The organism is Pseudomonas sp. 13B_3.2_Bac1, assembly GCF_025466205.1.
Classification (GTDB): domain Bacteria; phylum Pseudomonadota; class Gammaproteobacteria; order Pseudomonadales; family Pseudomonadaceae; genus Aquipseudomonas; species Aquipseudomonas fluorescens_H.
This window is the reverse complement of sequence record NZ_JANLOG010000109.1, coordinates 1-44120: the sequence shown is the minus strand read 5'-3', so window position 1 is coordinate 44120 and position 44120 is coordinate 1. Positions and strand designations below refer to the sequence as shown.

The 44120-nt window shown below is 59.5% G+C and carries 39 protein-coding genes; 11 read left to right on the top strand and 28 right to left on the bottom strand.

All coding sequences use genetic code 11. The annotated features are described in order from the left end of the window. Window positions 1-60: 60 nt before the first annotated feature. The 4 genes from NTD85_RS17695 to NTD85_RS17680 form a co-directional block, all read right to left on the bottom strand. Entirely contained in the window at window positions 61-675 is a 615-nt protein-coding gene (locus NTD85_RS17695; protein WP_103485436.1) for a C40 family peptidase, read from the bottom strand. A gap of 225 nt (window positions 676-900) precedes the next feature. Beyond that, a complete protein-coding gene (hda, locus tag NTD85_RS17690) occupies window positions 901-1605 on the bottom strand; it encodes a DnaA regulatory inactivator Hda (RefSeq protein WP_003223042.1) in 705 nt (234 codons plus the stop codon). Window positions 1606-1824: 219 nt separating this feature from the next. Beyond that, the gene (locus tag NTD85_RS17685; protein ID WP_003223041.1) at window positions 1825-2898 is read right to left on the bottom strand and encodes an AI-2E family transporter; all 1074 of its coding nucleotides are present in this window, start codon (window positions 2896-2898) and stop codon (window positions 1825-1827) included. 31 nt (window positions 2899-2929) lie between these two features. After that, entirely contained in the window at window positions 2930-3988 is a 1059-nt protein-coding gene (locus NTD85_RS17680; RefSeq protein WP_262142805.1) for a DUF2066 domain-containing protein, read from the bottom strand. A 374-nt stretch (window positions 3989-4362) separates the two neighbouring features. On the opposite strand from NTD85_RS17680, the gene purM reads away from it, so the two are divergent. Genes purM through NTD85_RS17665 form a run of 3 tightly spaced genes read left to right on the top strand, consistent with a single transcriptional unit; the run spans window position 4363 to window position 6790 of the window. Further along, the gene (purM, locus tag NTD85_RS17675; protein WP_003223039.1) at window positions 4363-5421 is read left to right on the top strand and encodes a phosphoribosylformylglycinamidine cyclo-ligase; all 1059 of its coding nucleotides are present in this window, start codon (window positions 4363-4365) and stop codon (window positions 5419-5421) included. Next, window positions 5421-6068 carry a phosphoribosylglycinamide formyltransferase gene (gene purN / locus NTD85_RS17670; RefSeq protein WP_003223038.1) on the top strand — a complete coding sequence of 216 codons (648 nt, stop codon included), beginning with the start codon at window positions 5421-5423 and terminating at the stop codon, window positions 6066-6068. The genes purM and purN overlap by 1 nt, the downstream gene beginning before the upstream one ends. Window positions 6069-6076: 8 nt before the next feature. Next, window positions 6077-6790 carry a DUF3108 domain-containing protein gene (locus tag NTD85_RS17665; RefSeq protein WP_103521559.1) on the top strand — a complete coding sequence of 238 codons (714 nt, stop codon included), beginning with the start codon at window positions 6077-6079 and terminating at the stop codon, window positions 6788-6790. A gap of 193 nt (window positions 6791-6983) precedes the next feature. Here the strand turns inward: NTD85_RS17665 and NTD85_RS17660 are convergent, their stop codons facing one another. Further along, window positions 6984-8609: a methyl-accepting chemotaxis protein gene (locus NTD85_RS17660; protein WP_262142804.1), complete on the bottom strand. Its 1626-nt coding sequence runs from the start codon at window positions 8607-8609 to the stop codon at window positions 6984-6986. A gap of 130 nt (window positions 8610-8739) precedes the next feature. Beyond that, window positions 8740-9795, bottom strand: a complete 1056-nt coding sequence (locus NTD85_RS17655; RefSeq protein WP_410017542.1) for an amidohydrolase family protein — start codon at window positions 9793-9795, stop codon at window positions 8740-8742. 128 nt (window positions 9796-9923) lie between these two features. On the opposite strand from NTD85_RS17655, the gene NTD85_RS17650 reads away from it, so the two are divergent. Beyond that, the gene (locus NTD85_RS17650) at window positions 9924-10340 is read left to right on the top strand and encodes an OsmC family protein (RefSeq protein ID WP_003223035.1); all 417 of its coding nucleotides are present in this window, start codon (window positions 9924-9926) and stop codon (window positions 10338-10340) included. Window positions 10341-10401: 61 nt separating this feature from the next. Continuing rightward, the gene (locus NTD85_RS17645; protein ID WP_262142802.1) at window positions 10402-11265 is read left to right on the top strand and encodes a pirin family protein; all 864 of its coding nucleotides are present in this window, start codon (window positions 10402-10404) and stop codon (window positions 11263-11265) included. A 146-nt stretch (window positions 11266-11411) separates the two neighbouring features. Here NTD85_RS17645 and NTD85_RS17640 read toward each other — a convergent pair whose 3' ends face one another. The 4 genes from NTD85_RS17640 to NTD85_RS17625 all read right to left on the bottom strand — a co-directional run bounded on the left by NTD85_RS17640 (window position 11412) and on the right by NTD85_RS17625 (window position 15119). Further along, window positions 11412-12140 carry a dienelactone hydrolase family protein gene (locus NTD85_RS17640; protein WP_262142801.1) on the bottom strand — a complete coding sequence of 243 codons (729 nt, stop codon included), beginning with the start codon at window positions 12138-12140 and terminating at the stop codon, window positions 11412-11414. Between the two features lie 67 nt (window positions 12141-12207). Next, window positions 12208-14112 (bottom strand): molecular chaperone HtpG, encoded by a 1905-nt coding sequence (htpG, locus tag NTD85_RS17635; protein ID WP_103485448.1) that lies wholly within the window; start codon window positions 14110-14112, stop codon window positions 12208-12210. Window positions 14113-14193: 81 nt separating this feature from the next. Further along, entirely contained in the window at window positions 14194-14646 is a 453-nt protein-coding gene (locus NTD85_RS17630; protein ID WP_262142800.1) for a PaaI family thioesterase, read from the bottom strand. Continuing rightward, the gene (locus NTD85_RS17625) at window positions 14643-15119 is read right to left on the bottom strand and encodes a PaaI family thioesterase (protein ID WP_262142799.1); all 477 of its coding nucleotides are present in this window, start codon (window positions 15117-15119) and stop codon (window positions 14643-14645) included. Before NTD85_RS17625 ends, NTD85_RS17630 begins: the two co-directional genes overlap by 4 nt. 158 nt (window positions 15120-15277) lie before the next feature. On the opposite strand from NTD85_RS17625, the gene NTD85_RS17620 reads away from it, so the two are divergent. Then, entirely contained in the window at window positions 15278-15514 is a 237-nt protein-coding gene (locus NTD85_RS17620; RefSeq protein ID WP_003223025.1) for a hypothetical protein, read from the top strand. A gap of 75 nt (window positions 15515-15589) precedes the next feature. On the opposite strand, the gene NTD85_RS17615 is transcribed toward NTD85_RS17620, so the two are convergent. The 12 genes from NTD85_RS17615 to sdhC all read right to left on the bottom strand — a co-directional run bounded on the left by NTD85_RS17615 (window position 15590) and on the right by sdhC (window position 30119). Next, complete coding sequence (locus NTD85_RS17615) at window positions 15590-15991, bottom strand: MAPEG family protein (RefSeq protein ID WP_003223023.1); 402 nt, start codon at window positions 15989-15991, stop codon at window positions 15590-15592. Next, window positions 15991-16728, bottom strand: coding sequence for a DUF599 domain-containing protein (locus tag NTD85_RS17610; protein WP_003223022.1), 738 nt, complete (start codon window positions 16726-16728; stop codon window positions 15991-15993). Before NTD85_RS17610 ends, NTD85_RS17615 begins: the two co-directional genes overlap by 1 nt. A 256-nt stretch (window positions 16729-16984) precedes the next feature. Further along, on the bottom strand, window positions 16985-18298 hold the full coding sequence (brnQ, locus tag NTD85_RS17605; RefSeq protein ID WP_003223020.1) for a branched-chain amino acid transport system II carrier protein: 1314 nt from the start codon (window positions 18296-18298) through the stop codon (window positions 16985-16987). 455 nt (window positions 18299-18753) lie between these two features. Continuing rightward, window positions 18754-19635: a succinate--CoA ligase subunit alpha gene (gene sucD, locus NTD85_RS17600; protein ID WP_003223019.1), complete on the bottom strand. Its 882-nt coding sequence runs from the start codon at window positions 19633-19635 to the stop codon at window positions 18754-18756. After that, window positions 19635-20801, bottom strand: coding sequence for an ADP-forming succinate--CoA ligase subunit beta (gene sucC / locus NTD85_RS17595; protein ID WP_003223015.1), 1167 nt, complete (start codon window positions 20799-20801; stop codon window positions 19635-19637). The genes sucD and sucC overlap by 1 nt, the downstream gene beginning before the upstream one ends. A gap of 198 nt (window positions 20802-20999) precedes the next feature. After that, complete coding sequence (gene lpdA / locus NTD85_RS17590) at window positions 21000-22436, bottom strand: dihydrolipoyl dehydrogenase (protein WP_003223013.1); 1437 nt, start codon at window positions 22434-22436, stop codon at window positions 21000-21002. Between the two features lie 97 nt (window positions 22437-22533). Continuing rightward, complete coding sequence (gene odhB, locus NTD85_RS17585) at window positions 22534-23757, bottom strand: 2-oxoglutarate dehydrogenase complex dihydrolipoyllysine-residue succinyltransferase (RefSeq protein ID WP_003223011.1); 1224 nt, start codon at window positions 23755-23757, stop codon at window positions 22534-22536. A 42-nt stretch (window positions 23758-23799) separates the two neighbouring features. Next, window positions 23800-26631: a 2-oxoglutarate dehydrogenase E1 component gene (locus tag NTD85_RS17580; RefSeq protein WP_003223009.1), complete on the bottom strand. Its 2832-nt coding sequence runs from the start codon at window positions 26629-26631 to the stop codon at window positions 23800-23802. Window positions 26632-26890: 259 nt separating this feature from the next. Further along, on the bottom strand, window positions 26891-27595 hold the full coding sequence (locus NTD85_RS17575) for a succinate dehydrogenase iron-sulfur subunit (protein ID WP_003223007.1): 705 nt from the start codon (window positions 27593-27595) through the stop codon (window positions 26891-26893). An 11-nt stretch (window positions 27596-27606) separates the two neighbouring features. After that, window positions 27607-29379, bottom strand: a complete 1773-nt coding sequence (gene sdhA, locus NTD85_RS17570; protein ID WP_003223001.1) for a succinate dehydrogenase flavoprotein subunit — start codon at window positions 29377-29379, stop codon at window positions 27607-27609. Between the two features lie 3 nt (window positions 29380-29382). Next, a complete protein-coding gene (gene sdhD, locus NTD85_RS17565) occupies window positions 29383-29751 on the bottom strand; it encodes a succinate dehydrogenase, hydrophobic membrane anchor protein (RefSeq protein ID WP_003222999.1) in 369 nt (122 codons plus the stop codon). After that, window positions 29745-30119 carry a succinate dehydrogenase, cytochrome b556 subunit gene (sdhC, locus tag NTD85_RS17560; RefSeq protein WP_016773673.1) on the bottom strand — a complete coding sequence of 125 codons (375 nt, stop codon included), beginning with the start codon at window positions 30117-30119 and terminating at the stop codon, window positions 29745-29747. Before sdhC ends, sdhD begins: the two co-directional genes overlap by 7 nt. 363 nt (window positions 30120-30482) lie before the next feature. Between sdhC and gltA the strand changes: the two genes are divergently transcribed. After that, window positions 30483-31772 (top strand): citrate synthase, encoded by a 1290-nt coding sequence (gene gltA, locus NTD85_RS17555; protein ID WP_003222994.1) that lies wholly within the window; start codon window positions 30483-30485, stop codon window positions 31770-31772. Window positions 31773-32817: 1045 nt separating this feature from the next. Here gltA and NTD85_RS17550 read toward each other — a convergent pair. The 3 genes from NTD85_RS17550 to NTD85_RS17540 form a co-directional block, all read right to left on the bottom strand. Further along, the gene (locus NTD85_RS17550) at window positions 32818-34476 is read right to left on the bottom strand and encodes a cation acetate symporter (protein WP_262142798.1); all 1659 of its coding nucleotides are present in this window, start codon (window positions 34474-34476) and stop codon (window positions 32818-32820) included. Continuing rightward, a complete protein-coding gene (locus tag NTD85_RS17545) occupies window positions 34473-34784 on the bottom strand; it encodes a DUF485 domain-containing protein (RefSeq protein WP_003222991.1) in 312 nt (103 codons plus the stop codon). Before NTD85_RS17545 ends, NTD85_RS17550 begins: the two co-directional genes overlap by 4 nt. Window positions 34785-35095: 311 nt before the next feature. Then, window positions 35096-35947 carry a glycine betaine ABC transporter substrate-binding protein gene (locus tag NTD85_RS17540; protein WP_003222989.1) on the bottom strand — a complete coding sequence of 284 codons (852 nt, stop codon included), beginning with the start codon at window positions 35945-35947 and terminating at the stop codon, window positions 35096-35098. A gap of 287 nt (window positions 35948-36234) precedes the next feature. On the opposite strand from NTD85_RS17540, the gene NTD85_RS17535 reads away from it, so the two are divergent. After that, on the top strand, window positions 36235-37830 hold the full coding sequence (locus NTD85_RS17535; protein ID WP_262142797.1) for a beta (1-6) glucans synthase: 1596 nt from the start codon (window positions 36235-36237) through the stop codon (window positions 37828-37830). A gap of 115 nt (window positions 37831-37945) precedes the next feature. On the opposite strand, the gene NTD85_RS17530 is transcribed toward NTD85_RS17535, so the two are convergent. Next, complete coding sequence (locus NTD85_RS17530; protein WP_003222985.1) at window positions 37946-38314, bottom strand: hypothetical protein; 369 nt, start codon at window positions 38312-38314, stop codon at window positions 37946-37948. A gap of 223 nt (window positions 38315-38537) precedes the next feature. Between NTD85_RS17530 and NTD85_RS17525 the strand changes: the two genes are divergently transcribed. The 3 genes from NTD85_RS17525 (at window position 38538) to NTD85_RS17515 (ending at window position 41631) form a co-directional block, all read left to right on the top strand. Beyond that, the gene (locus NTD85_RS17525; protein WP_003222983.1) at window positions 38538-39836 is read left to right on the top strand and encodes a hypothetical protein; all 1299 of its coding nucleotides are present in this window, start codon (window positions 38538-38540) and stop codon (window positions 39834-39836) included. Then, window positions 39829-40617, top strand: coding sequence for a VacJ family lipoprotein (locus tag NTD85_RS17520; protein ID WP_262142796.1), 789 nt, complete (start codon window positions 39829-39831; stop codon window positions 40615-40617). The genes NTD85_RS17525 and NTD85_RS17520 overlap by 8 nt, the downstream gene beginning before the upstream one ends. A 189-nt stretch (window positions 40618-40806) precedes the next feature. Then, window positions 40807-41631 (top strand): Cof-type HAD-IIB family hydrolase, encoded by an 825-nt coding sequence (locus tag NTD85_RS17515; protein ID WP_201138367.1) that lies wholly within the window; start codon window positions 40807-40809, stop codon window positions 41629-41631. Between the two features lie 16 nt (window positions 41632-41647). Here the strand turns inward: NTD85_RS17515 and NTD85_RS17510 are convergent, their stop codons facing one another. Both NTD85_RS17510 and NTD85_RS17505 read right to left on the bottom strand, forming a co-directional pair. Then, a complete protein-coding gene (locus NTD85_RS17510) occupies window positions 41648-42562 on the bottom strand; it encodes a DUF808 domain-containing protein (protein WP_262142795.1) in 915 nt (304 codons plus the stop codon). Between the two features lie 67 nt (window positions 42563-42629). Beyond that, window positions 42630-44033 carry an efflux transporter outer membrane subunit gene (locus NTD85_RS17505; protein WP_262142794.1) on the bottom strand — a complete coding sequence of 468 codons (1404 nt, stop codon included), beginning with the start codon at window positions 44031-44033 and terminating at the stop codon, window positions 42630-42632. Window positions 44034-44120: the final 87 nt, after the last annotated feature.

Here is a 44120-nt window from a genome sequence, read left to right as displayed (position 1 = left end):
GGTATCCGCGGGGGCCGGGCACCGTTTTTTGGCCCCACGGACGTGGCGACAACGGAGGAATTACTTGCGAGCGGTGACCACGGTCGGTGCCATCGCTAGGGCGCGTTTGGCTTCGATGAAGGTCTTGCTCCAGTAGCTGTCACCCAGGCTGTCGATGCGAACACCGCCGCTGCGACGACTGCTGGAGTGGATGAACTGGTTGTCACCCAGGTAGATCCCGGCGTGACTCACACGACCGCGACGACCATTGGTGGCAAAGAACAGCAGATCGCCCGGCTCAAGATTGCTGCGCGAGACCAGAGGGGCATCCACGTTGATCATTTCGCGAGTGGAGCGCGGCAGATTCATGCCAGCTTCTTCGCGGAACAGGTAACCGATGAAACCGCTGCAATCGAAACCGGCTTCAGAGGTACCGCCGAAACGGTAACGGGTACCGATCAGGGACATGCCGCGTTCGAGGATGCTGTCGGCCAGAACCGGGAGCTCGTACGGCTTCTTGTTGAAGTCCGAGAGTTCTTTTTCGGTGTCCAGCTCTTCCTGGTAAATAACGGAAGACTGAGCCGTGGCGGAATTTTTAACCTGTTGAGGCTGCTCTTGAACTGGAGAATGAGCAGCGCAACCGAACAACAGGGTGACGAGTGCGAGAGGCACGAGGGGTGCGAAGCGATTTAGCATGGGCACGACCGTGGCTGAAGTTGTAAAGAAGCCGAGACTATGCCCGCTATCGGCCTCATTTGCAAATTCAATCGATCTTTTTGTGACTTCCCGGTTTCTCGTTTACATCTAAGCGCTTAAGCCCACTTCAATCGATACGCGGTCTGCACACGGTGCGGAAAAGCGGATTTTCTGGCGCCTGAAATATGCCGAAACGTGCTCCAGCCCCCGTATTTCAAGGGCTGGCTACCAGCCGAGGGTTTCTTTCAGGAACGGAATCGTCAGCTTGCGTTGCGCCTGCAACGAGGCCTGATCCAGCTGTTCGAGCAGGTCGAACAATGCACTCATGCTGCGGGTGCCGCGGGTCAGAATAAAGTGTCCGACTTCATCGGTCAGGTGCAGACCGCGACGCGAAGCGCGCAATTGCAGGGCACGCAATTTGTCTTCATCGGAAAGCGGGCGCATCTGGAAGATCAGCGCCAGGGTCAGGCGCGATTTCAGGTCGGCCAGTTTCACCGGCAACTCGCGTGGCGAGGTTGAAGCAGCAATCAGCAAGCGCCGACCGCTGTCACGCAGACGGTTGAATAGATGAAACATCGCCTCTTCCCAGTCTGCCTTGCCGGCAATCACCTGCAAGTCATCCAGGCAGACCAGTTCGTACTGCTCAAGGTTGTCGAGGATTTCGATACCACGATCCATCAGCTCGGCCAGTGGCAGATACACCGCTGGCTCACCCATCTGCTCGAAACGCAGGCAAGCCGCCTGCAACAGATGCGTACGCCCTACCCCATGCTTGCCCCACAGGTAAATCAGGCTTTCGGTCCAGCCGGCGTCGGCTTCGCATAGGCGCTCGACATAGCCGAGTGCAGCGGCATTGGCGCCTGGGTAGTAGTTGATGAAGGTGGCGTCGTCACGCAGACGCACACCTAGGGGCAGCTGAATCGGTTTCATGCTGACTGAACAGTTCTCAAGGAACCGTTAGTGGCCTCTGTGTAAAGTTTGCGAAGTTTATACCCGTGAAGCGGAGCGCACAATGCGACAGACCCCAAGCAAAATCAAAGGTTTGCGTTAATGCGCTGGTTTTATGACAGTTTCTCTGACGCACTGCCGTGCGAACCCTGCGCAAAACGCAGGCCAACCCGGCGCAATGCCGGGCCGCCCGTGATCGGATTACAACTCGGGCTCATCTGTCCCGCTGTAGATATCCGAGTCCTTGTACAGATCGTGCACGTGACGCACCAGCACCATGATCACTGCCGCCACCGGCAGTGCCAGCAAGACACCGGTAAAGCCGAACAGCTCACCGCCGGCCAGAATCGCGAAGATCACCGCCACCGGATGCAGACCAATCCGGTCACCCACCAGCAGCGGCGTCAGCACCATGCCTTCCAGCGCCTGCCCGACCATGAACACCGCCACGATCCCGATCATCGGGTACAGGTCACCACCGAACTGGAACAGCCCGGCAATCAGCGCCGCGCCAATGCCGATCACGAAACCCATGTACGGCACGATGGCCGCCAGGCCTGCAATCAGGCCGATCAATAGCCCAAGCTCCAGACCAACAATCATCAGGCCCGCGGCGTAGATCACGCCCAGCGCCAGCATCACCAGCAACTGTCCGCGCACAAACGCGCCGAGCACCTCGTGGCATTCACCCGCCAGCGAGACGATGGTTTCTTCACGATCACGCGGCAGCAGGCTGCGGATCTTGGCCATCATCACGTCCCAGTCGCGCAGCAGGTAGAAACTCACCACCGGGATCAACACCAGATTCGCCAGCCAGCCGATCAGCGCCAGACTCGAGGCCGTCGCCTGACTCAACACCACACCGACGATGTCGGTCGTCTGGCCCATGTGCTCGCTAATCGCTGCCTTGACCTTGTCGAACTTCCAGAAGCCGTCCGACAACCCCAGCTTCGACTGCGCCCACGGCAGTGCAGTGTGCTGCAGCCAGTCGAGCATCTGCGGTGCCAGTTCGTACAAGCGCACCAACTGCTTGGCGAGCATCGGCACCAGCACCAAGAGCAACGTCGTGACGATCAGAGTGAACAACGCAAACACCGCGATCACGCCCCAGGTGCGTGACATGCCGAGACGTTCCAGGCGATCCACCAGCGGATCGAACAGATACGCCAGCAGCAGCGCCACCAGGAACGGTGTGAGGATCGGATGCAGCAACCAGACAAACGCGCAAAGCAGGACTACCCCACCGAGCCAGAACCAACGCCGCGAATCGGCCATGTATCACTCCTGCTTCTATATAAGGAAAGACTTACCAGCGAAACCGCAACGAAGGCGCTACCGGTGCAGGCGCCTGAGCCGCAACAGGCGCCGCACCTGCGACGGCTGGCTGCGGCGCTGCCACTGGCGTCGGTGCTTCGGCCGGCAACTCCTGCAACTTCGCCAGCGACAATTGCGAACGCAACTGATCGGCACTGCCGTTGACCCGATACACGATGCGATCACCCTCGACACTTTGCAGACGCACACCGAACGGTTCGAGTAACCGCAGCAGCGTGGCGTAATGCTCAAGATTCATGCCCTGCACTTCCAGCGTCTGTTGACCCGAAGCGCCAGGCTTGGCGACAAATCGCGGCGCCAGACGCTCGGCCACCGCCAGCATCACCGCATCGGCCACCGCGGCCTGATCGGCGCCCTGCACACTGCCGGCCTCTTTCTGATCGCCCAGCCATAGATGCCAGCTGGCTTGCCACTGCCCGCCCTGTTCGTGCGCATGCACCGCCAGCAAGGCATCCGCACCGTAACGCTCCGAGGCCCCGCGCAAAGGCGCGGGATCGGTGCCATCGAGTACCGGCGCCGTGGCGACCAATTGCTCACTCAGATCCGCCAGCGGCAAACGCAGCGGCAAGCCACGATGCTGAGCCGCAGAACGCAATGGTGCAGCCGCTGCCTGACCGTCGCCGACCAGACTCGAGCCTTCAGTCGAATCGTTCAGCCACCAGCTCAGAATCGACGGGCGACTCGCCCCCCACAACGAAAGCCCGGCCCGACGCAGCGCCTGCTCGGTGGTGGCCGGATCGAAATCGACTTTCAGCACCTCCGGCGGCCCGGCATCGAAACCGAACTGGCTGATGATCTGCTGCGGGTCCTTGCGAATCGCCGCCAGCCCCGGATTCTGCGGGGCCTTGGGGTCACCGGTCAGACGCAACACCAGCGTATCGAGCGCCGCCTGCGTGGCGCGATCACGCTCTTCCGGGGCCTGACTGCTCACCGGCTGGCGTACTTGATAAAGACCTTTGAGGTTTTCGGCATGACTCGCCAGGCTGACGACCGACAAACAACCCACAACCAACAATTTACAAAAACGCATGGAAAATTCCCGTCGACAGGAGCGGCTGGAACAGGCCGCGTGAACCGGTTAAGCAAGGCTGTGACAATCTGCCATCGCAAAACATTCACACGGTAGCGGTAAGTTTTTGCACAGTGATAACGATAGACGGTTAATTGCCACACCTTATACAGGCAGCTACCCGGCACAATTGCAAAAAATTTCCACCGATTATGCCCCTGCCCGTCGGCACGAGGATGGCCGCTGCCCCTCAAGCCTGATAAAATCGCGCGCCTTCGCAGACCGGCAACAGCCGGGCACCCCGAAATTCGCGTGAGGCCATCGCCCTCTCGATTTCGATGTTCCCGCTGAACTCGGTCGTTACCCCTGAATCCCCTCCCCTAAAGGCCTGGATCATGAGCAAGCAACCCTCCCTGAGCTACAAGGACGCCGGTGTAGACATCGACGCCGGTGAAGCATTGGTCGAACGCATCAAGAGCGTCGCCAAGCGCACTGCGCGCCCGGAAGTCATGGGCGGCCTGGGCGGTTTCGGCGCCCTCTGCGAAATCCCGGCCGGCTACAAGCAGCCTGTACTGGTTTCCGGCACCGACGGCGTTGGCACCAAGCTGCGCCTGGCGCTGAACCTGAACAAGCACGACAGCATCGGTATCGACCTGGTTGCGATGTGCGTCAACGACCTGGTGGTCTGCGGTGCCGAGCCCCTGTTCTTCCTCGACTACTACGCCACCGGCAAACTGAATGTCGACACCGCTGCCCAGGTTGTGACCGGCATCGGCGCCGGCTGCGAACTGTCCGGCTGCTCGCTGGTCGGCGGCGAAACCGCTGAAATGCCTGGCATGTACGAAGGCGAAGACTACGACCTGGCCGGTTTCTGCGTCGGCGTCGTGGAAAAGGCTGAAATCATCGACGGCTCGAAAGTCGCCACCGGTGACGCACTGATCGCCCTGCCATCGTCCGGCCCGCACTCCAACGGCTACTCGCTGATCCGCAAGATCATCGAAGTGTCCGGCGCTGACATCGAAAACATCCAGCTCGACGGCAAACCGCTGACCGACCTGCTGATGGCTCCGACCCGCATCTACGTGAAGCCGCTGCTCAAGCTGATCAAAGACACCGGCGCGGTCAAAGCCATGGCCCACATCACCGGTGGTGGCCTGCTGGACAACATCCCTCGCGTTCTGCCAAAAGGCGCTCAGGCCGTGGTTGACGTGGCCAGCTGGACTCGCCCGGCGGTCTTCGACTGGCTGCAAGAGAAAGGCAATGTCGACGAGACCGAAATGCACCGCGTGCTGAACTGCGGCGTGGGCATGGTGATCTGCGTGGCTCAGGAGCACGTTGAAGTGGCCCTGAACACCCTGCGTGACGCCGGCGAACAGCCTTGGGTCATCGGCCAGATCGCTGCCGCTGCCGAAGGCGCTGCACAGGTCGAGCTGAAAAACCTCAAGGCTCACTAATGCCTACCTGTGATGTCGTGGTGCTGTTGTCCGGCACCGGCAGTAACTTGCAGGCTCTGATCGACAGCACGCGGACCGGCGACAGCCCGGTTCGCATCGCTGCGGTGATTTCCAACCGCGCCGACGCCTATGGCCTGCAACGCGCCAGTGACGCGGGTATCGCCACCCGCTCGCTGGATCACAAGGCTTTCGAAGGTCGCGAGGCCTTCGATGCTGCCCTGATCGAACTGATCGACGAATTCAAACCGAAACTCGTGGTACTGGCCGGCTTCATGCGCATTCTCAGCGCTGATTTCGTGCGTCACTACCAGGGTCGCCTGCTCAATATCCACCCGTCGCTGCTGCCCAAATACAAAGGGTTACACACTCATCAGCGCGCGCTGGAGGCCGGCGATGCCGAGCACGGCTGCTCCGTGCACTTCGTCACCGAGGAACTCGATGGTGGACCACTGGTCGTACAGGCAGTAATACCGGTAGAGTTGCACGACACGCCGCAGACACTTGCGCAGCGAGTGCATGTCCAGGAACACCTGATCTACCCAATGGCCGTACGCTGGTTTGCCGAAGGCCGGCTGGCACTTGGTGAACAAGGTGCTTTACTGGATGGCCAGTTACTCGCGGCCAGCGGCCACTTGATTCGACACTAGGAGATTTTATGCGTCGCGCCCTGCTCTTCGCTTGCGCTCTGTTCGCCCTGCCCTTCGCGCAGGCGGCAGACCTTCAACCGTTCTCCGCCAGCTACACCGCCGACTGGAAACAGTTGCCCATGAGCGGCACCGCCGAACGCAGCCTGACCAAGGAAGCCAACGGCGTCTGGAAACTCAGCTTCAAGGCGTCGATGATGATCGCCAGCCTGACCGAAGAAAGCACCCTGACTCTGGACAAGGACACACTGCTGCCACAGTCCTACCACTTCGAACGTGGTGGTCTGGGCAAAACCAAGAAAATGGATCTGGACTTCGACTGGAATGCCAAGATGGTCACCGGCACCGATCGCGGCGATCCTATCAAGGTTGCACTGAACCGTGGCATGGTCGACAAATCCACCTACCAGTTGGCACTGCAGCACGACCTGGCCGCCGGCAAAAAGACCATGAGCTATCAAGTGGTCGATGGCAGCGATGTCGATACCTATGACTTCCGTGTACTGGGTGCCGAGAAAGTCGACACCAAGGCCGGCCAGATCGATGCGATCAAAGTCGAGCGCGTGCGCGACCCGACACAAAGCAAGCGCATCACTGTCCTGTGGTTCGCCAAGGACTGGGATTACCTGCTGGTCCGCCTGCAACAGGTCGAAACCGACGGCAAGGAGTACAACATCATGCTCCAGGACGGTACGGTCAACGGCAAGCCAGTCAAAGGCAGCTGATCCGCCGCTACAACGAAAAGCCCCGCCAATGCGGGGCTTTTTTGTGCGTGCAATTCCCAAGCGACTCACAATCACTGTGGGAGCGGGCTTGCTCGCGAAGGCGGTGTGCCAGCTAACGAAGATGTATCTGATACAACGCCTTCGCGAGCAAGCCCGCTCCCACAGGGGGTGAGTGCAATCATCAAGGGTCAGCTCAGACCGAAAATTTGGCCACCATATTGTTCAAATCCACCGCCAGCCGCGACAACTCCTGGCTCGCCGCACTGGTTTGATTCGCCCCCGCAGACGTCTGAATCGCCAGATCGCGGATGTTCATCAGATTGCGATCCACCTCCCGCGCCACCGCCGCCTGCTCCTCCGAGGCACTGGCGATCACCAGGTTGCGTTCGTTGATCAAGGTGAACGCTGAGGCGATCTCCTCCAACGCCACACCCGCAGCCTTGGCCAGCTCAAGGGTCGAATGCGCACGGATGTTGCTCTGCTGCATGGAGCTCACCGCCGAATCGGTGCCTTGCTGAATGCCACCGATCATTTGCTCGATTTCCTGAGTCGATTGCTGAGTGCGATGCGCCAGCGCCCGCACTTCATCAGCGACCACTGCGAACCCGCGACCAGCATCACCGGCCCGTGCAGCCTCGATCGCCGCGTTCAACGCCAGCAGATTGGTCTGCTCGGCAATCGAGCGGATCACATCGAGCACCTTGCTGATGCCGTGAACCTTCTGCGCCAGATCCTCGACCTGCGTTGCGTTGGACGTGACATCCTCGGCCAGCGATTCGATTGAAGTCACGGTCTGCCTGACCTGCTCGCGCCCATGCTGGGCAATGCGGTCAGACTCGCGTGATGCTTCGGAAGTCGCCACGGCGTTGCTCGCCACCTCTTCCACGGCGGCAGTCATCTGATTGACCGCCGTGGCGGCCTGCTCGATCTCCAGGCTTTGCTGATGCAGCCCGCGCGTAGCGTCCTCGGTGACACAGCTCAGCTCTTCCGACGCCGAAGCCAGTTGGCTGGACGACTCGGAAATCTGCCGGATGGTGTCGCGCAGGTTGTGCTGCATGCTTTTCAGCGCCTGCAGCAGCCGCGCCGGCTCGTCCTTCCCGGAAATACTGATATCGCCGGTCAGATCGCCGCCGGCCACCACTTCGGCCACGCCCAGCGACTGCGCCAGAGGCAGGACGATACTGCGGGTCAACAGCAACGCCAGACCGATGGTGATCAGCGCCGTAATACCGATCATCACCCCGACCCACACGCGCGAATTGATAAACACCAGCCGTGCGGCTTCGGTAGCGAGGTTGGCGTTGTGCTTGTTCAGCTCGACCAGCTCCTTCAGGGTCACCGCCATGTCGTCAGCCAAAGGGCTCATCTGACCATTGAGGATCGTTGCGGCCTCCTCGACACGATTCTGGGCAGACAACTGCATGACCTGCGCCTGCAGCTCCAGATATTTGTGCTCGGCGACCTTGAAGCGATCGAACAGCGTTCGCTCCTCGGGCAATACGATCAGCACGTCATAGCGCTGCTGCGCCTCGCTCAAAACACCGCGCAGCTCATTGATCTTGGTAACGTTCTGCTCCAGCGCCTGCGGATCGCGATTGAGCAGCAGGCGCATGGTCAGCGCGCGCAGGCGCAGCATGTCCTGACTCATCTCGCCGACCGCCATCACGCTCGGCAGCCAGTTGTTGTCGACCTCATCAGACTGGGCGCGCATGTTCGACATTTGCAGCAGGGCGAACGCCCCCAAGGCAAATACCATCAGCGCCAGTACACCAAAACCCAGGCCGGCACGCGGCGCGATATTGAGACTACGGATGCTCATTACTTTGGTTCCTTCCAAAAGCGCTGCATCAACCCTGCAGCTGGTTGCCTTAGAAGGTATCGGCCCGGCGAAGAATTGCGTAAGACGAAAAGCTGATATCAAAAGGCCTTGATACTTCTAACGCTTGGCATTAACGATTCAGCGCGCTTTTCCCGGACTTTGGCGCTGTTCGCGGCAATATTGCCAGGAAGTTGTCCCGGGCCACTTTACGGGCGACATCCTCGGGCAAGGCATCAAGGAACGGGGTGAAACTGTGCATTTCCTGACCGAGCTTGTTGAATCGGCCGACAACATCCGAACCGATCATGAATCGCTCAGGGTATTTTTCCACCAATGCCAGCCATTCCGCTCGCGGCCTGCCCTGCTCGTCCAGCAAATAAGGACTGAGCATGCTCCACGACAGATCAATGAACAGGTTCGGGTAGGCCTCAAGCATCCGGCTCACGGTGGGCAGGAGGAATTTCAGCTGCGTCTGGTGCCGATGAATCTCGGCGCTGGTACCGGCGTGAGCCCAGATGAAACGCGTGTGCGGGTGATTACGCAGCGGCTCCTCGATTTCCTTCAGGTACAGCGGATTTTTCTCACGCTTGGAGGTGATATTGGAATGCAGCATCACTGGCAGATCATTTTCCGCTGCCAGGTGATAAATCCGCTTCATCGCTTCGTTATTGGCCCGAGGTGTGTCGCCGGCGGTCAGCGCCGTCAGGTCATCATGGCGGGTGAACACTTCACCAATGCCCTGCCACAGCCCCGGATACAGATCGAGCATGCGCTGAATGTGTGCGGCGGAGTTCTTGTCGTTGGGGTTGAAGCCTGAAAGGAACGGATGGAAGTGCAGTCGCTGCTCCGCAGTCAGCTTTTGCACCGCATCGGCAACGATCACATCGGTGGCGCTGTACCAGTAGGCATCGGCATCATCGCCGGCGTAATAGCGCGGACGCTTGGGTTCGTCCTCGTGCCACTTCTTCGCCACGGGAATACCGGAAATCATCACATGGTCAATGGAATTGTCCTGCATGGCCGTGAGCAATTTCGCCATGCCGGCGGTTTCCTGGAAGAAATCCACGTAGTGCAGGTGCGCATCGCTGTAGGTGTAATCGCGGGCGCTGGCGGGGCCGGCAAAGGCCAGCAGGCAGGCAAGACTCAAACGAAACAAGGACACAAGTAATCTCCGGCAGGTAGGCATAGCCTAGACCCTGAGCCGATGACAAGGGTTCATCCTGCAGGAAAGTGGAACGCGCCTCCGTAGGAATGCTCTATAACTGCAAGGTCTTTTTTGATCGCACGACTTTTCCTACTGCCAGTGAGGTTGCCATGACTGTTACCGTCAATACCGTCTCCGCCGAAGGTTTTCGTCACACCGTAAAGATCGATGACCACGAATTGTTTGCCGACGTACCGAAGTCTGCCGGCGGCGAAGGCTCGGCACCCGAGCCACACGACTACTTCGACGCCGCACTCGGCGCCTGCAAGGCCCTGACCCTGAAGATGTACGCAAAGAAGAAAGACATCCCGCTGACCGGCGTGGGTGTCGAGGTCAAACGCGACAACAGCGAAGAGCAGAAAGGCAAATACGTTTTGCACGTGACGCTCACCCTTAAAGGCGTCCTCACCGATGCCCAGCGTGAAGAACTGCTGCGCGTCGCCGATCGCTGCCCGATCCACAAACTGATGACTACCACCGACGTCAGCATCGAAACCCACGCCCCACAGGGCTTCGACAGCCAGTAATCACTCTCTTGCCAGCGGCGGGTTATGCTTCTGGCATCACCCGCTCAGCCTGGAATCCACCATGGATACGCAACCACTGATCATCCGCCCGCGCGCCGAAGACGTCGAAGGCCAACCGATCCTGCGCCCGCTGCCGTCAGCCAAATGTCGCAGCGTTGGGCCTTTCGTGTTTTTCGACCACATGCTCGAGACGGTTTATCCGACGGGCAAAGGCATGAACATCCGACAGCATCCGCACATTGGTCTGTCGACACTGACCTATCTGTTCGAAGGGCAGATCCAGCACAGGGACAGCCTTGGCTCCGATCAGGTGGTCAGCGCCGGCGATGTCAGCTGGATGACCGCCGGCAGTGCGATTGCCCACGTCGAGCGCACGCCCGAGCCGTTGTGGGAGCAAAGCTTCACGATGCACGGCCTGCAGATCTGGCTGGCCTCGCCCAAGGATCACGAGCAAGGCCCGGGGCATTACAGCCATCACCCGGCGGCAACCCTGCCGGTCAGCGATAACCTTGGCGTGCAGATTCGGATGATCGCCGGGTCAGGCTTTTGCCTGGAATCACCGGTGCCGGTGCTTTCTCCTACGCTGTACGCGGAAGTGAAGATGCAGACCGCGACCACATTGCTGATTCCGACCGAGCATGCGGAACGCGCGATTTATGTGTTGAGTGGGGAGGCACAGTTGAATGGCGAGGCGATTGAGCCACATGCACTGGTGGTATTGCCCGCCGGGGAAGAGATGAGCCTGTTTGCCGAGAGTGATGTGCACGCGGTGGTGTTCGGCGGCGCGCCGCTGGACGGACCACGACGGATCAACTGGAATTTTGTTGCGAGCGATCCGGCGACAATTGATGAGGCGCGGCGCAAATGGGCGGCCGGGGATTGGCCGACGGTGCCGGGGGAAGTTGAGCGAATCGAACTGCCCTGAGTATTGGGTCGCTGGTTAGTAAGCCTTCGCGAGCAAGCCCGCTCCCACAGGAGGAATTGTGGTGTGCATGAGTTCTGAGTACACACCACAATTCCCCTGTGGGAGCGGGCTTGCTCGCGAAGAGGCCAGTACAGGCGCCGAAAAAATCAGCCCTTGAACACTTCTTCCAGCAAATCATGCATCGACTTGAACGCACGCTTGGCGGTCTTCGCGTCGTACATCATCTTGCCTGGCACATTGGCATGCGGATCGGTGAACGAGTGCACCGCACCGCCGTAGCTGAGCAACTGCCAATCGACCTTCGCCGCGTTCATCTCATCTTCAAACGCCGGCAACTGCTCTTTCGGCACCAACGGGTCGGAGGCACCGTGCAACACCAGCACCGAGCCCTTGATGTTCTGCGCATCGGCCGGGTTCGGCGAGTCGAGGGTGCCGTGGAATGATACGGCGGCCTTCACTGGCGCACCGGTGCGTGCCAGATCCAGCGCACAGCAACCACCGAAGCAGAACCCGAACACCGCCAGTTTCGAGGTATCGACCGCCGCTTCACCCTGCGTCTGCAATTGCTCGAACGCCGCTTGCATGCGCTTGCGCAGCAGAGCGCGATCATTTTTCAGCGGCATCATCGCCGCACCGGCCTGATCACCGTTCTGCGGACGCACGGACTGGCCGTACACGTCAGCAATCAACACCACGTAGCCCTTGGCCGCGACCGACTTGGCGATCTCCTCGGCACCGGCGCTGACGCCCATCCAGTTCGGCGCCATCAACAGGCCCGGGCGCGCGCCCTGGTGCTCGGCGTCGAACGCCAGACGACCTTCATAAGGCTGGCCATCCAGCTGATAGACCACGGAACGTACAGTGACTTGGCTCATTTCTGACTCCTGAATGTTAAACACCAGAATGAAAAAACCCGCCGAAGCGGGTTTTTCTGCAACGTGATTAAACCGACAGTTCAACCAGCAGCTTGTTCAGACGGCGCACATAAGCGGCCGGGTCTTTCAAGCTGTCGCCGGCAGCCAGGGCTGCCTGATCGAAGAGGATGTGCGACAGGTCGCCAAAACGCTCTTCGTTCTGCTCGCCGTCGAGTTTCTCGATCAGCGGGTGGCTCGGGTTGAATTCGAAAATCGGCTTCGAGTCCGGTACTTTCTGCCCGCTGGCTTCGAGGATCTGGCGCATTTGCAGGCCCAGGTCCTGTTCGCCGATCGCCAGAATGGCTGGCGAGTCGGTCAGACGGTGAGAGACGCGAACCTCGGCAACGGAATCGCCCAGCGCAGTTTTCAGACGCTCGACCAAACCTTCCTTGGACTTGGCGACTTCTTCTGCGGCCTTTTTGTCCTCTTCCGAGTCCAGGTTGCCCAGATCGAGGTCACCGCGTGCCACGTCAACAAACGTCTTGCCGTCGAATTCGCTGAGGTAGCTCATCAGCCACTCGTCGATACGGTCGGTCAGCAGCAGCACTTCGATGCCTTTCTTGCGGAAGACTTCCAGGTGCGGGCTGTTCTTGACCTGCGCGTAGGTTTCGCCGGTGAGGTAGTAGATCTTGTCCTGACCTTCCTTGGCTCGCGCCAGGTAGTCGGCCAGACCGACGATCTGCTCGCCGTCGTCGCCTTGGGTCGATGCGAAACGCAGCAGACCGGCAATTTTTTCCTTGTTGGCGAAATCTTCTGCCGGGCCTTCTTTCATGACCTGACCGAAGTTTTTCCAGAAGCCCTTGTATTGCTCAGGCTCGTTCTTCGCCAGTTTTTCCAGCATATCCAGCACGCGCTTGGTCAGCGCCGACTTCATCGAGTCGATGATCGGGTCTTTCTGCAGGATTTCCCGCGACACGTTCAGCGACAGGTCGTTGGAATCGACCACGCCTTTGATGAAGCGCAGGTACAGCGGCAGGAACGACTCGGCCTGATCCATCACGAACACGCGCTGCACGTAGAGCTTCAGGCCTTTCGGCGCTTCACGCTGGTACAGATCGAACGGCGCGCGGGCCGGCACGTACAGCAGCGAGCTGTACTCGAGCTTGCCTTCGACCTTGTTGTGGCTCCAGGCCAGCGGGTTTTCGAAGTCGTGAGCGATGTGCTTGTAGAACTCCTGGTATTCCTCGTCCTTCACTTCAGTGCGCGGACGGGTCCACAGGGCGCTGGCGCGGTTGACGGTTTCCCATTCAACGGCTGGCTTCTCTTCACCTTCGGTGGCAGTGACTTCTTTCGGCAGCTCGATCGGCAGCGCGATGTGGTCGGAGTATTTCTTGATGATGTTGCGCAGGCGCCAGCCATCGGCGAACTCGTCTTCAGCGGCTTTCAGGTGCAGGACGATGCGGGTGCCGCGCTCTGGCTTGTCGATGGTGGCGACTTCGAACTCGCCCTCGCCTTTCGACGACCAGTGCACGCCTTCGCTGGCAGGAGTGCCGGCACGACGGCTGTACACGTCAACTTTGTCGGCAACGATGAAGGCCGAGTAGAAACCGACACCGAACTGGCCGATCAGGTGCGAATCTTTCTTCTGATCGCCCGAGAGATTCTTCATGAAATCGGCGGTGCCCGACTTGGCGATGGTCCCCAGGTGGGTGATCACATCGTCACGGTTCATGCCGATACCGTTGTCTTCGAGCGTGACGGTCTTGGCGTCCTTGTCGAAGCTCACACGGATTTTCAGTTCAGCGCCACCTTCAAGCAACTCAGGCTTGGCCAGGGCTTCGAAGCGCAGCTTGTCGACAGCGTCAGAGGCGTTCGAGATCAATTCGCGAAGGAAGATTTCCTTGTTGGAATACAGCGAATGGATCATGAGGTGCAGCAGCTGCTTTACCTCGGTCTGGAAGCCCAGGGTTTCCTTTTGAGTTTCCACACTCATGGTCATCAAACTCCAATCAGATGGCATTGGCCGCGACCCAGATGGTCGGCGGCGGGTTGTTCACTGAGTTGGGGGCAGCGTTCAGGATTTCAAGGGCTCATCAATTTTGAAGTGTGCACGGGCGGTGGCAATCGGTTCGCTCTCGGTACTTTGCCAGGCGGTGATGGCGACGTTGGCCACGCGCCGGCCCTGGCGGCAGACCTGACATTTGGCCCAAGTGTCGCGAAACTGCCCGGCACGCAGGTAATCCAGGGAAAAGTCGATGATCTTCGGCACCCCGGGCGAACCGGTGAAGATCAACAAATGCAACGCGGCTGCCAGCTCCATGAACCCGGCAATCACCCCGCCATGGATCGCCGGCAATAAAGGGTTACCAATGTTGTCCTTGTTCGCCGGCAGCTTGAACAGCAGCTCATCGCCGACTCGGGAGCATTCGACGCCGATCAGTCCGGCGTAAGGAATTATCTGCAACAGCGGCGCGTAATCACCGTGAGCGTGGGCCTGCTGCAGTTGTTGCTTCCAGTCATCGCTCATCGGCTTGCTCCTTTGATCCTGCCGCCAAACCCCTGGGTGCCTTTCAGGCCCTTGCCCATGCGCATGAAGGTACCGACGACGTGAGCGATGGGTTGCTGCGGGTCGTCCTGATAGGCAAAGCCGCGGGCGAAGATTACGTCGGTGGTGACCCGGTAACACTGGGCAAAGCCGTAGACATCCTTGTTCGGTTCGGCGGCGTGCATGTAGTCGATGCGCAGGTCCAGGGTCGGGCAGACTTCGAATTCCGGCAGCACGCACAACGTGGACATGCCGCACGCCGTGTCCATCAGCGAGGTAATGGCGCCGCCGTGGATGACCCCGGTCTGCGGATTGCCGACGATTTGCGCGCTGTACGGCAGCTTTACCGTCAGCCCTTCGCTGCTGGCGCTGTGCACCGTCAAACCGAGCACCTGACAATGACGCAGGGCCGAGAGAAATCGCGTTGCGCGCTCAAAAACGGGGTTTTCAGCCATTTGATAATTACTCTCGTCAGAGCCTTGTGCCAGTAGTAGGAAATAACGCAAAAGTTCCACTGAAAAACAAACTTATATATCTGAAAGAAATGAGGAACTTAACGTTGGGGGCAACGTTCTTAAGGCCAGTAGTTATTTTCCATAAGGAGAAACACCCCATGCGTAAGACTTTAGCTATTGCCTTGATGTTGACCGCTTCCCTCGGTCTCGCTGCCTGCGATAAAAAATCCGAGGACAAAGCTCAAGATGCCAACCAACATGCTGAACAAGCTCAGCAGAAAATGAACGAAGCTCAGGATAAAGTGAACGACGCAGCGAAAGAAAACGCTGAAGCCGCCAAAGATCAGGCTGAATCGAATCAGGCTGCTCAGGAAGAAGCTGCCAAGAAGCAATAATTGCGACTTGATGCAGAAAAAGAAAACCCGCCAAGTGCGGGTTTTCTTTTGCCTGTAATTTTTCGCTAGTGCCGCTTAGAGCAAGACGGTTCTAAAAGTCGGACTAATCATCAGCAACAAAGAACATATCAGGCCGACCAGCCAGACCAGGCTGCGCAGGGAGGGTTTATCAGCGAGGTACAACCACAAGTAGAGAATCCGTGCGATCACGAAGATGATCGCCAAGGCATCGATCAACCAGCCTTGTGTCTGCGTGGTGTGCGCCATCAGCACACCGACGGCAAACAGGATGAACGCTTCGATGCTGTTCTGGTGCGCCGCCAGTGCCCGCGCGCCATAGCCAGTCAGTTGCGCCTGTTGCTGGCGCGGCAGATGGTTGTTGTAACCGCCCTGCTCTTTCATGGCCTTGCCCACCGGCATACGCGCGATGTAAATCAACAGTGCACTGATAAACACACACCAGAACGGAATACTCATCAAGCGGCCTCTTTATTGGTTTCGGGCAACGGCGCCTCTGTAGGGGTATAGACCATCACGTCGAGAACGTCGGAATGAAACTCGCGGCGATACAACACCAGCACGACTCCAGCACTCATCAACATGAACAACCATGGGCTGACAAACCAGGCCAGCATGCTCATGCCGAAGTAATAAGAGCGCAGGCCAAAGTTGAACTGGTTGGCCGCCATCGAAATCACCCGCGCCGCCCGCAGTGCGAATGCCTTGCGCTCCTGCTCCGAAACCTGACGCTCACCGATCATCGGCGCTGAACCGACCAGCACCGCCGCAAAGTTGTACTGACGCATGCACCAGCTGAACGTGAAGAACGCATAGACGAACACCAGCGCCAGGCACAGCAACTTGATCTCCGACATACCCTGCGACGCCTGCTGCACCATCGGGATGTCCGCCAGCAACGACACTGCACGCTCGGACGCACCGAGCACGGTGAGAATACCGGCGAGGATGATCAGGGTGCTGGAGGCGAAGAACGAGGCGTTGCGCTCCAGATTGCCGATCACGCTGGCGTCGGCGATACGGTTGTCACGCAGCAGCATGCGGCGCATCCAGTCTTCGCGGTACAGGTGCAACACGCTGGCGAGGCACGCGGTGTCGCGGGCCTTCCACGACGCATAGCGGGTGTAGCCGCCCCAGCAGATGACGAACCAGAGCGCGGCCAGCAGGTGGATCAGGTTGGCTTGGATGAACGACATTCGTTTTCCTGTGAAGTGTGGATGCATTACCTGTAGGAGTGAGCCTGCTCGCGATTGGGTGGCGCATCCGGCATTGATCTGACAGACACGACGCCATCGCGAGCAGGCTCACTCCTACATAAAATCCGTGCAGTGCTTCGACGTTAGCTCGCGAAAAAAGACACTGCCTGACACCCATAAAAAATGCCCCGTATCGATTGATACGGGGCATTTCTGTTTAAGCGCTGAAGACCCGCTTGTGGCGGGTCAGGCAACGTCAGGCAACGGCTTCGCTGCGCTTGCCCAGCAGGCGATCGCAAACCACGGCGACCACCAGGGTCATCACGCATGGCACCAGCCACGCCAGGCCCTGCTCGCTCAGCGGCAGGTGCGACAGCTGCGACGGCATCCAGTCAGCCAGACCGGCGCCCTTGAGGGCGTCGATGGTGCCGAACAGGAACGACACCAGCATCACCGGGCCAAGAATCCGGCCATGTTCATGCCAGAAGTCCTTGCAGAAGCTCAGGGCCACCAGAACGATGCACGGCGGGTAGATCGCGGTCAGCACCGGGATCGAGAACGCGATCAGCTTGGTCAGGCCGAGGTTCGACACCAGCAGCGAGAACGCGGCCAGAATGATCACCAGAGTCTTGTAGGACAGTGGCAGCACGCGGCTGAAGTATTCAGCGCAGGCACAAGTCAGACCGACCGCCGTCACCAGGCACGCCAGCGAGATCAGCACCGCGAGGAAACCGCTGCCCAGCGAACCGAAGGTGTGCTGCACGTAAGCGTGCAATACCGCCGCGCCGTTGGTGGCACCCGCCGCGACTTCATGGCTGCCGGAACCGAGGCGGAACAGGCTGATGTACACCAGCGCCAGGCCGACACCGGCGATGAGGCCGGCAATGATCGCGTAACGGGTGATCAGCGCAGGCGACTCGACGCCACGGGAGCGGATCGCGTTGACGATGACGATACCGAACACCAGCGCGCCGAGGGTATCCATGGTCAGGTAACCATTGATGAAGCCCTGGGAGAACGGTGCCGCGACGTATTCAGGCGTGGCCTGACCGATATCACCGGCCGGCAAGGCGAACGCGGCAATGCCGAGTACCGCCAGGGCGATGATTTTCAGCGGCGCGAGGAAGCGCCCAACGGTATCGAGCAGACGCCCCGGATACAGCGAGATGAAGAACACCAGCAGGAAGTACACCGAGCTGTAGAGGAACAGCGCCAGCGGGCTTTCGCCGGTCAGTGGCGCCAGACCCACTTCGAACGACACGGTCGCGGTTCGCGGGGTGGCGAACAGCGGGCCGACCGCCAGGTAGCACGCCGCGGCAAGCACACCGCCGGCGATCTTGCCGATCGGGCTGCTCAGCGCATCCATCGCACCACCGACCTTGGCCAGGGCGACGACGGTGACCACCGGCAGACCGACTGCCGTGATCAGAAAGCCCAGCGCCGCCATCCAGACGTCAGGTCCGGACTGCAGGCCGACGATAGGCGGGAAAATGATGTTGCCGGCCCCGACGAACAGGGCAAATGTCATAAAGCCCAGTGCCAGGATGTCCTGACCTTTCAAAACTTTCATTAAGGAAATACCACACTACTGAATCGGAATTTAGAGGGGGATTTCCCTGTGGGGTTAGGGAAATGCTGTCAGTCCGTATAAGACTGACCCGTTTAGCGCGTTGCATGCCTTGTGGGCGGCAGACGCAAAAATGGCTGCTAGCCTAACGAATTTGTCTGACAAACGCACTGTTTGAGGGCGAACTATCCGATACACGACGTGTCTGTGTCGCGTTTACGCATTTATTTTTCCTGCGGAGCACTCCGTGGCGAGGGAGCTTGCTCCCGCTCGACTGCGCAGCAGGCGCATATCCCGAAAACACTCATGAATCCGAAGATTGCATTAGGGCCGCTTCGCAGCCCAGCGGGAGCAAGCTCCCTCGCCACAAGAATCCACTCAAATACCCATATGCCAGAAACAACAAAGGCCACCCGAAGGTGGCCTTTGTCTGGTGAAGCGTCAGTCAAGCACGAGGCTTACTTGACGGCCCAACCGGTCAGCTCGGCCAGGGCCTTGCCGATGTCCGCCAGCGAACGCACGGTTTTTACGCCTGCGTCTTGCAGCGCAGCGAATTTCTCGTCTGCAGTGCCTTTGCCGCCAGAGATGATTGCGCCAGCATGGCCCATGCGCTTGCCCGGAGGAGCAGTCACACCAGCGATGTAGGAAACAACCGGCTTGGTCACGTGTGCCTTGATGTAGGCAGCCGCTTCTTCTTCAGCCGAACCGCCGATCTCGCCGATCATCACGATCGCTTCGGTCTTCGGGTCTTCCTGGAACAGCTTCAGGATGTCGATGAAGTTCGAACCCGGGATCGGGTCACCACCGATGCCGACGCAAGTCGACTGACCGAAACCGGCGTCAGTGGTCTGCTTCACAGCTTCGTAGGTCAGGGTGCCGGAACGCGAAACGATACCGACCTTGCCTGGCAAGTGAATGTGACCTGGCATGATGCCGATCTTGCATTCGCCTGGGGTGATCACGCCTGGGCAGTTAGGGCCGATCAGGGTAACACCCAGCTCGTCGCACTTAACTTTAGCGTCCAGCATGTCCAGGGTAGGAATGCCTTCGGTGATGCAGACGATCAGCTTGATGCCGCCGAACGCTGCTTCCAGGATCGAGTCCTTGCAGAAAGGAGCCGGAACGTAGATCACGCTGGCGGTAGCGCCGGTGGCAGCAACTGCGTCTTTAACGGTGTTGAACACTGGCAGACCCAGGTGCTCGGTGCCGCCTTTGCCCGGAGTTACGCCGCCAACCATCTTGGTGCCGTATTCGATGGCTTGCTGGGTGTGGAAACTACCTTGCGAACCGGTAATACCCTGGCAGATAACTTTGGTGTCTTTATTGATCAGGACGCTCATTATTTGCCCTCCGCAGCTTTGACAACTTGTTGAGCAGCGTCGGTCAGGCTGGTAGCAGCGATGATGTTCAAACCGCTTTCTGCCAGTACTTTAGCGCCCAGCTCAGCGTTGTTGCCTTCAAGGCGAACAACAACCGGGATTTTCACGCCGACTTCTTTCACAGCGCCGATGATGCCTTCGGCAATCATGTCGCAGCGAACGATGCCGCCGAAGATGTTGACCAGTACTGCAGCGACGTTGGTGTCGGACAGGATGATCTTGAAGGCTTCGGTCACGCGCTCTTTGGTAGCACCACCACCTACGTCGAGGAAGTTGGCTGGCTTGCCGCCGTGCAGGTTGACGATGTCCATGGTACCCATGGCCAGGCCGGCACCGTTGACCATGCAGCCGATGTTGCCTTCCAGCGCTACGTAGTTCAGTTCGAACTTGGCAGCGTGCGCTTCGCGCGGATCGTCTTGCGACGGATCGTGGAAAGTCTTCAGCTTAGGCTGACGGTACATGGCGTTGGCGTCGATGTTGATCTTGGCGTCCAGGCAGTGCAGATCGCCGTCAGCCTTGATCACCAGCGGGTTCACTTCCAGCAGGGCCAGATCGTGATCCTGGAACAGTTTGGCCAGACCGACGAAGATCTTGGCGAACTGGGCAACTTGCTTGCCTTCCAGACCCAGTTGGAACGCCAGCTCGCGACCCTGGAACGGCTGAGCGCCAACCAGTGGATCGATAGTGGCTTTCAGAATTTTTTCTGGAGTGTCGTGAGCGATTTTCTCGATGTCCACGCCACCTTCGGTGGAAGCCATGAACACGATGCGACGGCTCGAACGGTCAACGACAGCGCCCAGGTACAGCTCTTTAGCGATATCAGTGCACGATTCAACCAGGATCTTGGTGACTGGCTGACCATTGGCGTCAGTCTGGTAAGTCACCAGACGCTTGCCCAGCCACTGCTGTGCGAAGGCCTTGGCGTCTTCTTTGTTGCGAACCAGCTTGACGCCGCCCGCTTTACCGCGACCACCGGCGTGGACCTGGGCTTTGACAACCCACTCGCTGCCGCCGATTTTGTCGCAAGCTTCTGCTGCTGCTTCCGGGGTGTCTACTGCGTAACCAGTGGAAACTGGCAGGCCGTATTCAGCGAACAGCTGCTTACCCTGATACTCGTGAAGATTCATGCTTTTTACCGTCTTCGTTAGGTACTGCGCATTCGGCGCTGCGCTCTTGATGAGTGCCGCGCCACCTGTGACTGCTGCTTGCGTAGCCTTTCCGGATACCCGGTGCAGCTACGCAAGACTGCGTCCAGCGGACATTCCGCGGTGAGACTTGCTCGCAAGGCTCACGACGGGCCGTTACCGCCGTGGTTTCTTATTGTCTTAACGCTTCTTGCGGTTGGCGATGTGGATGGCGCCGCCATTCACAGCCAGAGCAGCTTCGTGCAAGGCTTCAGACAGGGTCGGATGGGAGAAAACCATCATGCCCAGGTCTTCAGCGCTGGTGCCGAATTCCATACCGATCGCGCCCTGCTGAACCAGTTCTGCAGCGCTTGGGCCAATCACATGCACGCCCAATACGCGGTCAGTCTTGGCATCAGCGATGACCTTGACGAAACCACCGGTATCGTTGGCGGCCATGGCACGGCCGGAAGCGGCGAACGGGAAGGTGCCGACGTTAACTTCAACGCCTTCGGCTTTCAAGGCCTGCTCGGTTTTGCCAACCCACGCGATTTCCGGGTGAGTATAAATAACCGAAGGGATCAGGTCATAGTTCATCTGGGCTTTGTGGCCCTTGATGCGCTCGACAACCATGATGCCCTCTTCCGAGGCCTTGTGCGCCAGCATCATGCCGCGAACCACGTCACCGATGGCGTAAACGCCCGGTACGGTGGTGGCGCAGTGATCGTCAACGTGCACGAAACCGCGCTCGTCCAGGGTCACGCCGCTGTCGGCAGCCAGCAGATCAGTGGTCACCGGACGGCGACCAACGGCTACGATCAGCTTGTCGAAAGTGATGGTCTGTTCGCCGTTGGCATCGGTGTAGTTAACAACGACTTCGTCGCCGTTGACTTTGGAACCGGTGACGCGAGCGCCCAGCTTGATGTCCAGACCCTGCTTGGTCAGGGTTTTCAGCGCTTCCTTGGAAACGGCGGTGTCCGCTGCCATCAGGAACGTGTCCAGAGCTTCCAGGACAGTCACTTCTGCACCCAGACGCGACCAGACCGAGCCCAGCTCCAGACCGATCACGCCAGCGCCGATAACGCCCAGACGTTTAGGAACGGATTGGAATTCCAGAGCGCCAGTCGAATCGACGATGACTTTCTGATCGACCGGAGCCGGTGGAATGTCGATCGGACGCGAACCTGGCGCCAGGATGACGTTTTCGGCTTCGATGACTTCAACCGAGCCGTCCGGCTTGGTGACTTCGACTTTCTTGCCAGCCAGCAGCTTGCCGTGGCCCTGAATCGAAGTAACGCCGTTGGCCTTGAACAGGGTGGCAACGCCGCCGGTCAGGTTCTTGACGATGCCAGCCTTGCGGCCAACCATCGCAGCGACGTCCATTTTGACTTCGCCGGTCGAGATACCGTGAACGTTGAAGCTCTCTTTGGCTTCCTTGTACTTCCAGGAGCTGTCGAGCAGCGCCTTGGACGGAATGCAGCCGACGTTCAGGCAAGTACCGCCGAGGGCCTGCTTGCCTTCAGCGTCGGTGTACTTCTCGATGCAGGCAGTGGTGAGACCCAGCTGCGCGGCCTTGATGGCAGCAACATAGCCGCCAGGGCCGGCACCGATCACTACTACGTCAAATTTCTGCGACATTCAAAAAATCCTCTTGAGCGAAAAGCTTCAAGCCGCGCGCTGCGGGCCGCACCGCCGTTTCCGACGGTACGCTACCCGCAGCGCATGGCTGCTTCTATCAGATATCCAGCAACAGACGAGCCGGGTCTTCCAGCAGGTTCTTGATGGTCACCAGGAAGGTTACAGCTTCTTTGCCATCGATCAGACGGTGATCGTAGGACAGTGCCAGGTACATCATCGGACGGATCACGACCTGACCGTTGATGGCCATAGGACGCTGGATGATGTTGTGCATGCCCAGAATCGCTGCCTGCGGCGGGTTGACGATCGGAGTCGACATCATCGAACCGAAGGTACCACCGTTGGTGATGGTGAAGGTACCGCCAGTCATCTCTTCCATCGACAATTTGCCGTCACGGGCTTTCTTGCCGAAAGTGGCGATGCCGCCTTCGATTTCAGCCAGGCTCATCAGCTCGGCGTTACGCAGAACCGGTACGACCAGACCACGGTCGCTGGAAACGGCAACACCGATGTCGGCGTAGCCGTGGTAAACGATGTCCGCGCCGTCGATCGAGGCGTTGACCGCCGGGAAGCGTTTCAGCGCTTCGGTGGCAGCCTTGACGAAGAACGACATGAAGCCCAGGCGTACGCCGTTGTGGGACTTCTCGAACAGGTCCTTGTACTTCGAACGCAGGGCCATGACTTCGGTCATGTCGACTTCGTTGAACGTGGTCAGCATCGCCATGTTCGACTGGGCTTCAACCAGACGCTCGGCAACCTTGGCACGCAGACGGGTCATCGGCACGCGTTTTTCAACGCGATCACCGGCAGCGAATACCGGAGCAGCGGCAGCCGGAGCAGCAGCCTTGGCAGGTGCGGCAGCTGGAGCGGCTTTCTTCGCGGCAACAGCAGCGACCACATCTTCCTTGGTCACACGACCACCCTTGCCGGTGCCGGCAACGGAAGCGATGTTGATGCCATTCTCTTCAGCCAGCTTGCGCGCAGCAGGAGCAGCAACAGGATCGTCTTCGCCTTCGGCAGCAGCCGGTGCGGCAGCAGCAGCGGCCGGAGCAGCAGCGGCGGCTGGAGCAGCGGCAGCAGCGCCGCCCGCTTCGATGGAGCCCAGAACTTCGTCGGACAGAACGGTGTCGCCTTCGTTCTTGACGATTGCGCCCAGCACGCCGTCGGCGGTAGCCAGCACTTCCAGTACGACTTTGTCGGTTTCGATGTCGACGATCAGGTCGTCACGCTTGACGGCGTCGCCCGGTTTTTTGTGCCAGGTGGCAACGGTGCCATCGGCAACCGATTCCGGGAAAGTGGGGGCTTTGATCTCGATAGCCATTATCTGTGGTTCCTTAAATTCGGTTTCAGGTGCGCGAAGGCGTTAAACGGTAAACGCGTCTTGCAGCAGTTTTTCCTGCTGCTCGGCGTGCATCGATGCGTAACCACATGCTGGGGCAGCAGAAGCCTCACGGCCCGCGTACTCGAGTACGAGAGACTTGTTGAGGTTACCGATGCTGCGACGCAGGTGATGCTGGCTGCAGTACCAGGCACCCTGGTTCATCGGCTCTTCCTGACACCAAACGGCATGCTTGACGTTGGTATAAGGCGCCAGGACTTCTTTCAAGTCGTCCTCAGGGAATGGATACAGCTGCTCGATACGCACGATGGCGATATCGTCACGGCCTTCGGCACGGCGTTTTTCCAGCAGGTCGTAGTAGACCTTGCCGCTACACAGAACAACGCGCTCGACCTTTTTCGGGTCCAGGGCATCGATTTCCGGGATCACGGTCTGGAACGAACCTTCGGCCAGATCTTCCAGGGTCGAGACGGCCAGCTTGTGGCGCAGCAGCGACTTCGGCGTCAGCACTACCAGAGGTTTGCGCAGCGGGCGAATCACCTGACGACGCAGCAAGTGGTAGATCTGGGCCGGAGTGGTCGGCATGCACACCTGAATGTTGTGCTCGGCGCACAGCTGCAGGTAACGCTCAAGACGTGCCGAGCTGTGCTCAGGACCCTGACCTTCGTAGCCGTGCGGCAACAGCATGGTCAGACCGCAGAGACGGCCCCACTTGTGTTCGCCGCTGGTGATGAACTGGTCGATAACAACCTGTGCACCGTTGGCGAAGTCGCCGAACTGGGCTTCCCAGATCACCAGCGCGTTTGGCGTGGTGGTCGAGTAGCCGTATTCGAAGGCCAGTACCGCTTCTTCCGACAGGAACGAGTCGTACAGGTCAAAGCGTGGCTGACCTTCGTACAGGTGTTTCAGCGGAATGTAGGTGCCAGCATCTTTCTGGTTGTGCAGCACAGCGTGACGGTGCGAGAACGTACCGCGGCCGATGTCCTGACCGGTCATGCGGATCGGGTGACCTTCGAACGCCAGGGTCGCGTACGCCATGGTTTCGGCGTAACCCCAGTTGATCGGCAGGCCGCCGGCTTGCATCTTCTGACGGTCTTCGTAGATCTTCGCAACCTGACGCTGAACCACGAAGCCTTCCGGAATTTCCAGCAGCTTGGCGGACAGTTCCTGCAGGGTCTTCAGATCGAAACGCGTGTCGTGACGCGCAGTCCAGGCGTGGCCCAGATACGGACGCCAGTCCACGAACAGCTCTTTGTTCGGCTCTTTGACCAGCGATTTCACGACGTGCAGACCGTTGTCCAGCGCGTTGCGATATTCGTCGACTTTCGCCTGAACACGCTCTGCGTCGAGTACGCCGGCCTGGGTCAGACGATCAGCGTACAGCTCACGGGTGGTGCGCTGCTTGGTGATCTGCTGATACATCAGCGGCTGGGTACCGCTTGGCTCGTCGGCCTCGTTGTGGCCGCGACGACGGTAGCAGACCAGGTCGATCACCACGTCACGCTTGAACTGCATGCGGTAGTCGATGGCCAACTGGGTCACGAACAGCACGGCTTCCGGATCATCGCCATTCACATGGAGGATCGGCGCCTGGATCATCTTCGCAACGTCGGTGGCGTACTCGGTGGAACGCGAGTCCAGCGGGTTGCTGATGGTGAAACCGACCTGGTTGTTGATCACGATGTGCACGGTACCGCCGGTCTTGAAACCGCGGGTCTGCGACATCTGGAAGGTTTCCATGACCACGCCCTGACCTGCGAATGCAGCGTCACCGTGGATGGAGATCGGCAGAACCTTCTCACCGGTCGGGTCGTTACGACGATCCTGACGGGCGCGAACCGAACCTTCTACCACCGGCGAAACGATTTCCAGGTGGGACGGGTTGAACGCCATGGCCAGGTGAACTTCACCGCCGGCGGTCATCACGTTGGACGAGAAGCCCTGGTGGTATTTAACGTCACCGGAACCCAGCTCGACCTTCTTCTTGCCTTCGAACTCGTCGAACAGCTCGCGCGGGTTCTTGCCGAAGGTGTTGACCAGCACGTTCAGACGGCCACGGTGGGCCATGCCGATGACGACTTCCTTGGTGCCGTAGGAACCGGAACGCTGGATCAGTTCGTCGAGCATCGGAATCAGGCTTTCGCCGCCTTCCAGACCGAAACGCTTGGTGCCCGGGTATTTGGTGCCCAGGTATTTTTCCAGGCCTTCACCGGCAGTGACGCGCTCGAGCAGATGGCTTTTGATGTCGGCGGAGTACGTCGGACGACCACGCACGCTTTCCAGACGCTGCTGGAACCAGTGGCGCTGCTCGGAATCGGTGATGTGCGTAAATTCAGCGCCGATGGTGCGGCAATATGTCTGCTGCAACGCTTCGTGAATTTCGCGTAGGCTCGCTTCCTCTTTGCCGATGAACAGGTCGCCGGCACGGAAGGTCGTATCAAGATCGGCATTGGTCAAGCCGTAATGATTGATCGACAGGTCTGCAGGTGCAGGACGCTGCCACAGCCCCAGCGGGTCCAGCTGGGCTGCCTGGTGGCCACGCATACGGTAGGCCTGGATCAATCGCAGCACTTCAACCTGCTTCTTCTCGTGCTCACTGCTCACGCTACCGGCGGAAACCGGTTGGGCGCGGCGCTGGTTCTTTGCCAGCAGCACGAAATGATCGCGAATTGTGGAGTGCGAAACATCAGTGGCAGAGCTGCCGTCGGCAGGCAGCTTCTGAAAGTAGGTGCGCCACTCTTCTGGCACAGCGTTAGGGTCGTGCAGGTAGAGCTCATAAAGCTCTTCCACATAGGCAGCGTTTCCACCTGAAAGGTAGGCGCTGTTCCACATGCGCTGCATCACGCTTTCTTGCATGCTTGGTCACCCTCGGTTAGGGGAACACCATCGGCGTCAATACCGAGCAAACTTGCAGAAGTCCGAATGCAGCGACCAAAACAAGCCACTTAGGATCACGCTGATAGTCCGGGTACCAGCCCGGATGCCCCTGCTTGTCTCATTTCTTCAAAATAAGAGCTGCAGCTTGTGGCTACTGCTCTGGTTATAGCCATGACGCGGGTTGAAGCCCGCGCCACAGCCTCTTCGGTACAGCGGTTCTACGGTTACAGCAGCTGAATCACACGCCACTCGAAAGCAGCATGTTACGGATGTGACCGATGGCCTTAGTCGGGTTCAGGCCTTTCGGACATACGTTGACGCAGTTCATGATGCCCCGGCAGCGGAAAACGCTGAACGGGTCATCAAGCGAAGCCAGACGCTCGGATGTCTTGGTGTCACGGCTGTCTGCCAGGAAGCGGTACGCTTGCAGCAGGGCAGCTGGACCCAGGAACTTGTCCGGGTTCCACCAGAAGGACGGGCACGAGGTCGAGCAGCAGGCGCACAGGATGCACTCGTACAGACCGTCGAGCTTTTCACGCTCTTCAGGGGACTGCAGACGCTCGATGGCCGGAGCCGGCGTGTCGTTCTGCAGGTAAGGCTTAACCTTCTCGTATTGCTTGTAGAAGATGCTCATATCGACAACCAGGTCACGGATAACCGGCAAACCTGGCAGCGGACGAACGATCAACTTGTTGCCTTTTACGACAGCGGACAGCGGCGTGATGCACGCCAGACCGTTCTTGCCGTTGATGTTCATGCCGTCGGAGCCGCAGACGCCTTCACGGCAAGAGCGACGATAGGAGAAACCCTCGTCCTGCTCTTTGATCAGGGCCAGCACGTCCAGCACCATCAGGTCTTTACCACCGGTATCGACCTGGAATTCCTGCATGAACGGCGCAGCGTCCTGATCAGGGTTGTAGCGATAAACACTGACTTGCAACATGGCGATCACCCTTAATAAGTCCGGACTTTAGGTTCGAAAGTCGGAACAGTCTTCGGCGAGAAGTTAACGGCACGTTTGGCGACGCGTTTCTCACCCGGGAAGTACAGGGTGTGGCACAGCCAGTTTTCGTCGTCACGGTCTTCGAAGTCTTCACGGGCGTGAGCGCCGCGGGACTCTTTACGAACTTCGGCCGCGATGGCGGTAGCTTCAGCCACTTCCAGCAGGTTTTGCAGCTCGAGCGCTTCGATACGTGCAGTGTTGAACGCCTGCGACTTATCGTTGATCTTCACGTTGGCGATACGCTTGCGCAGATCAGCCAGTTGAGCGATACCCTTCTGCATGTATTCGCCGGTACGGAACACACCGAAGTAGTTCTGCATGCAGCTTTGCAGCTCGCGACGCAGGGTGGCCACGTCTTCGCCATCGGTACGGCCGTTCAGCGCGTTCAGACGCGACAGGGCTGCTTCGATGTCGGACTCGGTAGCGTCGTCGTATTCGATGCCGTCGGTCAGCGCCTTCTCCAGGTGCAGGCCGGCAGCGCGGCCGAATACCACCAGGTCGAGCAGCGAGTTGCCGCCCAGACGGTTGGCACCGTGTACCGATACGCAAGCCACTTCACCTACCGCGAACAGACCAGGAATGATCTGATCCACGCCTTCGGCGTTTTGAGTGATCGCCTGACCATGAATGTTGGTGGCAACGCCGCCCATCATATAGTGGCAGGTCGGAACAACCGGAACCGGTGCAACCACCGGGTCAACGTGTGCGAAAGTCTTCGACAGTTCGCAGATGCCTGGCAGACGGCTGTGCAGCACTTCCTCGCCCAGGTGGTCGAGTTTGAGCATTACGTGGTCGCCATTCGGACCGCAACCGTTGCCGGCGATGATTTCTTTAACCATCGAGCGGGCAACCACGTCACGACCAGCCAGGTCCTTCGCGTTCGGAGCATAACGCTCCATGAAACGCTCGCCGTGCTTGTTGATCAGGTAACCACCTTCACCACGGCAACCTTCGGTCACCAGTACACCGGCGCCGGCGATGCCGGTCGGGTGGAACTGCCACATTTCGATGTCTTGTACCGGCACGCCAGCACGCAGCGCCATGCCAACGCCGTCACCGGTGTTGATCAGGGCGTTGGTGGTGGAGGCGTAGATACGGCCAGCACCGCCAGTTGCCAGTACGGTGGCCTTGGCGCGGATGTACGAAGTTTCGCCGGTTTCGATGCAGATCGCGATCACACCGACAAACTCGCCTTCCTGGTTTTTCACCAGGTCGACCGCGTAGTACTCGTTCAGGAACGTGGTACCGGCTTTCAGGTTGCCCTGATAAAGGGTGTGCAGCAGCGCGTGACCGGTACGGTCGGACGCTGCGCAGGTACGGGCAGCCTGACCGCCTTTACCGTAGTCCTTGGATTGACCACCGAACGGACGCTGGTAGATACGGCCTTGTTCGGTACGCGAGAACGGCAGACCCATGTGGTCCAGCTCGAAAACGGCAGCCGGGCCTTCCTGACACATGTATTCGATAGCGTCCTGGTCACCGATGTAGTCGGAACCCTTGACGGTATCGTACATGTGCCAGCGCCAGTCATCGTTCGGGTCAGCGGACGCGATCGCGCAGGTGATGCCGCCCTGGGCGGATACAGTGTGCGAACGGGTCGGGAAAACCTTGGTGATCACCGCAGTCTTGTGACCGCCCTGCGCCAACTGCAGCGCAGCGCGCATGCCGGCACCGCCACCACCAATAATGATGGCGTCGAAAGAAATCGTTGGAATGTTAGCCATGACTCAGATACCCCAGAGAATCTGCACACCCCAGACGAAGTAAGCGAACATTGCAACGCCGCATACTGCCTGGAAAAGGAAACGTATAGCCGTCGCGGACTTGCCGAACGCCATTGGCGTCAGGTAATCAGTCGCGATGGTCCACATGCCGACCCAGGCGTGAGCGCCGAGAGCAACAAGGGCCAGGAGGCTGAAAATACGCATCCCGTTGTGAGCGAACAGTTCATGCCACTGGGCGTACTCGAGGCCTGGGTGGGCCACGACGTATCCGATCAGAAAGATGAAGTAAGCCGCGAGAACGACCGCCGACACACGTTGCGCCATCCAGTCATAGAGGCCCGAACGCGAGAGGTTCGTGACGTTAGTTACCATATCCAGACTCCTGCCAGAACGATTACCACCACGGAAACGGCGATAACGATTTTCGAGCCCAGCTTGCCGCCTTCCAGCGTCTCACCGATGCCCATGTCCATGATCAAGTGGCGCACACCGGCAACCAGGTGATACAGCAGAGCGGACAGGATGCCCCAAATCACTAGCTTGGCTAGCGGACTGGTCAGACACGCTTTCACCTGACCGAAGCCTTCCTCGGAGCTCAGCGACTTGTCCAATGCATAAAGCATGATGGCAAGGCACACAAAGAGGATGACACCGGAGATACGGTGAAGAATGGACGTGTAAGCAGTGACTGGGAGTTTGATGGTCCTTAGGTCTAGGTTTACAGGTCGTTGGCTTTTCACGGCTTTTTTTTCACACTGAAGAGCCCCTAACAATCAGGGCAAAGTTGTTGGGGAGTGCACTGGTCAGGTAACCACCACCCAGGGATGCGACCCCCAATGAAAGCAAGCCCAAAAGCCCTTGGCGGTCGGTGGCCGAGTATAGACAGTTAGGCTACTAATGACAACGCAATCACCTACCCCCAATAGCTGATTGCACAAGTCGCATAAAAGGCGTAAATGGCAGTCAATTTCGAGGAAAAAGTGCGCTTAAAGCCTTCTGGAGCAAGACTTTAGGCAAATTGACATTCGAATTTATCTCACTATAGTGGTGCGGGCCCTGCGTGGGGGGTCTGTCTGATGGTTCAAGCATAAATAGGAGGCCACATGGCTGACAAAAAAGCGCAGTTGATCATCGAGGGCGCAGCCCCCGTCGAGCTGCCCATTTTAACCGGCACCGTTGGTCCCGATGTAATCGATGTTCGGGGCCTGACGGCCACGGGCCGCTTCACTTTCGACCCGGGTTTCATGTCGACCGCTTCGTGCGAATCGAAGATCACCTATATCGACGGCGACAACGGCATTCTGTTGCACCGCGGCTACCCGATCGAACAGCTGGCTGAAAAGTCGGACTACCTGGAAACCTGCTACCTGCTGCTTAACGGCGAACTGCCGACCGCAGAACAGAAGGCCCAGTTCGTCAGCACCGTGAAAAACCACACCATGGTTCACGAGCAGCTGAAAACCTTCTTCAACGGCTTCCGTCGCGACGCCCACCCGATGGCCGTCATGTGCGGCGTAGTCGGCGCCCTCTCGGCCTTCTACCACGACTCCCTGGACATCAATAACCCGCAGCATCGCGAAATCTCCGCGATCCGTCTGGTTGCCAAGATGCCGACCCTGGCAGCGATGGTTTACAAGTACTCCATGGGTCAACCCATGATGTACCCGCGCAACGACCTGACGTACGCGGAAAACTTCCTGCACATGATGTTCAACACCCCGTGCGAGATCAAACCGATCAGCCCAGTACTCGCCAAGGCCATGGACCGGATCTTCATCCTCCATGCCGACCACGAGCAGAACGCATCGACCTCCACCGTGCGTCTGGCAGGCTCCTCGGGTGCCAACCCGTTCGCCTGTATCGCCGCCGGTATCGCCGCACTGTGGGGCCCTGCCCACGGCGGTGCGAACGAAGCCGTATTGACCATGCTTGACGAGATTGGCGATGTGTCCAACATCGACAAGTTCATCGCCAAGGCCAAGGACAAGAACGATCCGTTCAAGCTGATGGGCTTCGGTCACCGCGTTTACAAGAACCGCGACCCTCGCGCGACTGTGATGAAGCAGACCTGCGACGAAGTGCTGAAAGAACTGGGCATCAACAACGATCCGCAACTCGAACTGGCCATGCGCCTGGAAGAGATCGCGCTGACCGACCCGTACTTCATTGAGCGCTCGCTGTACCCGAACGTCGACTTCTACTCGGGGATCATCCTCAAGGCGATCGGCATTCCAACCAGCATGTTCACCGTGATCTTCGCTCTGGCCCGTACCGTCGGCTGGATCTCGCACTGGAAAGAAATGCTCTCCAGCCCGTACAAGATTGGCCGTCCGCGCCAGTTGTATACTGGCTACGAGTCGCGTGATATCACCAAGCTGGAAGACCGCAAATAAGACCTGTCTTGCGATAACGTCTTGAAGTTGGATCGGGAACGGCCTCTTATATAGAGGCCGTTTTTGTTTGTTTGGTCGCAGCGGCCTGGGGGCCGACTGGGTTTTGGGGTTTTGGGTGTATATCCGTTGCTGCGGTAACGGCCTCCTATGGTTTCGCTCTTACAGCGAGTCACCTTTTCCAAACGCCGAAAAGGTAACCCAAAAGGCTTTGCCCCGGCGTACGGCACTTCGCTTAGGCTCAGTGTTCCCTCGCTACGGTGTCCATCAGGGGGCATCGCCTACGGTTTGCTTCGCTGCACCTCCTCTCGATGTATGCGGCTTCGCCGCATGGCGCTGCGCGCCTACCCCCTGATGGACGCCTACGCTCGGCCTGCCGAAGGGGCTGAAGATCAAAAGCCGCATCAAAAGCCAAAGCCAAAGCAGATCAAAAGATCACAGCCTTCGGCAGTTCCTACATGGGATTGGGTGTATTCAGTTAGAGATTGGTCGGCTGGCAGGCCGCCTTCGCGAGCAAGCCCGCTCCCACATTTGGATTGAGTGCATTCAGTTAGAGATCGGTCGGCTCGTAGGCCGCCATCGCCAGCAGGTACAGTTCAGATTGCGTGCTGCCCCAGCGGCGAAGCCGCCCCACTCAACACAATGAGCGTTAGCTCGAGTAAAGCTTTTGATCTCAGGGCCCGTCGGCAGGCTGAGTGGAGGGGTTTATCCGGGGGTGGGAGCGCAGCGACCGTTTGGCGCAGCCAAACACAGCGAGAGGAGGTGCAGCGAAGCAAACCGTAGGCGCTGCCCCCCGGATGAATCCCGGAGCGAAGGAACCCGAGCCCAGGCGAGGGCCGAACGTCAGGGCACAGACCTTTTGGTTACTTTTGGGGCGTTTGCCAAAAGTGACCCGCCGTAAGGGCGGAACCCTAAGTAGCCGTTACCGCAGCAACGGATATGTACTCAATAACCACCAAACACCAAGGCCCTAGCCCGATAACCGCCCACAAAAAAAATGCCCCGATCTCTCAACCAGGGCATTTCACTCAAAACATCTAATCAGCGCTTAGTGCGAAACCGCCCCACTCGCCCCCAACCCCGTCTGCGAACGCACAAACTGCGGGAAGAACAGCGCCCGCTCGTTCTCGGCCGCAGCCGACTTGTCGGTGATCGAGAAGAACCAGATCCCGATGAACGCGATAACCATCGAGAACAGCGCCGGATACTCGTACGGGAAGATCGCCTTCTCGTGATGCAGAATCTGCACCCAGATGGTCGGGCCAAGGATCATCAGCCCCACCGCACTGATCAGCCCCAACCAGCCGCCGATCATCGCGCCGCGGGTGGTCAGCTTCTTCCAGTACATTGAAAGCAACAGCACCGGGAAGTTGCAGCTCGCCGCGATGGAGAACGCCAGGCCGACCATGAACGCAATGTTCTGGCTTTCGAACAGGATGCCCAGACCAATCGCCAGCACACCCAATGCGATGGTGGTGATCTTCGACACGCGAATCTCATCCTTGTCGTTGGCCTTGCCCTTCTTGATCACGCTGGCATACAGGTCGTGCGACACCGCCGAAGCACCGGCCAGGGTCAGACCCGCCACCACCGCCAGAATAGTCGCGAACGCCACCGCCGAGATGAAGCCGAGGAAGATGCTGCCGCCCACTGCGTCAGCCAGGTGCACCGCCGCCATGTTGTTGCCGCCGAGCAGAGCGCCCGCCGCATCCTTGAAGTCAGGATTGGTGCTGACCAGCAGAATCGCTCCGAAGCCGATGATGAAGGTCAGGATGTAGAAGTAGCCAATGAAACCGGTGGCGTACAGCACGCTCTTGCGGGCTTCTTTCGCATCACTCACGGTGAAGAAGCGCATCAGGATGTGCGGCAGACCAGCGGTACCGAACATCAGGGCCAGGCCCAGGGAGAACGCCGAAATCGGATCTTTCACCAGACCGCCCGGGCTCATGATCGCTTCACCTTTCGGGTGAACCTTGATTGCCTCGGAGAACAGTGTGTTGAAGTCGAAGTTGACGTGTTTCATCACCATCAGCGCCATGAACGAGGCACCGGACAGCAACAGCACAGCCTTGATGATCTGCACCCAGGTGGTCGCCAGCATGCCGCCGAACAGCACGTACATGCACATCAGGATACCGACCAGAATCACCGCGACGTAGTAGTCGAGACCGAACAGCAGCTGGATCAACTTGCCGGCACCGACCATTTGCGCGATCAGGTAGAACGCTACCACCACCAGCGAACCGCAGGCGGACAGGGTGCGGATCTGGGTTTGCCCGAGGCGGTAGGACGCCACGTCGGCAAAGGTGTATTTGCCCAGGTTACGCAGACGCTCGGCGATCAGGAACAGAATGATCGGCCAGCCCACCAGAAAGCCGATCGAGTAGATCAGGCCGTCGTAGCCGGAGGTGAACACCAGCGCGGAAATCCCCAGGAAGGATGCCGCCGACATGTAGTCACCGGCAATCGCCAGACCGTTCTGGAAACCAGTGATCTTGCCGCCCGCCGCATAGTAGTCGGCGGCCGACGTGTTGCGTTTGGAGGCCCAGTAGGTGATGCACAGGGTCGCACCGACGAACACCACGAACATGGCGATGGCGGAAACGTTGAGCGGTTGTTTGTGGACTTCGCCGGTCAAGGCGTCAGCGGCCCAGACGGCTGGAGCGAACGCTGCGATGCTCAAAAGAGCCAGTAGACGCCGGATCATTGCTGAGCCTCCTTGAGAATCGCATTGTTCAGGTCGTCAAACTCGCCATTGGCGCGCCGTACGTAGATCGCGGTCAGGATGAAGGCCGAGACGATCAGGCCGACACCAATCGGAATGCCCCAGGTAATCGAAGATCCCGGACTGAGTTTCGCCCCGAGCACTTGCGGCCCGTAGGCGATCAGCAGAATGAATGCGGAGTAAAGCCCGAGCATGATTGCCGAGAGAATCCAGGCGAATCGTTCCCTTTTTCTCACCAGCTCCTTGAAGCGCGGGCTGTTTTGAATCGAGAGGTAAATGCTGTCGTTCATTGTTTTTATCCTCGCAGCACAGATTATTGTTGGAACGTATCCACTGTATGCGGCTGCGGAACGGGTTCCAGACGACCTTAGTATTAGAACGACATGACGTTTTCGCCAATTTTCGGACGGTAATTAGCCGAAAGAGTTGGAAAGAGGCTTTGAAACAGCCGTAAACCCTGCAAGACGGGACTTGTCGCTGGAAACAAATGTGGGAGCGAGCTTGCTCGCGAAGGCGTCGTGTCAGCCAACATTTCTGTCAACTGTTACACCGCTTTCGCGAGCAAGCTCGCTCCCACAGGGGTCAGGCGTTGTTGGTACTTTTATTTGGTCCAGTCAGCCACGCGATCCGGGTGCTTGGCGACCCAATCCTTGGCCGCCGCTTCTGGCTTGGCGCCGTCCTGGATGGCCAGCATGACTTCGCCGATCTCGTCTTTCGACGCCCACTGGAAGTTTTTCAGGAACTTGGCAACTTCTGGAGCCTTGGCATCCAGCTCTTTGCTGCCGATGCTGTTCACGGTTTCAGCCGCGCCGTACACGCCTTTCGGGTCGTCGAGGAAACGCAGTTTCCACTTGGCGAACATCCAGTGCGGCACCCAACCGGTGACCGCAATCGACTCGTTCTTTTTCTCGGCGCGGGTCAGCTCGGCAATCATGCCGGCGCCGGAACTGGCCTTGAGCGTATATTTGTCCAGGCCGTAATCCTTGATCGCCTGATCGGTTTTGAGCATTACGCCTGAACCGGCGTCGATGCCGACGATGCGGTTCTTGAAGCTGTCATCGGTCTTGAGGTCTTCGATCGATTTCGCTTTGACGTACTCCGGCACGATCAGGCCGATTTTCGCATCCTTGAAGTTCGGGCCGTAATCCACGACCAGATCCTTGTTCTTCGCCCAGTATTCGCCGTGGGTGACCGGCAGCCAGGCCGAAAGCATCGCATCGAGTTTGCCGGTGGCCACGCCCTGCCACATGATCCCGGTGGCGACGGCTTGCAACTTCACGTCGTAGCCGAGTTTCTGCTTGATCACCTCGGCCGCCACATGGGTGGTCGCGACGCTGTCGGACCAGCCGTCAACGTAACCGATGTTCAGGGTCTGTTTTTCAGCGCTGGCGAATGTGGAACTCATCGCAAGCACCAGAGCGGCACCTGCGCCTAAAAGTCGTCGCATCTTCATCGTTTACTTCCCCGAAATGCTGCGCCCAACGGATGCCGGGCATCGTCAACGTATTGTTATGGTGCACAGCGCCCCCATCACGCCTGACCGCAAACTCGCTTGAACGCCAGTGGAGTGCTGACGCTTTCGATCATCGGCCTGACGCCCGCAGCGACCTGCTCTGTCAGCGACCTCAATACACCGAGAAACGACATCAGAAGGCCATTAATCGCCTCCGAATAAATGGCGCCAGACAATCCGCCCGAACTTTGCATGGGCAAATCATGCAGGCCACCAACCGCTGAAAAATGCAGGTAACATGCGTCGCTTTGCAGCCACTCGGCCTGACCATGTCCGCGACTTCCCGCTTTCCCTTTCTTCCTTACCTCTTCGCCTGCCTGCTCGGCCTGTTTGCCCTCGGTGGCTTCTGGTACGGCCTCGGCAAACCGGTGATCCTGCCGGACGCCGCGACCCCGACGCACAAGTTGCAATGCGCCTCCTACACGCCGTTCGACAAGGATCAGTCGCCGTTCGACGTACCGTTCAAACTGCGCCCGGAGCGTATGGACGCCGACCTCGCCCTGCTGGCGACGCGCTTCGAGTGCATCCGCACCTATTCGATGACCGGCCTCGAAGCGCTGCCGGAACTGGCGCGCAAACACGGTTTGAAGCTGATGATCGGCGCCTGGGTCAACAGCAACCCGGTGGACACCGAAAAAGAGGTCGACCAGTTGATCGCCTCGGCCAACGCCAACCCGGATGTGGTCAGCGCGGTGATCGTCGGCAACGAAGCCTTGCTGCGCAAGGAAGTCACCGGCGCGCAACTGGCCAGACTGATCAACAAGGTCAAAAGCCAGGTCAAGCAACCGGTCACCTATGCCGATGTCTGGGAGTTCTGGCTCAAGCACCCGGAAGTCGCGCCGGCGGTGGATTTCCTGACCATTCACCTGTTGCCGTACTGGGAAGACGATCCGTCGAACATCGACGTCGCGCTGCAACATGTGGCGGATGTGCGTCAGGTGTTCGGCAACAAGTTCGCGCCCAAGGACGTGATGATCGGCGAAACCGGTTGGCCCAGCGAAGGTCGCCAACGCGAGACCGCCCTGCCGAGCCGGGTCAACGAGGCCAAGTTCATTCGTGGCTTTGTCGCGATGGCCGAGAAGGAAGGCTGGCATTACAACCTGATCGAGGCGTTCGACCAGCCATGGAAACGTGGCAGCGAAGGTGCGGTGGGCGGCTATTGGGGCCTGTTTGATGCCGATCGCCAGGACAAGGGCGTGCTCGCCGGACCGGTGACCAACGTGCCGTACTGGAAGGAATGGCTGGGGGTTGGCGGGCTGATCTTCCTCGGCACGCTGCTGCTCGGCGGCCGGGTGCGCACCACCCGATCGGCGTTGATCCTGCCGCTGCTCGGTGCGCTGGCCGCTTGCTCGATCGGCGCCTGGGGTGATCTGGCGCGAGTGACCACGCGGTTTGCCAGCGAATGGCTGTGGGTCGGTTTGCTGACGGTCTTGAATCTGTTGGTGCTGGCCCATGCCGCGCTGAGCCTGAGCGCCCGCCAGGGTTGGCGTGAAAGCGTCTTCAATCGGCTCGAGCGCCGTGCCGGCTGGCTGGTGGCGCTGGCAGGTTTCGCGGCGGCGGTGATGATGCTGGAGATGGTCTTCGATGCACGTTATCGCAGCTTTGCCAGCATGGCGTTCATCTTGCCGGCGCTGGTTTACGTGTGCCGGCCGGTCAGCGTGCCGCGTCGGGAAATCGCCCTGCTGACCTTTATCATCGGCGCCGGCATTGCGCCGCAGTTGTATGAAGAGGGATTGTTGAATCAGCAGGCATGGGGCTGGGCGTTGGTCAGCGGGTTGCTGGTGGCGGCACTTTGGCGCTGCCTGCGGGTTCGCAAGGGCTGATCTCCAGAGGCCAGTCTTGCCCCTTCGCGAGCAAGCCCGCTCCCACATTTGATTGCATTCCAACTGAAGGAACTCGATTAAATGTGGGAGCGGGCTTGCTCGCGAAGGCTGAGGATCAGGCGCTACGGGATTCCCGGACCAACCGCAACCCGGCAATCACCACCGCAAATACCGCCAAAGTCGTGTTGTACAACGCCAGCGCCGGCAACCCGAACACCAGCGCCAGCACCGCCAGCCACCACCCTGCCCGCCCGGGCAGCACAAAACCCAGCAGCGCCGCACCCAGCGCGGTCCAGCCCAGTACCTTGAAGTGGATCATCAGCCCCAGGTTCGAACGTACCGAGCATTCCCAACGGCTCGCTTCATCGACGCAGATGCCAACCCACCGACCGTCCTCCATAAAGCCATAACGCGCGCCATAACTGGCGGCCAGCCACAGCGGCAACAGAACGAGCAACAGGATCACGGGCAAGCGGCGGGACATGAATCTCTCCAATCAACGAAATCGGCGGCCAGCTTAATCGCACGTGTACCGTTGGCAAGTACTAACAACTGTTAACTGGTCATCCGCGCCTTGCAAAGTGTATCGTCCAGCTACTATTACTCCGAATTCTGCCTGTTTGGTGCCGAGGCATGGCACTTTGGCGCAACCCCGGTGGTCATAGCCTGCGAACTTCATTCGGCACCTTCCTTTAAGGGATCCAGTCATGCTCCGTTCCTTGCGCTTCGCCGCGCTTTTCTGCGGCCTTATTCTGAGTGCGTCCGCACTGGCGGTGGATATCGATGCCGCCGGTTATGGCTATCCCCTGACCAACCCGTTCGAGGCGACCATCGCCACGACGCCACCGGACCTGCGCCCGGAATTGCCTTCGGACGACGAGATCAACCAGTCCGACCACAGCATTACCCTGCGCCCGGAACGGGCATTCATTCTCCCGGACAATTTCTGGGCAGTGAAAAAACTCACGTACCGCATCGCCGAACAGGACAAACCGGCGCCGCTGATCTTCCTGATCGCCGGCACCGGCGCGCGCTATGACAGCGCGATCAACGAATACCTGAAGAAGCTCTATTACAAGGCCGGCTACCACGTCGTGCAGTTGTCGTCGCCGACCAGCTTCGACTTCATCAGCGCCGCCTCACGCTTCGCCACCCCGGGCATCACCAAGGAAGACGCCGAAGACATGTACCGGGTGATGCAAGCCGTGCGCGCGCAACATCCGAAATTGCCGGTCACCGAGTACTACCTCAGCGGCTACAGCCTCGGTGCGCTGGATGCCGCGTTCGTCGCGCACCTGGACGAAACCCGGCGCAGCTTCAACTTCAAGAAAGTCCTGCTGCTCAACCCGCCGGTCAACCTCTATACCTCGATCACCAACCTCGACAAGCTGGTGCAGACCGAGGTGAAAGGCATCAACAACAGCACCACCTTCTATGAACTGGTGCTGAACAAGCTGACCCGCTACTTCCAGCAGAAAGGCTACATCGACCTCAACGACGCCCTGCTCTACGACTTCCAGCAGTCGAAACAGCATCTGACCAACGAACAGATGGCGATGCTGATCGGCACCTCGTTCCGTTTCTCGGCGGCCGACATTGCCTTCACTTCCGACCTGATCAACCGTCGCGGCCTGATCACCCCGCCGAAATTCCCGATCACCGAAGGCACCAGCCTCACGCCATTCCTCAAGCGTGCGCTGCAATGCGACTTCGACTGCTACCTGACCGAACAGGTGATCCCGATGTGGCGCGCGCGCACCGACGGCGGCAGCCTGTTGCAACTGATCGACCAGGTCAGCCTTTACGCGCTCAAGGATTACCTGCACGACAGCCCGAAAATCGCCGTCATGCATAACGCCGACGATGTGATCCTCGGCCCCGGCGACCTCGGTTTCCTGCGCAAGACCTTCGGCGATCGCCTGACCGTTTATCCTTACGGCGGCCATTGCGGCAACCTTAACTACCGCGTCAACAGCGACGCCATGCTGGAGTTCTTCCGTGGCTAAATATCTCCTGCTGATTGCAGCGCTCCTCAGTGCAGGCGTGGCCCAGGCCGACAACAGCAAAGCCAACGCGCCCGTGGTGGTCGACAGCGACGGCTTCAAGGAACCGCTGTCCAAACTCAAGTTCAACCCGGGTCTGGACCAGCGTGAATTCGAACGCTCGACGCTTAACGCGCTCAACGTTTACGACCCGTTGGAGTCGTGGAACCGCCGCGTCTACCACTTCAACTACCGCTTCGACCAATGGGTGTTCCTGCCAGTGGTCGACGGTTATCGCTACGTGACGCCAAGCTTCCTGCGTACCGGGGTGAGCAACTTCTTCAACAACCTCGGCGACGTGCCGAACCTGGTCAACAGCCTGCTGCAGTTCAAGGGCAAGCGCTCGATGGAAACCACGGCGCGGCTGCTGCTCAACACCACTATCGGCGTCGCCGGTCTGTGGGACCCGGCCACCGCCATGGGCCTGCCACGCCAGAGCGAAGACTTCGGTCAGACCCTGGGCTTCTACGGCGTACCGGGCGGCGCCTACTTCGTGTTGCCGATCCTCGGCCCGTCGAACATCCGCGACACCGCCGGCCTGGCCGTCGACTACACCGCCGAATCGGCGATCAACTACCTGAACGTGTCGAAAGTCAGCGAAAACCACCCGGAAATCTGGGCCCTGCGCGCGGTCGACAAGCGCTACCAGACCAACTTCCGCTACGGCCAGATGAACTCGCCGTTCGAGTACGAGAAAGTCCGTTACGTGTACACCGAGTCGCGCAAGCTGCAGATTGCCGAGTAAACCCTTCAAACCGCTGGCAAGCATCGGCCCCGCCGAGCTTGTCAGCGCGTCTGCACGCCCGACATTCTTTTCATATGCCTGCCCTTCTGCGCCCGCCCGGGTAAAGACTGACGCCGCCATTTCGTCTTTCAGACAGCGGCGTACGCCCGGTCAACTGGGTGGGCAGGCGATCCCTTCCGAGGAGTCATGATGTACTTGCTTATTGCCTCTGACCTGGATGGCACGCTGCTGCTGCCAGGCGATACTTTCGGTGCCTTTACCAAAAGCGTGATTCACAGCCTGAACCGCGCAGGTCATCACATCGTGCTGGCGACGGGTCGGCATCAGACGGACGTCGAGTCATTGCTCGACAGTCAGTCACCGCCGGTTCACCTGATCACCGCCAATGGCGCGCGCATCTCCAGCACCTGTGGCGGGCTTTCACTGAGCGCGGAATTATCGACCGCCGTTGTTCAGACATTGCTCGAGGAAACCCGCGCCGACACCGACCTGACCATCAACCTTTACTGCCGATCCGGCTGGCTGATGAGTCGAGAAGACGAAAACCTGAAGGACTTCAGCCAGAACCCGGACTTCCAGCCAACACTCTGCGCGACCGAGAATCTGCCGCTGCAGGCTGTGCAGAAAGTGTTTTTCTTTCAACGCAGCAAGGATCATGACGCCCTGCTCAGGCTGCAGGCGCGGCTGGAACAACGGCTGGGCGATCAGATCGGCACGGTATTCACGTTTCCATGGTGCCTGGAGGTCATGGCCAGAGACGTCTCCAAGGGCAATGCCCTGAAGCAGCTGGCCGAATTCCTCAACGTGCCGATTCAGGCCTGCATCGCGTTTGGTGACGCCATGAACGACGCCGACATGCTGGCCAGTGTCGGCAAAGGCGTGCTGATGGGCAACGCACATGCCGAGTTGAGACAGGCACTGCCCGAAGCGGAGATCATCGGCCGATGCACCGATGAAGCCGTCGCGCACTACCTGTCGAAGCATCTGCTGAAGAGCGCTGATCGCCCGGCATGAACACCTGCGGGCGTCCTTACGCCCGCACAGCTTTCCACAATTTGCCAACCAGGCTCACCGCGAGCAACACCACGCCCCCGGCAATAATCCCGGCCACGCCATTGAGCAGCACCGGGACTGCAAACCCGACACTACCGGACGCCGCCCCCACACTTTCAATCCAGTGATGCACCGCAGGAATGCCGTGGGTGAGGATGCCGCCGCCGACCAGGAACATCGCCGCCGTGCCGATCACCGACAGGCCTTTCATCATGTACGGCGCGGCGCGCAGGATCGCGTTGCCGATGCTTTTCGCTGCGGCACCGGGTTTCTGCGTCAGCCACAGGCCGAGGTCGTCGAGTTTGACGATGCCGGCCACCAGGCCATAAACACCGACAGTCATGACGATGGCGATGCCGGACATCACGATCACTTGCTGGGTCAGCGAAGCGTCGGCCACGGTGCCGAGGGTGATGGCGATGATTTCCGCCGAAAGGATGAAATCGGTGCGGATCGCGCCTTTGATCTTGTCCTTCTCGTAAACCACCAGATCGGTGCTCGGCCCGGCCACGGCCTCGGTCAATTGCGCATGTCCGGCGTCATCTTCGGCCTTGCTGTGCAGGAACTTGTGCGCGAGTTTCTCGAAGCCTTCGAAGCACAGATAGGCGCCGCCGACCATTAACAGCGGCGTCACCAGCCACGGCACAAACGCACTGATCGCCAACGCCGACGGCACCAGAATCAGTTTGTTGAGAAACGAGCCCTTGGCCACCGCCCAGACCACGGGAATTTCCCGCTCGGCGCGCACGCCGGAGACTTGCTGGGCATTGAGCGCCAAGTCATCACCGAGCACCCCGGCGGTCTTCTTCGCGGCCATTTTGCTCATCAACGCCACATCGTCCAGAACGGTGGCAATGTCGTCGATCAGCACCAGCAAACTGCTTCCTGCCATGGGTCAGGCTTCCCTACATGAAAAAAGTGCGCGCAGCATACCGCGCCGCACTCACTGGAGCGAGACGCTAAGGCACCTGCCAGCCACCCCCCAGGCTCTGGAACAGCGCGACACTGCCCTGACTGAGCAAACCTTGCGTGTCGCGCAGGTTCTGCTCGGCCTGCAACAGCACCAATTGCTGAGTCAATACCGCTTGCTGGCTGACCGTGCCCGCGCGCTGCTGCGCCTGCTGGCTGCCGAACAATTGCTGATTGCGCTGGAACATCTGCTCGTAGGCCTGCGCCTGGGTGTGCAAGTGATTGATCGCCGACAGGTTGTCCTCGACGTTCTGCAACGCACCGAGCACCGTGCCGCGATAATTCGCCACGTCCTGATCGTAGGTGGCTTCGGCTTCCTGCTTGGCGGCTTCGCGGGCGCCGCCGTCGAAAATCGTTTCGGCCAGCGCCGGGCCGAGGGTCCAGATGCGGTTCGGCACCGAGAACAGACCGCCCAGCGCCGTGCCGCGAAAACCGCCTTCGGCGGTCAGGCTCAGGGTCGGGAAAAACGCCGCTTCGGCGACGCCGATTCGCGCGTTGGCCGCTGCTGCCAAGCGTTCGGCCGAGACCACATCGGGACGCCGCAGCAGCAGATTCGACGGCAGCACCGGCGGCGGCATCGGCGTGGTGAACTGATAGTCGGCAGCCTTGGGCAGATTGAACTGCGCCGGCGCCACGCCCACCAGCACCGCCAATGCATGCTCGGCCTGCTCGCGTGAACGCTGCGCGGTTTGCAGCGCGGCAATCACCGTGCTCAATTGATCCTGCGCCACCAGCAATTGATCGTTGGTCGCCGTACCCTGCACGGTTTGCGCCTGGATCATCGTCAGCAGTTGCTGGTTGATGGTCTGCTGTTGCTGCAAAAGATCGATGTCCATATCCAGTTGCCGCAGCCCCAGATAATTGGTCGCTACGCTCGCTCCAATCGACAGCCGCACCCCGGCCAGCAAGGCATCGGACGATTGCAGCGAGGCCTGGCTCGATTCGATGCCGCGCCGCACCTGGCCCCACAGATCCGGTTCCCAACTGGCGCTCAAGGTCGCGCTGACGGATTGCTCGACGGTGCCGCCACTGCTGCTGGTGCCGGTCAAGCCGCTGGTGGTGCTGCCGCTGGCCCCGCCACCGACCCCGCGCGCGCCGGACAAGCCCACGCCCACCGTCGGCCACAACCCGGCGCGGCTCGATGCCACTTGTGCCTGCGCCAGCCGATACGCCGCTTCGGCACCAATGATCGACGGGTTGGCCCTGGCCGAGCGCTCGACCAGATCGTTGAGTGTCGGATCCTGATAAATCCGCCACCACTGGCTGTTCAGCGCCCCCTGCGGATTGGCCTGGGCGCGCTGCCATTGGGTGCCTTCCTTGAAAGAGGTCGGCAGTTCCATGGCCGGTTTCTGATAATCCGGACCGACCATGCAGCCACTCAACAACAGCGCCATGATCAATGCCAGCACTAACCCCTGTGGGGGGGGGGGGGGGGGGGGGGGGGGGGGGGGGGGGGCGGGGCCGGGGGGGGGGGGGGGGGG

Coding starts and splice junctions, on each gene's coding strand:
- sdhD (WP_003222999.1), bottom strand. CDS start 29,751: ATGGTAACTAACGTCACGAACCTCTCGCGTTCGGGCCTCTATGACTGG.
- NTD85_RS17655 (WP_410017542.1), bottom strand. CDS start 9,795: ATGCCTACCTGCCGGAGATTACTTGTGTCCTTGTTTCGTTTGAGTCTT.
- NTD85_RS17695 (WP_103485436.1), bottom strand. CDS start 675: ATGCTAAATCGCTTCGCACCCCTCGTGCCTCTCGCACTCGTCACCCTG.
- NTD85_RS17625 (WP_262142799.1), bottom strand. CDS start 15,119: ATGGCTGAAAACCCCGTTTTTGAGCGCGCAACGCGATTTCTCTCGGCC.
- NTD85_RS17575 (WP_003223007.1), bottom strand. CDS start 27,595: ATGTTGCAAGTCAGTGTTTATCGCTACAACCCTGATCAGGACGCTGCG.
- NTD85_RS17580 (WP_003223009.1), bottom strand. CDS start 26,631: ATGCAAGAAAGCGTGATGCAGCGCATGTGGAACAGCGCCTACCTTTCA.
- NTD85_RS17515 (WP_201138367.1), top strand. CDS start 40,807: ATGTACTTGCTTATTGCCTCTGACCTGGATGGCACGCTGCTGCTGCCA.
- sucC (WP_003223015.1), bottom strand. CDS start 20,801: ATGAATCTTCACGAGTATCAGGGTAAGCAGCTGTTCGCTGAATACGGC.
- NTD85_RS17525 (WP_003222983.1), top strand. CDS start 38,538: ATGCTCCGTTCCTTGCGCTTCGCCGCGCTTTTCTGCGGCCTTATTCTG.
- htpG (WP_103485448.1), bottom strand. CDS start 14,112: ATGAGTGTGGAAACTCAAAAGGAAACCCTGGGCTTCCAGACCGAGGTA.
- NTD85_RS17620 (WP_003223025.1), top strand. CDS start 15,278: ATGCGTAAGACTTTAGCTATTGCCTTGATGTTGACCGCTTCCCTCGGT.
- sucD (WP_003223019.1), bottom strand. CDS start 19,635: ATGAGCGTCCTGATCAATAAAGACACCAAAGTTATCTGCCAGGGTATT.
- NTD85_RS17505 (WP_262142794.1), bottom strand. CDS start 44,033: ATGGCGCTGTTGTTGAGTGGCTGCATGGTCGGTCCGGATTATCAGAAA.
- NTD85_RS17680 (WP_262142805.1), bottom strand. CDS start 3,988: ATGCGTTTTTGTAAATTGTTGGTTGTGGGTTGTTTGTCGGTCGTCAGC.
- NTD85_RS17610 (WP_003223022.1), bottom strand. CDS start 16,728: ATGTCGTTCATCCAAGCCAACCTGATCCACCTGCTGGCCGCGCTCTGG.
- NTD85_RS17615 (WP_003223023.1), bottom strand. CDS start 15,991: ATGAGTATTCCGTTCTGGTGTGTGTTTATCAGTGCACTGTTGATTTAC.
- gltA (WP_003222994.1), top strand. CDS start 30,483: ATGGCTGACAAAAAAGCGCAGTTGATCATCGAGGGCGCAGCCCCCGTC.
- sdhA (WP_003223001.1), bottom strand. CDS start 29,379: ATGGCTAACATTCCAACGATTTCTTTCGACGCCATCATTATTGGTGGT.
- purN (WP_003223038.1), top strand. CDS start 5,421: ATGCCTACCTGTGATGTCGTGGTGCTGTTGTCCGGCACCGGCAGTAAC.
- NTD85_RS17530 (WP_003222985.1), bottom strand. CDS start 38,314: ATGTCCCGCCGCTTGCCCGTGATCCTGTTGCTCGTTCTGTTGCCGCTG.
- NTD85_RS17640 (WP_262142801.1), bottom strand. CDS start 12,140: ATGAGCCAAGTCACTGTACGTTCCGTGGTCTATCAGCTGGATGGCCAG.
- NTD85_RS17645 (WP_262142802.1), top strand. CDS start 10,402: ATGGATACGCAACCACTGATCATCCGCCCGCGCGCCGAAGACGTCGAA.
- hda (WP_003223042.1), bottom strand. CDS start 1,605: ATGAAACCGATTCAGCTGCCCCTAGGTGTGCGTCTGCGTGACGACGCC.
- NTD85_RS17540 (WP_003222989.1), bottom strand. CDS start 35,947: ATGAAGATGCGACGACTTTTAGGCGCAGGTGCCGCTCTGGTGCTTGCG.
- odhB (WP_003223011.1), bottom strand. CDS start 23,757: ATGGCTATCGAGATCAAAGCCCCCACTTTCCCGGAATCGGTTGCCGAT.
- brnQ (WP_003223020.1), bottom strand. CDS start 18,298: ATGAAAGTTTTGAAAGGTCAGGACATCCTGGCACTGGGCTTTATGACA.
- NTD85_RS17650 (WP_003223035.1), top strand. CDS start 9,924: ATGACTGTTACCGTCAATACCGTCTCCGCCGAAGGTTTTCGTCACACC.
- NTD85_RS17685 (WP_003223041.1), bottom strand. CDS start 2,898: ATGGCCGATTCGCGGCGTTGGTTCTGGCTCGGTGGGGTAGTCCTGCTT.
- lpdA (WP_003223013.1), bottom strand. CDS start 22,436: ATGTCGCAGAAATTTGACGTAGTAGTGATCGGTGCCGGCCCTGGCGGC.
- NTD85_RS17550 (WP_262142798.1), bottom strand. CDS start 34,476: ATGATCCGGCGTCTACTGGCTCTTTTGAGCATCGCAGCGTTCGCTCCA.
- NTD85_RS17510 (WP_262142795.1), bottom strand. CDS start 42,562: ATGGCAGGAAGCAGTTTGCTGGTGCTGATCGACGACATTGCCACCGTT.
- NTD85_RS17535 (WP_262142797.1), top strand. CDS start 36,235: ATGCAGGTAACATGCGTCGCTTTGCAGCCACTCGGCCTGACCATGTCC.
- NTD85_RS17545 (WP_003222991.1), bottom strand. CDS start 34,784: ATGAACGACAGCATTTACCTCTCGATTCAAAACAGCCCGCGCTTCAAG.
- NTD85_RS17660 (WP_262142804.1), bottom strand. CDS start 8,609: ATGAGCATCCGTAGTCTCAATATCGCGCCGCGTGCCGGCCTGGGTTTT.
- purM (WP_003223039.1), top strand. CDS start 4,363: ATGAGCAAGCAACCCTCCCTGAGCTACAAGGACGCCGGTGTAGACATC.
- NTD85_RS17630 (WP_262142800.1), bottom strand. CDS start 14,646: ATGAGCGATGACTGGAAGCAACAACTGCAGCAGGCCCACGCTCACGGT.
- NTD85_RS17665 (WP_103521559.1), top strand. CDS start 6,077: ATGCGTCGCGCCCTGCTCTTCGCTTGCGCTCTGTTCGCCCTGCCCTTC.